Here is a 55,039-nt window from a genome sequence, read left to right as displayed (position 1 = left end):
TGGTGCGCTTCATGGCGAAGGAGTCGGTCTTCCGGCACAAGATCTCCGGCCCGCTGATGCGGGGCATGAAGCACATCCCGGTGGACCGCAAGCAGGGCGAGCAGGCGTACGCGCACGCGCTGGACTCGCTGCGCTCCGGCGAGATCATCGGCGTCTTCCCGGAGGCGACGATCTCGCAGTCGTTCACGCTCAAGTCCTTCAAGTCGGGTGCCGCACGCCTCGCCCAGGAGGCCGGCGTGCCGCTGATCCCGATGGCCCTGTGGGGCACCCAGCGGATCTGGACCAAGGGCCGTCCGCGCAACTTCAGGCGCAGCCACATCCCGGTCACGATCCGCGTCGGCGCGCCGGTGGAGGCACCCACCGACCAGTACGCGGGCGCGATCACGCGGCGGCTGCGCGAGCGGGTGCAGGAGCTGCTCGAAGCCGCGCAGCGCGCCTATCCCGTACGCCCCAAGGACGCGAGCGACACCTGGTGGGTGCCCGCGCACCTCGGGGGTACGGCGCCGACTCCGGCCGAGGTCCGCGAGGCCGGCTAGGTCCTGTCCGGTCGATCAGGCCGGAAAGGACCTAAACGTCACGCCGGTTACCGGGGCGGGTGGAGGGTGATCTGCGTCCCCGGGCTCAACTTCTCCAGCCACTCGGCGAGTTCGGCGGCCGCGGCCTCGAGCTCGCCGGTCGTGGTCGGGGCCAGCGCCTCCAGCAGGAAGAGCGCGTTGACGGACTTCTCGGCGAGCCGGGTCCGTACACCCTGACGCCAGTTCCAGCGGCGGCAGGTGACGCCCTCGTCGTCGCACCAGACGACTTCGCCCGGCTCCGGGTGCTCCACACTCCTCGCCGCCCGCGACGGTGCCGAACGGCTCGTCGCCGGTGGCGCGCACGAGCCTCATCCCACCCCTGATGTGGTCGGTGTCCTCGCCGCCGACCGGGATCAGATGGGCCACGCTGATCGCGTTGTACAGGTCGACCAGCCAATTGATGCGCGGCAGTCCGCCGTCCGCGAGGGCGCGCTTGGCCAGCGCCTCGGCGGAGTTGCGCGTACGGGAGGGCTTGGCCCCGAAGGCGGCGTACGCCTCCCGCCAGGCGGCCATGTGCGGGTCCTCGTGCGGGGCGCGGCCCGCAAGTCGCTCGGCGAGCCGGCGGGCGGCACTGTCCAGCAGGGCCGAACTGTGGTCGCTGCTGGGCCCGTTGACCAGGCCGCGCGCCTCGACCGCGAGGTGGACGAAGCCGGGTGCGATGGCCCTCACCTGGTCGGCGACGGTGATCGTGAGTGTCATGGCCGGGGATGCCTCACAGTTCGGTGGGGAGGTGGAGCCAGAGCGACTCCCGGTCCGACGCACTCTGCAGCGCATGCAGCACCAACGGATGCGGTGCAGCATAGGCTACCGGATAGTCCACATCATTGGACTCCGGCCATACGGGAAAGGCCAGCCGCTCCTCGTCGAGCGAGAACCGTGCGGCGGCTCCGGGCTTGCCGCCGCGGGCGTCCTGCCGCGACCAGCGCTCCCCTCCCGGCAGCTTGAGAGCGATGAGCCCGTGGACCACATCGTCCAGCCGCTGATAGCACAGGGCGGCGGGTATGCCCTCCGCACGCAACAGCGCGGTCAGCGCATGGGACTTGGCGTAGCAGATGCCGGTCCGCTGCTCCAGCACGTCGGAGGCGCGCCAGGTGACCCGCATGTCGCCCGCGTCGTGCGAGTGCGGGATGGTGTCGCGCACAAACTCGAAGGCCGACTTGGCGTATGCGTATGCATCGTCAGCTGCGGCACGAAGGCGAGCGGCCGTCCCGCGCACGAGCGGATGCTCATGGTCGATGACCTCGTCGGCCGCGAGGTACGCGGACAGTTCAGGCGCCTGCTGAATCAGTTCCATGCCTGTCGACCCTAGGGAAGCGGCCGACCGAAGTCAATCAATTTCCAGGTAGCCACATACTTATGCATACACAGTGCCCAGCTAGTGAGCCATCTCTTCCTTCAGCGCCTGCACGAAGGCGTCGACGTCGTCCTCGGTGGTGTCGAAGGAGCACATCCAGCGGACATCACCGGCGGCCTCGTCCCAGAAGTAGAAGCGGAAGCGCTTCTGCAGCCGCACACTCACCTCGTGGGGCAGGCGGGCGAAGACGGCATTGGCCTGGACGGGATAGAGGATCTCCACGCCGTCGACCGCGCGCACACCGGCGGCGAGACGCTGGGCCATGGTGTTGGCGTGCCGCGCGTTGCGCAGCCACAGGTCGCGCGCCAGCAGCGCCTCCAACTGCACCGACACGAAACGCATCTTGGAGGCGAGCTGCATCGACAGCTTGCGCAGATGCTTCATATGGCTCACCGCGTCCGGGTTGAGGACGACGACGGCCTCGCCGAACAGCATGCCGTTCTTGGTGCCGCCGAAGGTGATCACATCGACGCCGACGGCGTTGGTGAACGCCCGCATGGGGGCATCCAGCGACGCCGCGGCGTTGGATATCCGGGCCCCGTCCAGATGGACCTTCATGCCGCGCTCATGGGCGTGCTCGACGATCGCCCGGATCTCGGCCGGCGTGTAGACCGTGCCGAGCTCGGTGTTCTGAGCGATCGACACGACCTGCGGCATCGCGCGGTGCTCGTCCTCCCAGCCCCACGCCTGCCGGTCGATGAGCTCGGGCGTGAGCTTGCCGTCCGGCGTCGGCACGGTCAGCAGCTTCAGCCCGCCCATACGCTCCGGCGCGCCGCCCTCGTCGACGTTGATGTGCGCCGACTCGGCACAGATCACCGCACCCCAGCGGTCCGTGAGCGCCTGCAGCGCGGTGACATTCGCGCCGGTGCCGTTGAAGACCGGGAAGGTCTCCGCCGTGGCCCCGAAGTGGCTGTGCATGACCCGCTGGAGGTAGTCCGTGTACTCATCCCCGCCGTAGGCGACCTGGTGACCGCCGTTGGCGAGGGCGAGCGCCGCGAGGATCTCGGGATGGGCGCCCGCGTAGTTGTCGCTCGCGAAGCCGCGTACCTGGGGGTCATGGTGGCGCCGGGCGTCGGTCTTCACGGTTTGGGGGTCAGCCACAGACGCTGTCCATTCGCTTCCTGAGCGGACCGGTCCCAGACTCCGGCAACGGCCTCGGCCAGTTCCGTGACGTCTGTGAAGCCCGCGAACTTCGCATTCGGGCGCTCGGCGCGCATGGCGTCGTGCACCAGTGCCTTGACGACCAGGATGGCAGCCGCGGCCTTGGGACCCTCTTCGCCCCCCGCCTTGCGGAAAGCGTCGGCCAGTGCGAGCGTCCAGGCCTCCGCAGCGGCCTTGGATGCGGCGTACGCGGCGTTGCCGGCCGTGGGCTTGCTCGCGCCCGCGGCGCTGACCAGCACGAAGCGTCCCCGGTCGCTGCGCAGCAGCCCGTCGTGGAAGGCGAGCGAGGTGTGCTGGACCGTACGGATCAGCAGCTTCTCGAGCAGCACCCAGTCGGCGAGGTTGGTCTCGGCGAAGGAGGCGCTGCCGCGCCAGCCGCCGACGAGATGGACGAGCCCGTCGATCCTGCCGAACTCCTTCTCGGTCTTGACCGCCCACTCCCTGGTGGCGTCGAGATCGAGCAGGTCGACGGTGTCGCCGGTGACGGTGGCCCCGCCGTGTGCGTACCGCGCGGCGTCGACCGCCTCGGCAAGACGCTCTGCGTCCGCGTCGGAGGCGACCACTGTCGCACCGGCCTCCGCCAGCCGCAGCAGGCTCGCGCGGCCGGCCGGGCCCGCCGCTCCGGCGACCGCCACGACAGCACCGTCGAGCGGCCCGTTGCCGTTTCTGTTCATGGTCCCAGTCTCCTCCGTACGAGCGCTCACGCGGCGATCCGCTCGGCGCCCGCCGCGGTGATCCCCTTGGTGGAGGCGATCACGGCCTTGAGCTTCTTGGAGAGCGCCTCATAGAACATGCTGAGCGGAAACTCGTCGGGAAGCACGTCGTCGACGAGCTTGCGCGGAGGCTGTGACAGATCGAGGGCGTCGGGGCCCTTGGCCCAGCGGGATCCGGGGTGCGGTGCGAGATAGGCCGAGACGAGGTCGTACGCGGCGAACCAGTGCACCAGCTTGGGACGGTCGATGCCGTCCTTGTAGAGCTTCTCGATCTCGGCGCAGAGCTGGTTGGTGACCTGCGGCGCGCGGTCCCAGTCGATCTTCAGCGTGTTGTCGGTCCAGCGCACCACATCGTGCTTGTGGAGGTACGCGAAGAGCAGCTGACCACCGAGGCCGTCGTAGTTGCGCACCCGGTCGCCGGTGACCGGGAAGCGGAACATCCGGTCGAACAGCACCGCGTACTGCACATCGCGGCCGTGCTGGTTGCCTTCGGCCTCCAGCTTCACGGCCTCCTTGAAGGCGGTGAGGTCGCAGCGCAGCTCCTCGAGGCCGTACATCCAGAACGGCTGGCGCTGCTTGATCATGAACGGGTCGAAGGGCAGGTCGCCATGGCTGTGGGTGCGGTCGTGCACCATGTCCCAGAGCACGAACGCCTGCTGGCAGCGCTCCTGGTCGCCGACCATCTCGCTGATGTCGTCGGGCAGTTCGAGACCGAGGATCCGCACGGCCTCGTCGGTGACGGTGCGGAAGCGGGCGGCTTCGCGGTCGCAGAAGATGCCGCCCCAGCTGAAGCGCTCGGGGGCCTCGCGCACGGCGATGGTCTCCGGGAAGAGCACCGCGGAGTTGGTGTCGTAGCCGGAGGTGAAGTCCTCGAAGGTGATGCCGCAGAAGAGAGGGTTGTCGTAGCGGGTGCGCTCGAGCTCGGCGAGCCACTCGGGCCAGACCATGCGCAGCACCACCGCTTCGAGGTTGCGGTCCGGGTTGCCGTTCTGCGTGTACATGGGGAAGAGGACCAGGTGCTGCAGTCCGTCGACGCGTCCGGCCGCGGGCTGGAAGGCCAGCAGCGAGTCCAGGAAGTCGGGTACACCGAAGCCGCTGTCGGCCCACTTGTGCAGATCGGCGACGAGCGCGCGGTGGTACGCGACGTCGTGCGGGACCAGCGGGGAGAGCTCGTCCACGGCGTCGAGCACGCGGTCGAGCGCCGCCTCGACCGTGATGCGCGAGGGGGCACCCTCGGCGTCGAAGTCTATGGAGCCGTCCTTGGACTGCCAGGGCCGGATCTCCTCGACGGCATTCTTGAGTTTCGGCCAGGCCGGGTGCTCAATCACCGGTGCGGTGTGGGATGTGCGCCCTTCGGCAGCGTCCTGCACAAGAATTTCCGTCATGTCACTTCCTCCACAGGAGAACCTCGCGTCAAGACACCGTATAGGTCTGTGGTTCTTCCATACAAGTAGAACCTTAGGAAATTATCCTGTCACACCCCCGTGATCGCCGAAAGTTTTGCGGTTGGGGGCGTCCCATACCGATGAAGGGGTCAGGGGCGCGGCTCGGCGGTGCGGGCTCCGTATCGCGTCAAGCCGCGCAGGACGCGCCCACTGGCGAGTGACGCGGTTCGCGACGAGCGGGCGGCCACCGGTAGGACGGGAGGTCCGTATCTCGCCAAAATCGCCCCGGAGCCTGCCGCGTGAGCACCCGTGCCGTCCTTGTCACAGCCCTCATCACCGGTTTCGTCCTTGGGATCGCGGCAGCCAGAGCGGACCACTCCACTCCACCGCGCGAGACCGGTTCCATCACGGAGGCAGGCCGTTAGGCTGCGTGCTTGCCGTGTGGCAGCCGGGATGCGCCGCGCGGGAGCCGCCGTCGACGGAAGCGAGAGAATCTTGACTTTCCTCACCATCGGTCATCGCGGGGTCATGGGCGTCGAGCCGGAGAACACCCTGCGCTCCTTCGTCCGGGCCGAACAGTCCGGCATGGACGCCATCGAACTGGATCTGCACCTGAGCAAGGACGGCGCGCTCGCCGTCATGCACGACGCCGACGTGGACCGTACGACCGACGGGACCGGCCCCATCGCCGACAAGACCCTCGCCGAGCTGCGGGAGCTCGACGCCGGGGACGGCGAGCGGGTGCCGGTCTTCGAGGAGGTACTGGACGCGGTGCGGGCGCCCCTTCAGGCGGAGATCAAGGACGTGGCCGCGGCGCGGGCGCTCGCCGAGGTGATGGTCCGCCGCGATCTCGTCCACCGGGTCGAGGTGTCGTCGTTCCACGACGACGCGATCGCCGAGATCGCCAAGCTGGTTCCGGGGGCACGGACCGTGCTCATCGCCAGCCGCTGGGGCGCCGACATCGTCGACCGGGCGAAGGCGGTCGGCGCCGCGTCGCTCGCGCTGAACATCCGCAGGCTGACCCTGGAGACCGTCGAGCACGCGCACGGCGAGGGGCTGCAGGTCATCGGCTGGGTGGTGAACACCCAGGACCATCTGCGGCTGGTGCGCGCCCTTGAGCTGGACGGCGCGACCACCGACTTCCCCGAGATCCGGCGTACCGGCCGTTTCACCGCCTGAGCGGCCTGAGCGGTCCCAGCGGCCTCGCTGCGTAAGGTCGTCGCGCAGGGTCCTATATGCCCTACAGGTCCTTCACCAGCAGCTCGAAGGCCAGATCGTCGCGCTGCGGGATGCCGAAGCGCTCTTCGCCGTACGGGAAGGGGCTCATCTTTCCCGTACGGCGGTAGCCGCGGCGCTCGTACCAGGCGATCAGTTCCTCACGGACCGAGATCACGGTCATGTGCATCTCGCGGACGCCCCAGCGCTCGCGTGCGGTGCGCTCGGCCTCGGCGAGGATCCGCCGTCCGAGGCCCCCGCCCTGGCGCTCGGGGCGGACCGCGAACATGCCGAAGTAGGCGGCCTCACCGCGGTGTTCGAGCTGGCAGCAGGCGACCATCTCACCGCCGCGCTCCACGACGAGGAGGGTGCTGCCGGGTGCCGTGATGACCGCGCGGACGCCCTCCGGGTCGGTGCGCCGCCCGTCGAGGATGTCCGCTTCAGTGGTCCACCCGGCCCGGCTCGCCTCACCGCGGTACGCGGACTCGATCAGCGGGACGAGCGCCGGGACGTCGGCCTCGACGGCGTCGCGGTAGGTGAGAACGGCGGAGTCCCGGGGCGGTGCGGTGTCCATGGTGCGGCTTTCCCATCTCGGCTCGGCACAGGTGTCCCGAGACTATCCCGGGCCTAGGGTTTGCTCATGGTGCATGTGCTGAGCAGCCGGATCCTGTTGCGCCCGACCGACCCCGAGCGGTCCCGGCGGTTCTACGGGCAGACACTCGGCCTGCCGGTCTACCGCGAGTTCGGGACCGGCCCCGAGCGGGGCACCGTCTACTTCCTGGGCGGCGGGTTTCTCGAGGTGTCGGGGCGCTCGGAGGCGCCCGCGGCGACCGGGCCCGAGCTGTGGCTCCAGGTGGCGGACGCGGCCGCGGTGCACGCCGAGCTGGCGGGGCAGGACGTAGAGGTGCTGCGGCCGCCCCGGCGTGAGCCGTGGGGGCTGATCGAGATGTGGATCGCCGACCCGGACGGCCATCGGATCGCGATTGTCGAGGTCCCCGCCGATCATCCGCTGCGCTACCGCCCCTGAGGCACTGCTCACGGGCTCGCACCACGCCCCGTGCTCCCCCTGCACCCCCGTGCGCTCGCGTGGGCCCCCCGGCGGCCGGGCATCGACCCCTCGACACCGTCGAAGGGGAGGTGCGCCGTGCACGGACCCGTGCTGTCCGGCTGGTTGGTCGTGACGCTGTGCGGGGTGACGGCCGCGTACTGCCTGATGCGGATGCGCAGCTGCTCCGGCGAGGCACGCACGGCGGCCGGCGGCGAGGCGCTGATGGGCCTCGGGATGGCGGTGATGGCGGCGCCCGCGGCCGTGTTCGCGCTGCCCGAGTGGGGGTGGGTGGTGTACGCGGCGGTCTTCGGCGCGGCAGCACTGCGCGCCCTGCGGCCCGCACACCTCGCCGGCCACCATCTGCACCACGCCGTTGGCTCGCTCGCGATGGTCTACATGGCGGTGGCGATGACGACCGGTGGCGGGGTCCATGCCGGCCACGCGGCGGCCGGGGTCCCGCTGCTCACCGGCGCGCTGCTCGCGTACTACGCCGTATACGTACTGCGCTCGGGCGTCCGGCTGGTGCCCGTGGCCTCCCCCGCGGGCGGTGCGGTGACGGTCGCCTGGGGTGCGCGCCCCGAGCTGGCGCCGGCCTGCCGGCTCGCCATGGGCCTCGCCATGCTGGCGATGCTGCTCGCTCTCTGAGCACCCCGCTGCCCGCGGCGGCGAACCCGTGTCGTACGTCACTTGGCGTGCAAGGACATACCCGCAAGTAGCCCCGCGCTCATAGGCTGGCGCCATGTGGGTCTCCCTCGAGCTGCTGCTTCTCGGCGCACTGGCCGCCGTCGTGGCCCCGCGGCTCGTGGCGCGCGCCGAGTGGCCGGAGCGCGAGCCCGTGGTTGCCCTGTGGGTGTGGCAGTGCGTCGTGGCGGCCGTGTTGCTGTGCTTCGGGCTCTCCATGACGTTCAGCGCGGCCGCCGCCTGGCAGCTCGTACGGGGTCACGTTTTCGCGTCCGCGCCGCATGCGGTGGTCGAGGCCTACGCCCTCGGCGCGGACGAGCCGTGGGCCGCCGTCCTCGCCGTGATCCTGGCCTGCGGTGGCCTGTGGACCGGCGCGAAGCTCACCCAGGAGATCCATCGCGCCCATGTCCGGCGCAAGAAGCAGCGCAGGGAGGTTCTGGTGCGCTCCCCGCGGCTGCCGGGCGAGGAGCCGGGCAGCGAGCCCCTTGTCGTCCTCGAGGGCAAGCGGACGGACGCCTGGTGGCTGTCGGGAGCGGCACCCCAACTGGTCATCACCACGGCCGCATTGCGGCGCCTGAAGGGCCGTCAGCTCGATGCTGTACTGGCACACGAGCAGGGCCACGCCCGGGCCCGGCACGACTGGCTGCTGCACTGTTCCGCCGCGCTCGCAGGCGGCTTTCCGCAGATCCCGGTGTTCGCGGCGTTCCGCGACGAGATGCACCGGCTGGTCGAGTTGGCGGCCGACGACGTCGCCTCCAGGCGCTTCGGCCGGCTGACGATCGCGCTTGCCCTGGTCGAACTCAACGAGGACCGCGGGGTGTTCGGACCCTGCCCCACTCCGGGCGCCCAGCTGCCGCAGCGGGTGAACCGGCTGCTGACCCCGGCGCCGCGACTGACCCCACGCCGCCGGTTGGGACTGGCCGCGGCCGCCACGCTGGTGCCCCTCGTCCCGCTGCTGGTGGCCATCGGACCGGGGCTGCGCGCGCTGGGCTAGCGTTCCGCGACGCTCGGCAGCGATGATCTCCCCCATGCACCCACCGCGACCGGCGCCTCACGCTCCGCCTCCGCACAGCTCCCTCTCCGCGGCTGCCAGAACGTGCGCGGTGCTCGCTGTCCTGTCGGCCGCACTGCTGATCCTTGTGGCGGCGTCCTTCTCCCCCCTCGTCTCCTTCGACCGTACGGTCGCGGAGGGGCTGCACCACTGGGCGGTGCACGAGCCGGAGCTCACCCGGGTGAACAGGGTCCTCACCGACTGGGTGTGGGACCCCTGGACGATGCGTGCGCTGACAGCCGCCGCCGTCATCTGGCTGCTGCTGAAGCGGGAGTGGCTGCTCGGGGCGTGGGTCGCTGCGACGAGCGCGGTGGGCTCTCTGGTTCAGCAGGGGCTGAAGTCCGCCGTCGGCAAGCAGCGGCCGCACTGGCTGGATCCGATCGACTCCGCCCACTACGCGGCCTTCCCCTCCGGCCATGCCGTGACCGCCACGGTCAGCTGCGGGCTGCTTCTGTGGCTGCTCAGGCGGTACGGAGCGGGAAAGTGGCTCTGGCGACTGAGCGTGGCGGCCGCGGCCGTCTCCGTCGTCGGTGTGGGCTTCACCCGGCTCTACCTTGGCGTGCACTGGCCGTCGGACGTGCTGGGCGGCTGGCTGATCGGTGCCTGTTGGGTTGCCCTCTCGATCGCCGCGTACGAACGTGTGGTCTTGAACCGAGAGCGCTGACCCCGGAAGGATCACACTCATGGCGATCAAGGGTGTGCTCTTCGACTTCTCCGGAACGCTCTTTCGTATCGAACCGGTGCGGGACTGGCTGTGCGCGGTACTGGAGGAGCGGGGCAGCTCCCTGCCGGATGCCGAACTGGCCCGGTACGCCGAGCAGCTTGCGGATGCTGGCGCGCTCCCCGGCGGCTCGTCCCCGCGCTGGATGCCGCCGCATCTCGCCGAGTTGTGGCGGACCCGCGACGAGAGTGCTGAGCGGCACCGGGCCGCCTACACCGGTCTCGCACGTCAGGTGGAGCTGCCGGATCCGGGTCTGTACGACGCGCTCTACGACCGCCATATGACGCCCGCGGCCTGGCGCCCCTACCCCGATGCGGCAGAGGTGCTGAGCACAGTGCGGGAGCGGGGTGTGGGTGTCGCGGTGGTCAGCAATATCGGCTGGGATCCGCGGCCGGTCTTCCGCGCCCACGGCCTGGACGTCTGGGTGGACGCGTATGCCCTGTCGTACGAGCACGGTGTGCAGAAGCCCGATGTGCGGCTCTTCCGCGTGGCGTGCGAGGCGCTGGGCCGGTCCCCGGGCGAGGTCCTGATGGTCGGCGACGACAGAAAGGCGGACGCGGGGGCCGCGGATCTCGGCTGTGCCGTCCATTTCGTGGATCATCTGCCGGTGGACGAGCGCCCGGCGGGGTTGCGCCCGGTGCTCGGACTCGTCCCTTGACCGGACTTGTCAGCTGACCGGATTCGTCAACCAGAAGGCGGGGCCAGAGCTTCGAATCGATGCACAGAGGCACACTGAAGGTATGACAAAACTGCCCGAACCGGACGATCCCCCGCGTCGCCCGGTTCGGGCAGCACGCCCGCTGAACAGGCCCTGAGGACCGTACAGCGGGACACCCTGAGTATATTGGCTGAGAGCCAGTCAACGCAGGAGTCAAGCATGTCCCCGCGGAGCGCATCGGTCAATGAAGAGCTTCGTCGGCGTTCCCGGGAGCGGCTTCTCCAGGCGACCGTGGAGCTGGTCGGAGAGCGCGGGTACGAGTCGACGACGCTGGCCGACATCGCCGACAGGGCGGGCTCGGCGCGCGGCCTTGTCTCGTACTACTTCCCGGGGAAACGCCAGCTCCTGCAATCGGCCGTGCACCGCCTGATGCATCTCACGCTGGAGGCGGCGCTGGAGCGCGAGCCCCGCACCGACGACGGGCGGGAGCTGCTGGCGCGGGCGATCGACGCCATTCTCGGGCTCGCGGCCGACCATCCCGTACTGATGCGGACGCACATGTCCGGGGTACTGCAGGCCGAGGGGTTTGTGCAGTGCCCGGAGCAGCAGCGGCTCGCCGCCCTGCTGCGCGAGACGGTGGACCGGTACGGATCGCATGACGTCGACGCCGACTATCCGCTGCTGCGGGCCCAGCTGATGGGCGCGGTCTTCGCGATGCTGCTGCCGGGGGTGCCCATGCCGCGCGCCCGGCTGCGCGCGGAGCTGTTCCAGCGGTACGGGCTGGACTGGGAGCTCGGCGTTCCGCCGGGCGGGGAGCCGCCCGGCGGAACGTATATCGGCGCCCCGGACTCCCGGGACCTTCTGGATCAGTCGCGGTCGAAGTAGTCGGGCTGGGTCTGCACATTGAGCTCGTGCAGCCGCACCCGCTTCGCCGGATTGGTCCGCCGGTCGTCGAGCTTCAGCACGTCGAAGCCCTTGGCGATGTCGTTCGCGTAGATGTAGCCGTTGTAGTAGTACGCCGACCAGGCACCGCCGCCCACCAACGTGTCCGCGCTCAGCGGGCCGCGCTCGAAGTAGGCGACCTCCTTGGGCTTGGCGGAATCGGTGAAGTCCCAGACCGAGACGCCGCCCTGGTACCAGGCCTGGACCATCAGATCGCGGCCCTTGACCGGGATCAGCGAGCCGTTGTGGGCGACGCAGTTCTCGGTGTCCGCCTGATAGCGGGGGATCTTGTAGTAGCTGCGGAAGACCAGCTTGCGATGGTCACCCCTGCCAACGATGTCGTAGATGCCGTCGGCGCCGCGGTTCGGGCCGACCGTGGCGTTGCAGGTGGCCGCGCCGCCGCCGCCGAGCTCGTCGGTGAAGACGACCTTGTTGGCCTTCTGGTTGAAGGTCGCCGAGTGCCAGAACGCGAAGTTCACATTGTCCTGGACCCGGTCGATGACCTTCGGGTGCTCGGGGTCCTCGATGTCGAACAGGATGCCGTCACCCATGCAGGCGCCGGCGGCCAGGTCCTTGGACGGGAGGACCGTGATGTCGTGGCAGCCGGTGGTCTTGGAGACGCCCGGGTTGGTGGGCGAGCCCGGGTTGCCACCGCCGTCCGGGCCCTCGCCCGGGAAGAGCACCGGGAAGTTCACGACCGCCGCCTTCTCGGGGGCCTTGCGCGGCACCTTGATGACGGAGATTCCGTCGTGCGGCGGCTGGCAGTCCGGGAAGGTCGCGTTCGGCGAGTACGAGGAGACGTAGATGTAGACGTTGCGGCGCTCCGGCACCAGCGTGTGCGTGTGGGAGCCGCAGAAGGTCTCGACGGCGGCGACGTACTTCGGGTTGCGCTTGTCGCTGATGTCGAAGATCTTCATGCCCTCCCAGGACGACTTCTCCGTCGCGGGCTGCGTGGTGCTGTTGCAGGAGTTGTCGTTGCGCGAGGAGTCGGTGGAGAGGAAGAGCAGGTCACCGGAGACGGAGACATCGTTCTGCGACCCGGGACACAGGACCTGCGCGACGGTCTCGGGGGCCCTCGGGTTGCTGATGTCGAAGATCCGGAACCCGTCGTAATTGCCCGCGTAGGCGTACTTGCCCTGGAAGGCCAGGTCGGAGTTGGTGCCCTTGAGGGCGTCCTTGGGGATGTTGATGAGGTGTTCGACGTTGTCGCTGTGGACGACCGCGTCCACCGGGGGTATCTCGCCGCTCTTGATGGCCGCCTCGGTGTCGGCGGCCTGCCCCGATAAGACCTTTCCCTGGGCGGGGGTGTCCCCGGGGTCCGGTGTGGCGGCCGCGGGTCCGGCCGTCAGCAGAGTGGCGAGGAGTCCGGCCGCGGCTGCCGCCACGCCCAGACGTCTGCGCCGCACTCGGGTGGTGTGCAACAGGGTCACTGCGTCCTCCCTTGTATCCGTTCACAGTCGAACGGTTCACGGACCTCGGCAGTATCGTCCTTTGCATGCACATCTCAACAGATGGCAACAGAGACGTAATGAAAGTTTTTGATCACCACCGTGCGGAAGCGTGCTAGGACGGTCCCCAGACACCCCAAGTGCCCCAGGAGGTCTCCGTGTTGAACCGTCGAAGGACCGCGCGTGTCCGCACGTCGGTCGCCCTGGCCGCGGTCACTGCCGCCTTACTCACCCTGGGCGCCTGCGAGTCGGACTCCGGCGCTCCCGCCAAGGCCAAGGGGGGTACCGGACCGTCGGTGGTGGCGCCGGGCAAGCCGGGCGAGCCGGCGAAGACTCTCTCGGCGGAGGAGGCCGCGAAGGCCGCACCCGACGACTCCCCCAACTCGGCCGACTTCTCCTACGCACAGATGATGATCACGCACCACGGCCAGGCAGTGGAGATGACCACCCTGGCACCCAATCGCGCGGGATCCACACAGGTCAAACGGCTGGCGGAGCGCATAGCCGCGGCCCAGAAGCCGGAGATGGGCGCGATGCAGGGCTGGCTGAAAAACAACGGCGGGGCGAAGGGGAAGGGCGGCCACGACCACGGCGGGGCGGCGATGCCGGGGATGGCCACACCGGCCCAACTGGCGCAGTTGCGCGCCGCGAAGGGCAAGGCGTTCGACGAACTCTTCCTGAAGCTGATGATCACTCACCATCAGGGTGCGCTCACCATGGCCACGGAGGTCCTCTCGGAGGGCAACAACGTCCTGATCGAGGAAATGGCCAATGATGTGATCGCCCAGCAGACGAGCGAGATCAACCGGATGCGCTCGATGTGACGGGCGCCTGTGCGGGGTCGGACCGGCGGCGGTTGCGGCGGGGCGGCAGATAGCCCTCGTCGCGGGCGCCCGCGATGAGGCGCAGCGCCTTACGGCGGCTGCGGCCGGTCGCGCCCATGACCGCGAGCACGGGGTCGCGACCGTCCTGCTGCGCGGCTCGGTAGGCGTCGGCCGCGATCCGCCGGCCACCCCTGCCGCGCGGCATGGCCGGCCGGGCCCGCCGCCGGACCGACGACGGAGCGCCCGCGTGCGGGTCGCCCGAACCGGGAGCGGCTGCGGGGACGGGGGCCCAGCGCGACGGGCCGGCGGCGCCGATGTCCGCCACCGGAGTGGCAGGGACGGAGTCCGGCAGAGCGGAGTCCCATCCGTGCGCGCCGGCGGCGCCGTCGTCCCGGCGCGGCGCGCCAACGGCGCCGAAGTCCGCCACCGGAAGGTCCGCAGGGACGGCGCCCCCTCCCGGCGCGACCATCGGGCCGTCCGATCGCGGCGCGTCGGCGGAGGCCGCGGCCCATTCCGGCGGCGCCCATCGCAGCTGCTGCGCGCCCCCGGACCCCGGGAACTGTTCCGTTGAGCTCACGGGGCGGTCGGGCGGCTGCTGCGCTGTCACCCCGCACGCGTGCCCCAGTGGATCCTCGATCCGGCCGGCAAGCGCCGCGAAGCTCTCCAGCGGCAGCGGCGGGTCCGCCCGTAGGTCCTCGATGGCGAGCCTTTCGCCGTCCACGACGGCGAGTACGTCGATCCATGCGCCGTCGGCGAAGGTCAGCCGGACATTGAACCAGGGCGGGGGAAGGTCGTGCGGCGGCTGCGCCGGCCCCGCGCCATGGGTGACCGTGCCCTGGCCCTGAAGCTCCCAGACGGGCGGGCGGGGCAGCGGCCCACGCGGGTCATACTGATCATTAGCGTTAAGAAACGTAGTTTCTTGCACAATTAGCACGTAACCAGGCAAATCATGAGTCACTGGGGCGGCACGCGCGGCACGTCGCCCCAAGGCACCCCGTCAGCGGCATCTCCCCAGCCGCGCACACCGGTGCAATGCTGGAGTCCCCCTGCGGGAAGGAGCGCAGCTGTGCTTCGCGTCGCCGTCGTCGGATCGGGACCCAGCGGGGTCTACGCCGCTCAGGATCTCGTCCAGCAGAGCCAGGTACCGGACGTGCGGGTGCACGTACTGGACAGGCTCCCCTGCCCCTACGGACTCGTGCGCTACGGAGTCGCGCCCGACCACGAGAAGATCAAGTCCCTCCAGAACAATCTGCGCACCGTACTGGAGCACGAGCGGATCGACTTCATCGGCAATGTGGAGGTGGGCACACACGGGCTCGGTCCCGAGCGGCTGCTGGACCTCTACCACGCGGTCGTGTACTGCGTCGGAGCCGCCCGGGACCGCCGGCTCGGCATTCCGGGTGAGGATCTGCCCGGCAGCCACTCGGCCACCGACTTCGTCTCCTGGTACAGCGCACACCCCGACGCGTCGGGCAACGGCTTTGCGCTCGGGGCGAGTTCGGCCGTGGTGATCGGCGTCGGGAATGTGGCCGTGGATGTCGCCCGCATCCTCGCCCGGGGTGCGGACGAGCTGCGCCCCACCGATGTGCCGCAGGCGGCGCTCGGCGCGCTCGGCCTGAGCCGGGTTCGCGAGGTGCACATGGTGGGCAGGCGCGGCCCTTCACAGGCGAAGTTCACCACCAAGGAGCTGCGGGAGCTCGGCGCGCTGCCATCGGCGGAGGTCGTGGTCGAGCCCGCCGATCTCGCACTGGACCCGGCGTACGAGGACCCTTCCGCCGCCGCTGCGCTGCCCGCGGTCAACCGGCGCAACCTCGATGTCGTACGCGGCTGGGCGGCGCAGCCCGCCCGGGGCCAGGAGCGCCGGATCCATCTGCGGTTCTTCCTGCGCCCGGTGGAGTTGCTCGAAGACGCAGGCCGGGTGGCGGCCGTACGCTTCGAGCGCACCGTTCCGGACGGCGAGGGCGGCGTGCGGGGCACCGGAGCGTACGAGGAGATCGCGGCGCAGTTGGTACTGCGGGCGGTCGGCTACCGGGGCGTGCCGCTGGCGGGGCTGCCGTTCGACGAGCGGCACGGGACAGTCCCGCACCTCGGTGGACGGGTGCTGCGGGACGGGGTTCCGTCCCCCGGGGAGTATGTGGCGGGATGGATCAAGCGCGGACCGACGGGGGTGATCGGCACCAACCGGCCGTGTGCCAAGGAGACGGTGGCCTCACTGCTCGACGACGCGGCGGTGCTCGCCCTGCGTCCGGTCGCCGCCGATCCGCTGGCGGCGCTGCGGGAGTCGGGACACCGCCCCGTCCAGTGGCCGGGCTGGCTGGCGATCGAGGCGGCGGAGTCGGCGCTGGGCGTGACGCTCGGCCGAGGGTCCGTCAAGATCGACGACTGGCCGGGCCTGTTGACTGCGGCGGGACACGGCACGGCCGGCTGATCGAGCGGGCTGTGCCCGCCTCCGCGGCAGCCTGCGGGAGACGTGCGCTGCCGCCGGGGGACGGCGTCAGCTGTCGCCGTGGCGCTCCGCCTGCCGCTCCGCGGCAACGAGGACGCTGTCCAGCAGGCCGGGGAAAAGCGCGTCCAGGTCGGCACGGCGCAGCCCGTTCATCTTGGCTGTGCCCTGGTAGATCTGTTGGATCACGCCGTTCTCACGCAGTACGCGGAAGTGGTGGGTGGTCGTCGACTTGGTCACGGGCAGGTCGAAGTGCGAACAGGACAGTTCGTCCGCTGCCGTCGCGAGCTCACGCACCACACGCAGCCGCATCGGGTCGGAGAGCGCATGGAGCACATTCTCCAGTCGGATCTCGTCGCGGGTGGGGTGAGCGAGCACGCGGGGGCTTGTCGCGGTGGTCACGGCGGCGGCTCCACTTCATCCGGGGTCTCCATTGTACGAAGTCTCTCGTAGTTTGACACTCGACGTAATACGGGAAATCTCGTACCAGGCGGAGAGCGCCGGGCGCAGAGTGGAGCCCGCACGTTCGCAGGGTGGAGCCCGCACGCGCATTTCGGGGCGAGGGGTGACAGGATCACCGCGAACTGCGAGAGGAGATGACGCCATGTCCCGGCGCGGAGCCGACCTGGATGAACTCGACCGCAAGATCATCGCGGCGCTGATGGCCGACGCGCGCGCGAGCCTGCGGGAGATCGGCGCGTCGATCGGCCTCTCGGCGCCCGCCGTGAAACGCCGGGTGGACCGCCTGCGGGAGCAACAGGTGATCACGGGATTCACCACGGTGGTGAAGCCCTCGGCCCTGGGCTGGCACACCGAGGCCTATGTGGAGGTGTTCTGCGACGACGCCGCTCCGCCCAGGCGGCTTGCGGACGTGGTGCGCGTTCACCCCGAGATCCAGTCGGCCGTGACGGTCACCGGCCGGGCAGACGCGATCCTGCACATCAGGGCGCTCGACGTCGCACACTTCGAGGACGTCCTCGAACGGATCCGGTCGGAGCCCTTTGTGAAGGCCACCAACACCTTCATCGTGCTCACGCACCTTCTGCCGAGCAGCCCCGAGGCCGGGTCGGGACGCCTCGCGCCGGACCTCACGTAACAAGTGGTGGCTCCAGGCCCCTTATACGCAACATAGTTGCGAGAACACGCAACTCATTCGTCTTGTTGCTGTCCGTCACCAATCTCTAGCGTGGTCGGTATCCCTCAGCCCAAGGGAAAGGAAAACGAGGATGCCGTCCGTCCGAACTGTGAAGCAGCGTCGGTATCTTGTCTGCCCTCCGGAGCACTTCGACGTCCGGTATTCCATCAACCCCTGGATGACCTCCGCCGAGCCGGTCGACACAGCACTGGCGCAAAAGCAGTGGGACGGGCTCGTATCGCTCTATCGCGAGCTCGGCCATACCGTCGACACGGTCGAGCCGGTCGTCGATCTCCCCGACATGGTGTTCGCGGCCAATGCGGCGCTCGTACTCGACGGGAAGGTGTTCGGCGCCCAGTTCCACGCCCCGGAGCGGCAGCCGGAGGCCGGCCACTACCGCACCTGGTTCGCGGGCGCGGGTTTCGAGACGCGCGTCCCCTCCCATACCTGCGAAGGGGAGGGCGACTTCACCCCCGTCGGCGGATTCATCCTCGCCGGCACGGGGTTCCGTACGCTGCCGGCCGCCCATCACGAGGCCCAGGAATTCTTCGGCACGCCGACGGTGAGCCTGCACCTGGTCGACCCGCACTTCTACCACCTGGACACAGCGCTCTTCGCTCTCGACGAGAGCAATATCGCCTACTATCCGGGCGCTTTCTCGGAGGGCAGTCAGAAGGTTCTGAAGGCACTCTTCCCCGATGCCGTCGTCTCCGCTCGCGAGGATGCGCTGGCCTTCGGGCTCAACTCCCTATCCGACGGGCGCAATGTGGTGATCGCGCAGGACGCGACGGGACTCATCGAAAGCATCGAGGCGCGCGGGTATGTGCCCATCCCCGTGGATCTCTCCGAGTTCCGCAAGGCGGGCGGCGGGGCGAAGTGCTGCACTCAGGAGATCCGCGCCTGAGGCGCTCACGTATCCAACCAGTGCGACCGAATACGTGCCGACTCGGCGCGCAGTGCTGCGAGCAGTTGCCCGGCGCTGCGCGCCGTTGTCGCGTGCAGCATCGCAACGCCGATCTGCCGGGCCAGCGGCGGGCCCGCGACCGGGCGGACCGCGATGTCGGTACGCGGATTGTTCAGCCCCAGCCTCGGCGCCAGCGCCACGCCGATCCCGGCGGCGACAAAGCCCTGCATCACGGCATAGTCGTCGGTCCTCATCCCGTGCACCGGCTCGAAGCCGTGCTGCGCGCACGCCCACGAAAGCACGCGGTCGCAGGGATCCCAGTCCGTCGTACCCATGATCCACTTGTCCGTACGCAGGGCGTCGAGCGGGACGCGTGCCAGGGCGGCCTGAGGATGATCGGCCGGCAGCACCAGGAGCAGCGGGTCCTCGAGCAAGGGGTGGACCGTGAACTCCTCCGCCAGATCGAGGCGGTCGGCCGGCTGCGAGAAGACGAGGGACAGATCCAACTCGCGGGAACGCAGCCCGCGCAGCAGCTCGGGCAGCTCCCCCTCGGTGAGCGAGACCTGCACGCCGGCCTCGTGCAGCGTCCTGACCGCGGGTGGCAGCAGTAGCGCGCCCGCAGTGGGGAACGTACCGACCCGCAGGGCGCAGGAGCCGCGCGCCACGACGTCGCGGGTCTCCCGCTCGGCGAGCAGCATCCGTTCCAGGATGGCTTCGGCATGCGGCAGCAGGGCCTCACCGACCTCGGTGAGCGCGGTGCCGCGCGGCCCCCGGTGGACCAGCCGTGCGTCGAAGTGCGCCTCAAGGGTGGTCAGGTGGTGCGCGATGGTCGGGTGGCTGTGGTGCAGCGATCGCGCAGCCGCCGCGAGCGAGCCCTCTCGCGCGACGGCACGCAGCACCTGGAGATGGCGGAGATCGAACACTGTGCACCCAGCTGTAGAAGTTCTCTGTACATCTAGAGATAACTGCAGGCTTCTCGATAGTCCAGAGCGCTGCCAATGTCTCGTACATGACCCCGAGCACCGCCCTTCCGGCCGACCTCCGCCCCTCGACCGAGCAACAGCTCACCGCCCCGTACGCCGAGGCCCTCAGGGCGCACTCCGGGACCGACTGGCTGCGGCTGAACGTCCCCGGACACAGCGCCGCACCCCATCGCTTCGGCGCGCTCGCCGAGTTGGTGGGATCCGCACCGCTGGCACTCGACGTCCCTCCGCTGCTCGACGGAATCGACCTCGGCCCCGGCAGCCCCCTGGACCGCGCTCGCGTCCTCGCCGCTCAGGCCTGGGGCGCCCGGCGCACCTGGTTCCTCACCAATGGGGCCTCGCAGGGCAATCGCATGGCCACCCTGGTCTCGCGCGCCCTCGGCGAGACCCTGGTCGTCCAGCGAAGCGTGCACTCGAGCGTCATCGACGGGCTCGTCCTCTCGGGCCAGCGGGCCGCCTTCGTGCAGCCGTCCGTCGACCCGTCGCTCGGCATCGCCCACGGCATCTCCGCCGACGATCTCGCCGGCGCACTCGCCGCCCACCCGGAGGCGGCCGCCGCGTATGTCGTGACGCCCAGCTACTTCGGCGCGGTGGCCGACGTACGGGCCCTGGCGGAGGTGTCGCACCGCGCGGGCGTCCCGCTCATCGTCGACGAGGCATGGGGAGCCCACTTCGGCTTCCATCCGGACCTGCCGGCCAACGCCCTCGCGCAGGGGGCGGACATCGTCATCTCGAGTACGCACAAGCTCGGCGGCAGTCTCACGCAGTCCGCGATGCTGCACCTGGCCGACGGCCCGTTCGCGGATGTGCTGGAACCGCTCGTCGACCGGGTGTTCCACCTGACCCAGTCGACCAGCGCCAGCTCCCTGCTCCTCGCCTCGCTGGACACCGCGCGGCAGACTCTCGCCACCTCGGCCGACGCGATCGCCACGTCCATCGAGGCGGCCGACGCCATGCGCGCCGCCGTGCGCGCGCCGGGCCGGTTCTCGGTGGTGAGCGACGACTTCGGGCGTTTCGCCGACATCGCCGCCGTCGATCCGCTGCGGGTCGCGATCAACACCCGCACCGGCGGCATCCCTGGCCACGAGGCGCGCTGGCAGCTCATGAGGCGCCATCAGATCCTGGTGGAGGTGGCGACGGACGCGGCAATCGTGGCCGTGGTCGGCGCGGGCTCGGCCCCGGACACCGCCCGTTTCCTACAGGCCCTGCACGCCCTTCCGGATCTGCTCGCTCCGTCGGCGGCGCCCCTGCGGCTGCGACTGCCGGAGCCGGGCCCGGTCCGGATGACCACCCGGGAGGCCTTCCTCGCCCCCAGCCGGGTCGTGCCCGCCGGCCGGGCAGTCGGCCGCATCAGCGCCGACACGCTCTCCGCCTATCCGCCCGGCATCCCCAATGTGCTGCCCGGCGAGGTCATCACCCCCGAGCTCGTCGACTTCTTCCATCGCACCCTCGCCGCGCCGACCGGATACGTACGGGGCGCGGCGGACCCCGATCTCACCACCTTCCGCGTGGTGGACACTCCCGGGCGCCACTGAGACACGGGTTGTACGAGACCTCTCGTAGTTTGACATTCCCCGTACTATGATGACTATCGTACGACTCGTACACCGGTCCCGCCTCGAATGGAGTCCGCCGTGAGCGCGCTGTTCCAGTCGGGTCGGGACGCCTCGCGCCGGACCAGATGCCGACGTCGGCGGGGCCGCTCCGGCCCTCGGGACTGACCGCGGTCGCCAACGCGGCACGTGAGCTGTGCGGCGAGATCCACGTACCGCAGCAGTACCACCGCTCCGTCTGAGCGGCCGCTCGCTCGGGGCGGCAGCGCTGCCGCCCCGAGCAGACGCGCCACGGCGCGAGGGCGACGCCCGCCCAGAGGCTCGGCACGCGGGCGGCGGACACCTCCGGTCAACTGGTAATGGCGGCACCGATGAGTTCCGGGGCCGCGGCCGGTCTGCACTGAGTGTCCGTACCGAGGAGGCGCGTCGTGCTGCTCGAGAACAAGAACGCCGTCATTTACGGAGGCGGAGGTGCCATCGGCGGTGCGGTCGCCCGCGCCTTCGCCCGTGAGGGTGCCCGCGTCCATCTCGCAGGACGCACCCGCAAGAGCCTGGAGGAGGTGGCCGACGCCATCCGCGCCGCGGGTGGCACGGCCGAGACCGATCAGGTCGACGCCCTCGACGAGGCGGCGGTCGACCGGCACGCCGACGCCGTGGTCGAACGGGCCGGCAGCCTCGACATCTCGTTCGACCTGATCTCGTACGGGGATGTCCAAGGGACGCCGCTCGCCGAGATGGCCCTCGTGGACTTCGAACAGCCGGTGCACAACGCCGTACGGACCATGTTTCTCACCTCCCGGGCCGCGGCACGGCACATGATCCGGCAGAAGTCCGGGGTGATCCTCGCCTTCGGCGGCTACGGCGACCCGCCGCGCAACCACTTCATGGGCGGCCTCCAGGTGGCCTTCGGGGCCCTGGAGTCCCTGCGCCGGAACCTGGCCGCCGAGCTCGGCCCGCACGGCGTGCGCGTCCTCACCCTCCAGACGGGCGGCGTGCCGGAGACGATCCCCACGGGTTTCGACTGGGCGGAGGCGATCACCGAGGAGATCGCGGGACAGACCCTGCTGGGGCGGCCGGCATCGCTCGCCGACGTGGGGAATGCGGCCGTCTTCGCCGCCTCCGACATGGCCCGCTCGATGACGGCCACCACGATCAACATCACCGGCGGTTCCGTCGTCGACTGAGCTGTCAGTGGGCGGGTGCAGACTTGCCCCATAACCGAAGCAATCCACAACCGAAGCAATCCAGAACCGAAGCAATACGCAACCGAGGTAATCCGCGACAAGGGCGTCCTGGAGGTATCGGCAATGACCGACGTACTTCTGACCGTAGGCACGCGAAAAGGGCTCTTCATCGGCCGCAGGCGCGGCGGCACATGGGAGTTCGACGGCCCCCACTTCAATGCCCAGGCCGTGTACTCGATCGGGATCGACACGCGCCGTGCCGTGCCCCGGCTGGTGGTCGGCGGCGACAGCGAGCACTGGGGTCCTTCGGTGTTCCACTCCGACGACCTCGGCAAGACCTGGGTCGAGCCACCGAAACCGGCCGTGAAGTTCCCGAAGGACACGGGGGCGTCCCTGGAGCGGGTCTGGCAGCTGCATCCGGCCGGCCCCGACGCGCCGGACGTGGTGTACGCGGGCACCGAGCCGGCCGCGCTGTTCCGCTCGGACGACGGCGGGGAGACCTTCGAGCTCGTACGGCCGCTGTGGGAGCATCCGACCCGCTCGAGCTGGCAGCCGGGCGGCGGCGGTGAAGCGGTGCACACCGTGGTGACCGACCTCCGGGACCCGGACGCCGTGACGGTCGCCGTGTCGGCGGCGGGGGTGTTCCGGTCCAAGGACGGCGGCGCCAGCTGGGCGCCGTCCAACCAGGGGGTTTCGGCGGTCTTCATGCCCGACCCCAACCCGGAGTTCGGCCAGTGCGTCCACAAGATCGCGCAGGACGCGGGCGATCTGGACCGGTTGTATCTGCAGAACCACTGGGGTGTGTACCGAAGCGACGACTCGGGAGCCACGTGGACCGACATCGGCGCGGGCCTGCCCTCGGACTTCGGTTTCGCGGTGGCCGCCCATCCGCACCGTCCCGACACGGCCTACGTCTTCCCGATCACGGCGGACATCGACCGGGTGCCTGCCGGACGCCGCTGTCGCGTCTACCGCACGAGCGACGCGGGCGGCAGCTGGGAGGCGCTGTCGGCCGGGCTGCCCGAGGGTGACCACTTCGGCACGGTGCTGCGGGACGCGCTGCGCACGGACGACGCCGATCCGGCCGGGGTCTACTTCGGCAATCGCAACGGCGAGGTGTACGCGAGCGCGGACGACGGGGACAGCTGGCAGCTCCTCGCCTCGCATCTGCCGGATGTGCTCTGCGTACGGGCTGCGGCCATGGGTTGAGAGGCGTGGTCGCCGCACCAGTAGAGTGACGCCCCGTGCGAGCAGGCACCGAGAGGTGCCATTCGCGTTCAAATGCGCCTGGCCGCCTAGCGAGTAGCCGGGAGGGATCTCACCTCCCGGCTCTCTCAGAACAGTGCCTGAACCTCTCGATTCACACGGCTCCCATCACCCGGTCGTTCGAGGCCGGAGCAGTTTCCAGTGAGCGAAGAGCCCCGGGTAAAGCTTGGCGGTCCTCTCCAAGCCCTGCCACGCCCGGCTCCGGCGACGCCGGAGCCGCTTGTACTTCTGCGTGGCCCATCGCATCAGATACTGATCGATGCCCATCAGGCTCGGGACCAACGCGGACGGATAGAACCGGCCGTAATAGTTGATCCATCCCCGCACGATGGGATTGATCTCCCGTGCGAGGTCTGCCAGGGACGATCCACTGCGCAGGTGCAGCCGCCATCGGCGGATCTGCGCCCGGATGCGCTTGGCCGCCTCGTCGCTGATCGCCGGGTTGAAGCCGAAGAAGTAACTCCCCGTCCTCGACCGGACCTTCCGCGAACGGAACGTGTACCCGAGGAAGGTGAACGAGACGTGCTCGTACGAACCACGCCTCTTGCCGTCCTTGCAGTACACGATGCGGGTCTTGTCGGGATGCAGCCGCAAGCCCCCGCACTCGGCCAGCCGCTGGCCGATCGCCTGACGCACCTGGTGCGCCTCGGCCTCGGTGCGGCAGTGAACCACCATGTCGTCGCAGTAGCGCTCGAACCGGACACCCGGGAAGACCCGATCCATCCAGGTGTCGAACGCGTAGTGCATGAACAGGTTCGCCAACAGGGACGAGATCGCCGAGCCCTGGGGACTCCCACGATCCCGCGCGACCAGTTCGCCACTCTTGTGCCGCAGCGGAGCCTTCAGCCAGCGCTCCACATACAGCAGAATCCACCGCTGGTCGGTGTGGTGAGCCACCGCCTTGAGGACCAGGTCGCGGTCGAGGTTGTCGAAGAACCCCTGGATGTCGATATCGACCGTCCAGTCGGTCCTCCAGCACCGCTCCCGGCACGCCGCGACCGCGTCCAGCGCGCTTCTGCGGGGCCGGTATCCATAGGAATCGGGATGGAACACCGGTTCCACCTCCGGTTCCAGGACCATGGCCGCCGCCGTCTGCGCGATTCTGTCCGCGACTGTCGGCACCCCGAGAACCCTGACCTTGCCCGATCCCCCGGGCTTGGGGATCTCCACCATCCGCACCGGCGGTGGGAAGTAGCTGCCCGACGACAGACGATTCCACAGTTTGTAGAGGTTGCCTTGCAGGTCAGCCTCGAACGGCTCGACCGACTCACCGTCGACCCCGGCCGCTCCCCGGTTCGCCTTGACTCTGAGATACGCCTCCCAGACCACGTGCTTCGAGATCTCGAACGGCTTCGGCCCGCTCATCCGGCTCCTCCCGGGAGCTCCGGTTGACCGCCAAGCAGACCTGGATGATCCGTCCCCTTCGCTCCACCCGCATTACCGGGCTTCGTCACTACTACGAGACGGTCTGCCCCCGTGCCCCGCATCGGTACTCGGCCCCTTGCGGTGTTGGCCGCTTGGGGATCCCCTCTCGCCGCCTGCCCCACAGGCCAGCAGCAGTATCGGGGCGAAAGGTTCTCACGTTCCGTGCAAGAGCCCAGGTCAGGCTCGCGCCGCCTACATGCCGAACGCCATCCGGGCAGTCAGCAGGCTCCCCCCGGACTTGTCCCAGAGCCCTGGTCTCGCCCTGGTTTCGACGCCACTGGAATTTGTTACGACACGTCATCAGCGGTTCGCTCCCGCTCGCCTTCCTGACCCACACCTGACGCGATCACGTCGCGCCTTTTCCCGCAGCGCTCACCACGAACGGCACTTAACCGACGCAGCCTGCGGTGGTTTGGAGCCTCCCCCTGCAGGGCGACCCCGGAGGACCTACCTCCATCTCCTGCACAGCACCGCTTCCAGAAGCTCCTACATCGACGCCTCCCTCAGCGTTCGTGACACACGACCAGCGCGAATATCCAAGAGCCACCGCCAAGCGCGGTGGCTCTTCTCGTTGGGAGGCCCCATGGCCAGACCAGAGATGAAGGCCGCCTCGATCTCCGCGTGGACGTACGCGAAGCCCTCGCGCCGTACATGGACACGGAGACGAGCTACCCGGCGGTCACCGCCGTCGTGCAGGCCGCACTGCCACCTGGAGCTCGCGTACAAGCGCGGCCAGGAGGCCGTCGGCAGCCGCGCCGGATACCGCGTGGTCCAGGAGAACGAGCGCCTGAGGCGCGAGCTCGAACAGCTCAGGAAAGGACTGACGTGAACGTCCCTCGCAAGCTCCCCGGCCGCCTTCAGGGCGGCCTTTCTCGTATCCGCGACCGACTGCACTTCTTCCGCTTCCTGCGGAACAACGGCAATCGCATCGCCTGGGCGTTCGCCGAGGCCGCCATAGGTGCGGGTGTCGGCGTACTCGCCATCGCGGCGTACTTCGAATACCGATAGGAGGCGAAGTGCTGTATGACCCGGAGAGGCGCTGGATAGACCAGGCCCTGTGCCGGGCGTACTCGGCCGGCCTGTTCTTCACCCCCAACTCCAGCCAGCTGGGGCGCACTCCGCCCCGGAAGTGCAAGCGGCCTGGGACTACGCCAAGACCATTTGCGCCCGCTGCCCCGTACTGGAGGAATGCCACCGGGACACCTTGGGCGAGGATTTCGGAGTCTGGGGCGGAAGAGACGAGCATGAGCGGCATCTGGAGCGCCGCAAATTGCCTCGCAAGGCCAAGAGCTGGGAGCCGGCGCTACGCCTTGCCTGGGGCAAGGAGCTGTCCCGGCTCCGGCCCAAAGAGGCGCCTGTGGACTGGGCCGATATCCGGCGCATGACCGGCATCACCAAGACCCTCGCTGAAGAGCTCATTCAGGAGTGGCGGGAGCACCGAAAGGCCCAGGACGTGCAGGCCGCCACGGTCGTCATAGACCTTCCGTTGCCCAGTGGACCGGACTTCCCGGATGTGCGCGGAAGACGGGACTGCTGGGTCCGCCACAACAGCCGGGTGGCGGATGCCCATTACCACGGCCAGACGGCAGACGGCCGCTGGATCAGAGTCCAGGTCAAGGCGGGCCGCGGCAACACCTTGAAGTGGGTCAAGGCCGAGAACGTCCGCTTCCACGACCCCAAGCCGCCCGTGATCCTCGAATACGTAGGGAGACCAGACGGACCCAATGCCAGAGCCTCCTAAGCACATTTCGTTCAGCGCCAGGGAAACCCTGGAGCGATGCGCCAAGTCGTATTTCTTGGGCCGCATTGCAGGAGCCCCCAAACGGCCAGCCCTCTGGCTCGCTGGGGGCTCCGCCGTTCACGAGACCACGGAGTTCTACGACCTGTGGACCCTCACCGAGCCGGGCCCCCGCGGCCAGGAAAGGGGCTTCTCCGCGGGAAACGTCTGGCATCAGCAATTCGATGCCCAGCTGGAGAAGATCCGCGCTAAGGAGCCCAACGAGAACGTCTGGCGCAGGAGCGCCAGCGAGGACATCGACGCATGGCGTCGCATCGGGCTCCAATTCGTCCAGTCGTACATCGACTGGCGCGAGCGCTCCCCGTGGGAGATCTGGACCACGCCTGATGGTGAGCCGGCCATCGAGCTCGATGTGTCGGGCAAGCTGCCCGGCTGCCCTGTCGAGATCAAGGCGTACCTGGACCGGGTCTTCTATGACCCGGTCTTCAAGAAGCACTGGATCGTGTGTTTAGGACGGCCTCTTTTGGCCCCGGGGTACCGGGTTGTTCTGGCCCCGGGTGAGGAACGGATTGTTTTGGCCCCACCCGAGAGTCGTTGGGGCGGGATGCACTCGTATGGAGTAATGCCGGATTGACCCGGGTTCGTGGCCGGGATCACGCTGTGCGGGTTGTCAGCTGGCCGTGTCAGGAGGCCGGGTTTTGCAGCGTGTTGAGTTGTTCGAGCGGATTCGTCGTGACCGCAGGCTGGAAGATGCCTCGGTCCGGAGTCTGGCTCGGCGTTACGGAGTGCACCGCCGGGTGGTGCGCCAGGCGTTGGACAGTGCATTGCCACCTGCGCGGAAGCCCATCGAGGTGCGTCGGTCGGTCCTTGACCAGAGCAAGGACTGGATCGACGAAATGCTGCGGTCGGATCTGACCGCGCCGCCGAAGCAGCGGCACACCAACAAGCGGATCATGGACCGGCTGCGGGACGAGTACGGGTTCTCCGTCGCCTACAGCACTCTCAACGACTATCTGCGGGTGCGCCGGCCGCAGATCCGTGAGGAGGCCGAGCGATCTCGGATGCTGACGGAGGGCATGGTTCCGCAGTTCCACCGGCCCGGTGAGGAGGCCGAGGTCGACTTCGCCGAGGTCTGGGTACGGGTCGACGGCAAGCCGATGGCTTGCCAGCTCTTCACGCTGCGGCTGTCGCATTCGGGCAAGGCGGTCCACCGGGTGTTCTCCACGTCCGGGCAGGAAGCCTTCATGCAGGGGCACGTGGACGCCTTCCGGATTCTGGGCGGCATCCCGACCCGGCACATCCGTTACGACAACCTCAAGCCGGCGGTCTCGCAGGTCTGTTTCGGCCGCTCGCGGGTGGAGTCGCAGAGGTGGGTGGCCTTCCGGTCGCACTACGGATTCGACGCCTTCTACTGCCGTCCCGGGGTCGAGGGCGCCCATGAGAAGGGCGGGGTTGAGCACGAGGGCGGGCGGTTCCGCCGCTCGCACCTGGTCCCGGTTCCCGAGGTCGACACGCTCGCCGAGCTGAACGAGAAGATCGAGCAGATCGAGATCGCCGAGGACGTCCGGCACATCGACAACCGGCCCACCTCGGTGGGCTTCGACTTCGACTACGAGGCGCCGCTGCTGGCCCCGTTGCCGTTCGAAGACTTCGACATCGGGCTGACGCTGACGCCGAAGGTCGACAAGACGTCCCGGATCGCGGTCCGGCAGAACAAGTACTCGGTCCCGGCCCGCTTCATCGGGACCAACGTCCGGGTCTCGCTGCGGGCGGACGAGGTCTGGGTTTTCGAGCGGAACGAGATCGTGGTCCGTCATCCGCGTCTGGCGGGCCGCTACGGCTTCCGCGATCTGCTGGACCACTACCTGGAGATCCTGAGGCACAAGCCCGGCGCCCTGGAGCACTCCACCGGCCTGGCTGCGGCCCGCGAGAGCGGGCAGTTCACCACGACGCATGACGCGTTCTGGGCGGCGGCCATCGAGTCCCGAGGTCGCTCGGAGGGCACCCGGGCGCTCATCGAGGTCCTGCTGTTGCACCGGCGGCTGCCGGACGAAGCGGTCGTCGCAGGCATGAAGGCCGTCTTGGAGGCCGGATCGGTCTCGCCGGACCTGGTGGCCATCGAGGCCCGCAAAGCGGTCGCCGCCGCCGGTGGTCCACCGCCGGTCGTCATCGCACCGCACACATCCACGGTCGCGGCCGAGCCCGACACGGCGGAGCCGACGGAACCGGACCCCGAATCCGCACAGGTCATCTCCCTGCCGCAGCGGCGTCCCGCCCTGCCGCCGGACTCCCGGCCTGAACCATCACTGGCCGCCTACGGCCAGTTGCTCTCTATCCAACCGAAAGGCTCAGCATGACGCAGAGCACAACCCCCGCCCCTGCGACCACGGGGCGGTGGGGGTCCTTCGGCCTGCCCGGCCAGCGCGGGCCGAACCCGTCAGAGGCGATCGATGCGGCCTGTCGGAGCCTGGGCCTGTCCGGGGTCCGTGCGCGCTGGGAGGAGTTCGCCGCCCAGGCCCTGCGCGAGCAGGCTTCCTACGCGGATTTCCTGGCCGATCTGCTGGAAAGCGAGTGCGATGACCGCGACGCCCGCCGCAAGGTCCGCCGGGTCAAGGAAGCCAACTTCCCCCGCCCCAAGCGGATCGAGGACTTCGACTTCACGAAGAACCCCAACGTCCCGCAGGAGGTAATCAACACCCTCACTCAGCCGGCCTGGGTCCAGGCCGGCAACCCGCTCTGCCTTATCGGCGACTCCGGCACAGGCAAGTCGCACCTGCTGATCGGCCTGGGCACCGCGATTGCCGAGGCCGGCGGCCGGGTCCGCTACACCACCGCGGCGAACCTGGTGAACGAGCTTGCCGAGGCCGCGGGGGACAAGCAGCTCGGTCGCACGATCAAGAAGTACGGGCGGGTCGATCTGCTCTGCCTGGACGAGCTCGGCTACGTCAAGCTCGACCGGCACGGCGCCGAGCTGCTGTTCCAGATCTTCACCGAGCGAGAGGAACGGCACGCGGTTGCGATCGCGTCGAACAGACCTTTCACCGAATGGGACCAAACCTTCACCGACAAGCGACTCTGCCAGGCAATCGTCGACCGGCTCACCTTCGAGGCCCACATTATCGAGACCGGCACCCAGTCCTTCCGCCTGGCCAGCACCACCGCCAAGCGCAAGGCGGCAGCCGCTGCCTGATCCGATCCGATCCACCACCGAGGGCGGGCGCCAAATACGGCGCCCGCCCTTCCGCATTCCTGTCAGGGGACGCGGCCGGGCGGGCGTCTGAATCACACGCTACCGCCACCAACCAGCCCCAACAGCAGCCGACTTCGCTCCGCCCCAGGACAGCCGGGAAACGTCACCCGATCGAGGGTGGGGCCAGAACAATCCGTTCCTCCCGGAGCCCTCCCGAGCCCTTCACCCACATGGGCCAAGAGTGGGGCCAAAACAACTCGGCGGAGTGGGGCCAAAACTCACCGGCGAAAACAATCGTGGATCTGAAGACCGGCAAGAGGCCGCCCAAGACCCCGGCCCAGTTCGAGACGTACGCGGCCCTGACGCAGGTGCGGTACGGCCTCACGCCAGAGCACGGCGTGCCCTTCATGAACCGCCGGGCCACCGTCGGCAAGCCCTTCGATCTGGCGCAGGTGACGCCCAAGAGCGTCGGCCAGGTCTACGGCGACGCCTGGAAGCAGATCCAGAGCGGGGCGTTCCCCGCCAACGGCTACGACCGCGAGTGCTTCATCTGCGATGTCAGCGCCGCGTGCGCTGCCAAGAACGGGCCGCTGGCCCATCTGTACGACCCCGACCACCCCGAATTCCAACCCCCTTACTGAGGAGAGACGTGGCAACTCTCGAAGAGGTAGAGAACTTCAAGCTGGTCCGCTACGGGACGATCACCGTCGTTGTGGGCCTGGCCCTGATCATTGCCCTGATCATGGGCTGCATCTGGGGCTTCAAGGCGTTCGGCCGCCATCAGGCGGTGCTCGATGCCGAGAACACGGTCAAGAAGACCAAGATCTCGATTGAGGACGCCCGGGTGAAGGCGAACAACGAGGTTCAGCTCACCGACCTCCAGATCAAGAACCAGACCCAGCGGGTCAAGGTTGCCCCCAGCAGCAGGCCCAGATCCGCCTGGAGAACGCGCGCGGCATCCGCCACGCACAGGACGAGATCGCCAAGACCCTGACGCCCCTCTACGTCCAGTTCGAGATGACGGAGGCGCTGAAGGACATCGCCAAGTCCGGCAAGAACAACACCGTGATCTACATCCCGGTCGGCCCGGACGGCCTCCCGGTGGTGGCTGACACCAGCCAGAAGGGCGCTCACCGATGCCCGGCAAGAACAGCACCAAAGGCAAGTCCATGGCCGCAGATCTGAAGAAACGCGGCGCAGAGAGAACCACGGGGCGCTGCCCCTGGGGTTGCGGACGGGCCATCGCCAACGGCGGTGGCCCTCTGCTTTCCCACCTGGGCCAGTGCAAGGGCCGCCCCACGGCGGTGCGTCACTGATGGCACGCACCTTCACAGCCCGCTTTGACAGCGAGTGCAACGGGTGCTTCAACACGATCTTCGAGGGCGACGAAGCCGGGTGGAAAGACGGCGAAGTCGTCTGTGAGCGGTGCCTCGAAGACGACGACTGATGCTCCCCAACTGCGACTGCGGCGCCTGTTGCGAGCAGTGCGGCCATGAGCCCAACTGCATCCGCAACGAGAGCAGCGATGACGACGACTGAGGGCCTGATCTGGCACTCCACCCTACGGGCAACCGTGGGGCTTGTTGTTTCCGGGGGCGTCGTAATCGACGCCCCTCCCTACGCCCGGAGATGGGCACTTGGCAGGCCAGCAGCGGAGCTGCTGAACGACTCCCGGGCGGATACCGCCTGGATTCCCAAGGAGATCTGCATGACCGAAGTAGCGCCAGAAGGCGTGGATGAGAGCGGCTGGGAGGCCCCCGAGCGTGACGCGGCGGTCTCGTACCCCGAGTCCCCAGCCAATCCGCACAACCACCGCTACACACTCTCTTACGACCCGCAGAAGCCGCCGTTCCTGGTGGTGCGGGCGAGCACCATTCAGGAGCTCCAGGACGCCTTCCAGGAGCTGGAGGAGGGCGGCGTGTACGCCGCCATGGGCAACGCCTGGCGGGTCATGAAGGCGCAGGCATCGGTGGGTGCGGGCCTGGGGCCCACGACGCCTGTTTCGGCGCCTCCCGCGGCCGTACAGCCGGTTCCTCTGCCGCAGGCACCGCAGGCCCAGTACCCGCAGCCGGCGCAGACGCAGCCGGGCGTGCCGGGCACGGCACCTGCCCAGTGGCAGAACGTCGGGGCTCCGCCCCCGCCTCCGCCTGCACAAGGCGGATTCAACGGCGGCAGCGGCAACCGTGCCGAGCCGAAGCCGCGGCCTCCGTGGCCGCAGGTCTTCCGTATCTCCATCGCCCGCGGCGACACGTCCTTCAAGGACTACCGCGCCGCGAACCAGCAGTACTTCAAGGGCAAGGTCGCCTGGGCCGGAGGCGGCGACTACTGGATTCACGGTGAAGTTGTCCAGTCCGTGGCCCAGTGGAACCCCGTACCCGCGTGATGACGTCCGTTCCGTGGACCTTCTCCCTCTTCTCGCGCCACACTCAGTGGCGAGAGGAGAGGAGGGGAGGGATGGACGAAATCAACCCGGCGCTGTACGAGCGCCTGGCGGAGCGCAAGCTGGTGCAACAGCAGCTGTACGGCCCGCCATCGGGCCGCTACCGGTCCAGGCTGGCCAGCGCGCACACCGACAAGCTGCCGCTGTTCTGGATCGCGTACTTTGTGATCTTCGCAGGACTGTCCTGGTACTTCGGACAGCGCCTGTAGATGCAGACTCTGTCCCGCTCCGTGACGCGGGGGGCCATCGGCAAAGAGCCGCTGCCCCCGCCTTTGCGTCGTGGGCCAGTCAGGGGATCAAGTTCCGGCGGGCATCGGTCTCGATACTGGCCGGGCTCCCTGGCCCCCACAAGACCCGCGTCATGCTCAACGCCGTGGTGAACATGCGGGTGTCCACCTTGGCCTTCAGTACCGACTCCAGCCAGGACACCATCGCCTCGGGCCTGCTGGCGATCAGCACCCGTACTCCGACCGAGGTCACTGAGGAATGGCTCCGTACCGAGCCGGATAAGTGCAAGCGGCTGCTGAGCGCGTACGACTTCCTGCGCTGGGAGTTCATGCCTGACCCCACGATGGATGACATCTGGCTGAGTGCGTACGCGTATCACGAGACCGAGGGCCGGTACCCGGAGCAGATCGTGGTGGACATCGCCTCTGACGTCGGCCACGACACCGGGGGTGATGAGTGGGCCAATCTCAGGGACCTGCTGCGGCAGTCCAAGGTCTTGGCCCGTGAGACAGAGGCTCACGTGCTGCTGGTCCACCACTGCGCTGACAGTGAGCGCACCAAGCGACCCTGCCCGCGGCGTTCGGACATCCACGGCAAGGTGGCCGCCATCCCCGAAGTGATCGTCACGTGCGGCCTGACCCTCACCGACGATCTGCACACGGCGTGCGTCAAGAACCGTCACGCCAAGGCGGACCCCGCCGCAGACAACCACTTCCCCATGACGCTCGATGCTGCGACCTCGTACGTCGGGGACTACGTCAACCAGCCCCGCGTGTACGCGGGCTGGAACCCCGGCGAAGGAGGCTGGGATTGAGAGTCATCGTCACGGGCTCCCGCAAGTGGACGGACAAGGCTGCCGTCTGGGACGCCCTGAATCAGGTCTACAAGGAGCGCGGCCCCTTCAGGGTGGTGCACGGCGCGTGCTCCACCGGAGCGGACGCCTTCGCCCATGAGTGGGTGGCCGTTGCCAGCCGGCTCGTCTATGTGGAGGAGGAGCAGTTCCCCGCCGCGTGGGACCGCGGCAAGAGAGCGGGGCCGGAGCGCAATGAACGCATGATCGAGGCCGGGGCCGATTTGGTCCTGGCCTTCCGGTCCAGCCGGGAAGCCTGGGATTTCCACCGGGGCCCCAGCAAGCGGGACAGCGAGCCCATGAATCTGCTGGTGCCGCCACCGCGGCACATCGCAGAGGCCATAGCCCGGTGGAAGCCGGGCCTCTGGGCCGAGGAGAACGACACACCCCGCCCTTGAGGGGCGGGAAGGAGGAGCCGTGCAGGACGGTGCAGCCAGAGGGGGCGAAGCAGGCGAGTAGCTGAAGCGCCACTTCGCCGACGACCCCAAACCAGAGGTCCGCATGGAGTGGACCATCAACGAAGAGCACGACGAAGGCGGGTACAACCGCCTGCTACAGATCCTCTTTTCGCCACGGCCTGACAGACCCGCCGCCTAGGATGCCCACACACAGGTGATCCCGGCGGTGCAGCAACACCAGCCGGGATCTGTCAGTCGTGAAGGGACCGACGTGACCAAGACTCTCACGCTGAGAGCAGTGGACTACCTCAGGGTGTCCACCGAGGAGCAGGCCAAGGGCTACGGCGTGCAAGCCGCTGCCAAGAAGACCACCAAGCACATTGCCCGCAAGGACTGGGAACACGTAGGCACCTTCGCCGATGAAGGGCTCAGCGGGTCCCTGGAGGCGCACGAGCGGCCCCAGCTGAAGCTCCTCATGCAGCAGGCCCGGCAGGACATGGTCGTGGTCTCCGAGGGCCGCGCCATCGGGCGCACTGGCCGCGCCTTCTGGCGGTGGGTGTGGGAACTCGAAGAGCTCGGGGTGTACGTCGCCGTCGTCAAGGGCGACTATGACAACTCCACGCAGGACGGCCGCAAGAAGATGCGCAAGGACGCGGACTACGCGGAGGAAGAGCGCGAGATCATCCGCGAACGCACGCAGGGCGGCATCCAGGAAAAGGCCGAAGAGGGCGGCCACTTCGGTGGCAACCCGCCCTACGGCTGGCGCATCGAGGACAAGGGCAAGCTGAAGCTGAGCCGTCTCGTCATCGACGATGACGCCGCCGAGGTGCTACGCGAGGCGTACCGCCTCATGGTGGGCGAGCGCATGAACATGCGTGAGGCGGCACAGGAACTCATTGCCCAGGGGAAGCCCTCCCCGCATGGGGGCAAGTGGTCCGCCAACAGCCTGCGCAAGATCCTCAAAGGCACGCCCGTCCAGGAGGGGGTACGCGTCTACCGCAGCCCCAGGAGCGCCACCGGGACGCGTGGCACCCAGCTTGACGCCGCGGGCCGCCCCGTCTGGGGCGAGACCGTCACGGTGGAACTGGATCGCATCTTCACCGAGGAGGAGGTGATCGAGCTCAATAACGCCATGGAGCGCACCGCGCGCAAGTCCTTCAGGAAGGGCGGGGCCGCCCACCCCCTGAGCAAGCGCCTCTTCGGCGCATGCGGCAAGCATTACACGGGCGTGAACCGAACCGACCGGTACGGGCGTTCATACCGATGCTCAGGCAAAGTCGAGCTCTACGCCGGCCAGCCGCGTTGCGGCTGCTCTCAAGTCGATGCTGAGGCCCTGGAAGCCAGGGTCTGGGGCGAGGTATGCAAGCTCCTCCAGGACCCGGACCGGCTTCAGACCATGGCCGGAGACTGGGCCGATATGGCCCAGCGCAGCGGCGTGAACCATGAGGACCGCATTGCCGAGCTGGAGAAGCAGATCAGCGGCCAGGACGCCGCGATCACCGCGGCGGTCGTCGCTGCCGCCAAGGAGCAGGACGCCGCAGCCGCCATCGGCGCGGCCGTGGCCCAGCTCAAGGAGGAACGGGCCCGGCTGAACAGCCTCCTGGAGGAGGCCAAGGCGTGGCACAGCGAGTCTCTGGCCGCCGGCCAGAGAGCCCGGGACCTTCAGGCGCTGGCTGAGATGGCCCGGGAGCGGCTGCACGACATGCAGCCGGGCGAACAGGCCGAAGTTCTGGCCCTGGTGGATGTGAAGGTCACCCTTCTGGGCGAGGTGCCCGTGAAGGTGCGTGACGATGACCGCGTGAGCGGCTGGTTCCGCTCACGCGGTCGCGTCGTGCCCGAACTCACCGACGCCACATGGGCGCTTGTCGCGCCCATCCTGACGGCCAAGCGCCCCGGGCGGCCGACCCTGGACCCGCGTACGGCGCTGGACGCCATGCTGCACAAGGCCCGTACCGGCTGCACCTGGCGGGACCTTCCCGAGCAGTACGGACCATTCGGCACGGTAGCCAGTGCCTTCAACCGCTGGTCCAAGTCGGGCCTATGGGATCAGGCCCTGGATCTGCTGGCGGACGTTCCGGGCACTACATTGCCGGGGGCTGTTGCCCTGCCTCCACTTCAGGTGGAGGGGCGGATCGATCCCCGCCTACTCATTGGCGAACAAGTGACACCTGGAGAAACCCGCCCGTGGCAGCACGACCGTTGAAAGAAATCGTCGAGCCGGGGTGGGCCGACGCCCTCGCGCCAGTGGCCGAACGCATCGCCGCGATGGGCGACTTCCTGCGCACGGAAATCGCCGCGGGACGCACCTATCTGCCCTCCGGGCCGAATGTGCTGCGGGCCTTCCAGCAGCCCTTCGATCAGGTGCGCGTCCTGATCGTCGGTCAGGATCCGTACCCCACGCCCGGGCATGCGGTGGGGCTGAGCTTCTCGGTGGCCCCCGAGGTGCGGCCGGTGCCGGGCAGCCTGGACAACATCTTCCGGGAGATGCACGCGGACCTGGGGCACCCCCGCCCTTCCAACGGGGACCTCACGCCCTGGACGAAGCAGGGCGTGCTGCTGCTCAACAGGGCGCTCACCACCGCTCCCCGCAAGCCCGCCGCGCACCGCGGCAAGGGCTGGGAGGAGGTGACCGAGCAGGCCATCCGGGCCCTTGCCGCCCGCGGCAAACCCCTGGTGTCCGTGCTGTGGGGACGTGATGCCCGCAATCTGCGCCCGCTGCTCGGCGATCTCCCGGCGATCGAGTCCTCGCATCCGTCGCCCATGTCGGCGGACCGCGGCTTCTTCGGCTCCCGCCCGTTCAGCCGGACCAATGAACTCCTCGAACGCCAGGGGGCGCAGCCGGTCGACTGGCAGCTTCCGTGACCCACGGCCGCGGGAGCTGGGTGCTCGGGGTGGACTCCGGCGGCTCCGGGCTGCGTACGGCGCTCGCCCATGCGTCCTCCGGGGAGCAGGCCGGGACCGCCGAGTCGCGCGAACCGGTACGCACCGGCAGCGGCGGCATCGACGCACAGCATCTGCTGGACCAGCTGCTGCCGATGGCGCGCGGTCTGCTGGAGAAGGCCGGCGGCGGCACAGTGTCCGCGGTCGCGATCGGCGCCGCCGGAATGGCGACGCTGGGCGGCAGGCTGCGCGCCGAGCTGCCCGGGGCACTGGCCGAGTCGCTGGGAGTACGACGTCTGGCGCTCGCCGCCGACGCGATCACCGCGTATGCCGGGGCGCTCGGCCAGCGTCCGGGGGCCGTGGTCGCGGCGGGCACCGGAATGATCGCGATGGGCACGGATCTGTCTCAGTGGCATCGGGCCGACGGCTGGGGCCATCTGCTGGGCGACAGCGGCGGCGGCGCGTGGATCGGCCGGGCCGGTCTCGAGGCTGCGCTGCGCGCCCACGACGGGCGACGGGGAGGCTCGCCCGCGCTGCTGGCCCGGATGACATCGGTGCTGGGTCCGGCCGAGGAGGTGCCGGGCATGCTCTACCCGCGTTCCGACCGGCCCGCGGTGCTCGCCTCCTTCGCGCCGGAGGTCGGCCGGTGCGCGGCGGACGGCGACGAGGTGTCCACAGGCATCCTCGCCGTGGCCGCCCGGCATATCGCGGAGGCGGCCGCGGCGGTCTGCCCGCCCGCCATGGGTGCACCGGCCGCCACGGGCGCACCGGAGGAATGCCACGTCGCGCTCACCGGTGGGCTGTTGAAGCTGGGGGATCCGCTGCTCGTACCGCTGAGGGCGGAGCTGGCCCGGCAACTGCCGTACGCACGGCCGGTGTCCGCGGCCGGCGATCCGCTCACCGGCGCACTGTCCATCGCGGCCGCCCTCGCCACCGATTCGCTGCGGCTGCCGCTGCATCCGACGCTGCTGCATGTGCCGACAGAGCTGGGCGGTTGAGGCGTACACCATTCATCGGATAAATATGGACAGATGACGCTTGAGTGCCCCCTCCCCGAACAGCGGTGACCCGAAAACCAGTAGCATGCGGCGCCATGAGCTCCCCCACTGGGCCCGCACCCGGCCTGCCTGTACGAATGCCGCGACCCCGCCAGTCCGGGCGGCACCGCCGCCCGGAACCCGTGGCGGCTCCTGAGGGCGCGCCCGCGCTCGTGCTCGCCGTTCCTGGCGCTCCCGCGCCCGCCACGCGCAGCCTGGCCGAAGAGGTCATAAGCATCGCTCGTTCCGAGCTGCCCGGCCTCGAGGTGGGTATCGGCTACCTCGACGGAGACGACGCCGAGTACCCCACGCTCGAAGGCGTCCTCGCGCACACCGCCGCCCGGCGCACCGAGCGGTACGAGATCGCCAGGGCAGCCGGCCGTGACGTGGCCGCGCCCGAGGGGCCCGCCGCCGTGGTCGTGCCGCTCCTCGCCGGACCGGACAACGCGCTGATGCGGCGCATCCGCCACGCCGTCATGGACAGCCGCGCAGCGGCCGAGCTGACGGACGTCCTCGGCCCGCATCCGCTGCTCGCCGAGGCCCTGCACGTACGCCTCTCCGAGGCCGGTCTGGCGCGCGCCGACCGCGCCCGGCTGTTCACCGTGGCCACCGCCGCCGACGGCATCATCCTGGCCACGGTCGGCGGCGACGAAGCCGTCCAGGCCGCCGGGATCACCGGCATGCTGCTGGCCGCGCGCCTCGCGGTGCCGGTGATGGCCGCCGCGCTCGACCAGGAGGGCGCGGTCGGCGCGATCGCCGACCAGCTGCGCGGCTCCGGGTCGGTGCAGCTCGCCCTGGCCCCGTATCTGGTCGGTCCCGAGCTGCCCGAGGGTCTGCTCGACGCCGCCGCGAAGGAGGCCGGCTGTGCGGCCGCCGAGGCGCTCGGCGCGTACCCGGCGATCGGCAAGCTGGTGCTTTCGCAGTACACGACGACGCTGGGCATCAGCCCGCAGTCGCAGGGTTCGTCCTCTCTCTGAGGCCGTCGCGCCGCAGCCCCTGAGGTGCTGCGCCGCGTATGCGGAAGGGCCCGCACCACGAGCGGTGCGGGCCCTCGCGCTGCACGGTCCCGCGGTCAGGCGAAGATCACGCAGGAGGCCGCGGGGGCGGACAGGGAGCCCGCCCGTTGCGGAATGCCACTGTGCGGGTCGATGTCGAACCAGGTGACATCCCCGGAGTGCTCATTGGCCACGTACAGCCTCCGCCCCGTCGGGTCCAGGGCCAGGTCGCGCGGCCAGCGCCCGCCGCACGGCACCGTGGTGACCAGCTCCGCCTTCTCGCGTGTCGTGTCGAGCGTGAGCACGGCGATGCTGTCGTGGCCGCGGTTGGCCGCCCAGAGGTACCGGCCGTCGGCCGAGACGATGACCTCGGACGGGTGGACGGGCCCCGTCACGCCGTCCGCCACCACCGGCGTCTCAACGAGCGGTTCGAGTTCCCCGGCGTCCGCGTCCCAGCGGCAGACGGTGAGGGTCGCCTCCAGCTCGTTCAGCACATAGGCGTGGCTGCCCGCGGGGTGGAAGGCGAGGTGGCGCGGTCCGGTCCCGGGGCGCAGCGCGGTCTCGCCGTGCTGGGTCAGCTCGCCCGCGCGCGGATCAAGTGCGCAGATCCGTACGGAGTCGGTGCCGAGGTCGACACCGAGCACCCAGCGCCCGCTCGGATCGGGCAGCACCTGGTGCGCGTGCGGGCCGCGCTGCCGGTCCGGGTGCGGGCCCGCGCCCTCGTGCTGTAGTACGCCGCTGGTGGCGCGCGGCTGCCCGGCGGGCCCGACGGGCAGCACGCTGACACTGCCCGAGCCGTAGTTGGCGGTCACCAAGTGGTCCCCGGCGAGCGTGAGATGGGTGGGCGCGTCGCCGCACACCGGGACCGTGGCGCCGATCGGCCTGGGCGTTGGACCGCTGACGTCGAAGGCCGCCACCGCCCCTTGAGCCGTTTCGGAGACGGCATAGAGGACGGGACCGCCGGACCCGATCGCGAGGGCCAGGTACGAGGGATCCGCGACGGCGTCACTGAAGCCCGTCTCCGTCAACGCGCCGGTCCGTTCGTCCACGGCCACGGCGATGATCCCGCGGCCCCCTGCCGAGGTGAACGACCCGATGAACGCCCGCCCGGCACCCTTGTCACCCACAGCGCTTCCCCTTTCCGCCCACGTCTGCGCCCACTGATCGCGTGCTGTCCGGCCGACGGTAGCAGGCGGTCTAGACCAACTCGGTCCGTTCTCCCCCTTCGCCACGGGCGCGTGCCTGCGCCTCGGGGTGGTGGACATAGGCGGGCCGCCACTGGGTGGTGTCGTACGTCCGGTGGAAAACAGGTGTCGCGGAGCCCGAGATCGGCGGCACGATCCACGACCAGTCGGCGCCCACGGTGCGGCCCCGGCTCGCCTCGCGGTCCAGATGGGTGAGGAAGCGGCGCGATTCGGTGTGGTGGTCGGCGACCGTGACGCCCGCGCGGTCGAAGGAGTGCAGCACGGCGCGGTTCATCTCGACGAGTGCGCGGTCCTTCCAGAGCGAGCGGTCGTCGCTGGTGTCGAGGCCGAGGCGCTCGGCGATGACCGGCAGCAGGTCGTAGCGGTCGGTGTCGGCGAGGTTGCGCGCGCCGATCTCGGTGCCCATGTACCAGCCGTTGAAGGGTGCGGCCGGGTAGCAGACCCCGCCGATCTCCAGGCACATGTTGGCGATGGCGGGTACGGCGTGCCAGCGCAGGCCCAGATCCGCGTACCAGCTCTCCTCCGGGTGGTGCAGCTCCACTTCGAGCACGGCGTCGCGCGGCAGCTCGTAGTAGCGCGGCTTGCGGTCGCCGTCCTCGATGACGAGGGGCAGCAGGTCGAAGGGTGTACCGGGGCCGCCCGACCAGCCGAGGCCGAGGGCGAAGTCGGTGAGTCCGGCGTTGCGCGGGTCGCCGACCGCCGCGTCCCGCGCGGAGCCGTAGCACGCGTACCGTACGAGCTGCTCGTTCCAGATCCGCGGCCCCGGCCGGTAGGGCGCGTCCGGAGCGAACACGGTGATCAGCGGGCGGATGCGACCGCCGTTGGTGGCCTCCCGCAGATGCTGGGCGGATTCGCGTGCCACGGAGTCGGCGTCGTCGATGTGCCTGCGGTCGCGTATGCGCAGGGAGCGCCAGTAGAGCCGGCCTATGCAGCGGTTGCTGTTGCGCCAGGCGACGCGCGCCCCGTAGTCGAGTTCGGCTCGGGTGTGGCGGTAGGTCCCGGTCTCGTCGATCTCCGCGCGTACGGCGGCGATCCTGGCCGTCGGATCTCCCGGTGCCTCCTCCCGGTGGAAGAGCCGGATGAAGTCCTCGGCCTCCTGGCGCAGTTCGGATCCGAACAGAGAGTTCTGCATGGTGCGCACCCCCGGGCTCCTGGAGGGACGTACGTGGATGCCGCTGTGGTTACCCCTTGAACATACTGATCCACCCTGTGTGTGCCGGAGGAAATTGCCTCATTCACAGGCACTGTGTCTATTCCCCAGGTCAGGCAGGAACGAGGGGGGCTCGCGGAGAGGTACGCAGGGGCGCGTCGAGCTCCGCGAGCGCCTGCTCCAGCGCCTGGAGGTGACCGAGTGCCGCCTCGGCGCCAGGGTGATGCTGCGGCGCCGGTACGGAGCCGAGGGGAGACCCGCTCTGCCGGGTCGCGGGCGGCACCAGGGCGTGCACGGCGGCTTCGACGCGCCGACAGGCGGCGGCCAGCCGGGCGTCGTGCGAGGCGGCCGGGTCGGCGGCCACGGCGGCGAGTCCGCGCACCTCGCGCGCGCAGTCGTCGAGCAGCACGATCACCTGGCGGGCGCGGGCCTTGCGGGCCCGCAGCGGGCTGAGCGGGTGGACCAGCGGCGCGACCGACATCCGTACCCGGCCGAGCAGCAGCTCCAGTTCGGCGGCGAGCGGTGCCGGGTCGGCCTGCTCGTCCCCGGCGAGACGGCGCGCCGCCGCGGTGGTGCAGCCGTGCACGCAGTGCAGTGCGCGCCGGATCCAGGCGTCGGTGGCCGCGTGGGTGGTGACGGGCAGAATCAGCGCGACGCCGAGTGCGGCACCGAGCGCGCCGACCGCCGTCTCCTGGAGCCTGAGCAGCAGCAGGCCGGGGTGCAGGACGCCGAGGAGTCCGTACAGCAGTCCCGCCATCACGGTGACGAAGAAGATCATCCAGCTGTACGAGGGCGCGGCGGTGTAGAAGATGCCGAAGACGCAGACCGCGACCAGGGCGGCGGTGGGCGCGGGCGCGCCCGCGATCGGGATGGCGATCAGCAGACCCGCCGCGATGCCGGTGACCGTGCCCACGACCCGGCGGAAGCCGCGGACCAGGGTCTCGCCGCGCGATGCGGTGTTGACGAAGATCCACCAGGCGGTGCCGACGGCCCAGTACCAGCGGTCCGGGGAGATCAGCTGCCCGGCGGCGAGCGCGATGGCGCAGGCGACGGCCGCCTGGAAGGCCTGGCGGGTGGTGGGGCGGGCGAGTCCGCGGCCGGGCAGTGGGACGGGCGCGAGGGGCGGCGGGGTACGCCGCTCGATGCACCACAGCCCGAAGCGGATCACGGAGGTGGCGGCGACGGCCAGCGCCACCGCGCCGTACAGCTCGGGCAGCTGGGCGGGTACCGCGTGCAGGAACTGGGTGATGAAGAACATCATGAACGCGAAGATCCCCAGCGCGTGTCCGCGTGGGCCCCAGCGCCTGGCGTAGACACCGCAGAAGACGACGGCGAGCCAGGCGGCGGCGCGCAGCAGCGGATGTCCGTGCAGCGTGGTCGCCAGCGCGAGCACGGGGAAGCCGACGGCGGGCAGCAGAGCCGTGGTGACCGCCTGGCGTCGCACCGTCGGGTCGCCGACCGTGAAGAGCGCGAGGAGGGCCGCGAGACCGCCGGTGATGGATGCGATGAGGGAGAGCCCGGCAAGTTCCGCCGCGGCGACCGCGAGGCCGGTGCCGAGCACGGCGCGCGTCGAGACGCGCAGTCGCGCACGCCCGGGATCGGGAGCGACGAACATCCTCCTCAGCACTGACTTCCGCCCCTTACTTCACCTCGGCATGAAAAAGGCGCCGCGGAATCCGCAGCGCCATCGACGGCTACATCACAGCATCCTCGGCCACAGTGGCACAAGCGATGCTCGATCTGGTGGGCCATTGGTACAGCAAACCATGATCATGACTCGCCAGAAGGACGCCAACGGACCATGCCGGTGAGACGGAGTCCTGCCCGCGAACCCCTTCGGCGACGCCCCTTCCTCAGCGGTTCGGGTCCCTTGTGCCCCGGGGGCGGACAGCGCGAAGCTGGACAGCCACGACAGAACAGGGCACTTGGGGGGAAGTTCTCGTGTACGAACAGGAGATCAGTCGGCGCAACCCGGGCTGCTTCCTCTTCCTTCTCGACCAGTCCTACTCGATGGGGGCTCCGATATCCGGCAGCCCGGCGCCCAAGGCATCCGCACTGGCCTCCATGATCAACGAACTGCTGTACGCCATCGTTCTGGAGTGCACAAAGGACTTCCAGGAGCTGCCCCGCCATTACTTCGACGTCGGGGTGATCGGCTATTCCGGGACGGGGGTCCGTCCCCTGCTGCCCGGCACCTCGCGCCGTCACACTCTCCTTCCGGTGCACCAGTACGCGGGCACCGGCCGACTGGTCGAGCACTCTCACACACTGCGCAGGCCGGACGGGACCGTGGTGGAGGAGCGGGCCACGGCACCGGAATGGATAGCACCGCTCAACTCCGGGACGACACCGATGTGTGCCGCCCTCGGCATGGCCCACAAGATCCTGCGCGGCTGGGTGAAACGGCACCGCTCGTCGTTCCCGCCGATCGTTCTCAACATCACGGACGGCGAGGCCACCGATGGGGATCCCCGCGGCGAAGCCCGGCGGATCACCCGGCTGGCCACCTCCGACGGCGCTGCGCTGCTGTTCAACCTCCATCTGTCGGAGGCGAAGGGGGAATCGATCCCCTTCCCCGTCGTGCCGCCCCCCGGAGTACCGCAGGCAGCGCTGCTCTTCGAGATGTCCAGCACACTGCCCGGCACGCTCGTGCAGGCCTCGGGGTACGGAAACCGGATCCGGCCCGGTGCACGCGGCTTCGTGTTCAACGGGGGTGCCGCATCCTTGATGGACTTCCTGCGCATCGGTACCAGCACCACATCCCTGATCGGCGAGCATTGAACGAGCTGGGTCCCCCGCCGACCCGAACCGTGCTGAGGTGCGAGGCCCTCGTCGTCCCCAAGGGGCGGGCGAGTGAGTGCGAGGACGCGCACGCCTGGAATGCCCACCGGGCAGCGGTCTGCGACGGTGCCTCCCGGGCCTTCGCCTCGGGACGGTGGGCCACCGTGCTCGCCCAGGAGTTTCTCGTCACCGAGCTCGACCTGTCGGGCGGGAAGGAGACACGCGTCCTCGACGGCTGGCTGGCACAGATCCGGCGGCGCTGGGACGAGCAGACCGCGTCGGCCACCGATGTGCCGGTCTATGTACGCGATGCCCTGGCCCGCGGGTCGGCCGCGACATTCCTCGGCGTGGAAACCCATGACGTGAGTTCGGACCTACCGGGCGCCACACCGTTACTGGAGTACCGCGCGTTCGCCGTCGGGGATTCGTGTCTGTTCCATCTCCGTGACGGATGGCCGGTCGAGGTCTTTCCCCTGGACCGGGCCGAGCAGTTCGACACCCATCCCGCGCTGGTGCCGACCAGGGCCGAACTGCTCGGCTCGCTCGAGCGGGTCCTCCGCCTCACCTCGGGTGTCTGCGGCCCGGACGACACCTTGCTGCTGGCCACGGACGCGCTCGCGGAGTGGGCTCTGCGGTCGGCAGGCGGCTGCAGCGGGGTCTGGACCTTCCTCGAAGGCGCGGACGAGGCCGAATTCGACGCCAGAGTAAGAGATTTGAGGGAGAAGCGGATGATGACTGCGGATGATGTGTCGCTGATCCGGTGCAGGGCGGTCTCCACCACGTCCGCCGCGGCGGACGCGGGCGCCTGAGGCCCTGCCGGGAGGTTGGAGGTGTGGCCGGGAGGTCAGGGGTGCGGCGGGCCGCCCGCGTCACAGGCGCGCAGGACATCCTCCAGCGGGGGCACACCGGCCGCCGGCCCGGCACACAGCTGGGCGAGGCGTTCCGTGAGCCGTCGAACCGCGGGGTCGGGAGAGCGCCGCAGGCCCTTCCAGATCCTCGTGCCTCCTGGGGACAGCAGGTCCTCGCGGGTGAAGAGAAGGTTCTCGCCGGCTCGTCCGATGTCCCAGAGACCGGGGTCGGCCGCGAGCGCGCGCATCGAGAGCAGGATCACCAGGGCCGAGAAGGAATCCGCGTCGGGTCCCCAGTGGCTGATGTCCCGGTGCGGATGCTGATAGTTGCGGTGGCCGAACTCCGCGGGCGGCAGATGCGCGGCGAACGGCACCCAGACCGCGTCGAGGTCGACCAGGACGAGACGCAGGTCGTCGTCGACCAGGACATTGCCGTGCTGGAGGTCGCCGTGGCAGATCCGCGAGGAGGCCAGCTGCGCCAGCGCGATCCGCCAGTTCCCGGCGAGGTGGCACAAGGCCGCCGGGTCGTCCCGGACGCAGGCCACGGCTTCGTCCAGGAGTCTGCCCTCGACCCAGGGCATGAGGACGACGGGCCACCAGCGGTCCGAGAGCCTGATGCCATGCTCGACCCACTCGGCCTCGACCAGTGGACTGCCGTGGTCGACGGGCTTGGCGTGCCGGTGGGCGACCAGCGCGCGGTACCGTTCGCCGCCGGAGGCGGGCTCGCGGGACATGCAGCGGATCGCGATGCGTTCTCCGTCGCGGGTGCGGGCCGCGAAGACGATGGCGTTACGGCCGGTGGAGGTCAGCGGCATGCCACTGGCGCTGAGCTGGATCTCGCAGTCGGTCAGCCGCGGGTGGCTGAAGGCGGTGCCCGGCCTTCGTACCGCCGAGGCGTACTGCTGCTTGGCCGGCCAGGGCGTCGGGGCCGTCATTCCTTGCCCCGGTACACCACACGGCCGGGAAACACCTGATCGTCGACCCGCAGCCACAGCCGCAGGCAGGTCAGCGTGTCACCCGGTCGTCCGCCGGCGCCGAGCCGGACGTCGTCGCCCTGGGTGTGGCCGCGGGCCTCCCGGTAGGGCCGGGCGGGCAGCACGGCTTCCACGTTCCGGCCTGTCGCCCGCATCTCACGGCACAGATCGAGTGCCACGCCGTGAGACTCCTCCGCCAGACGCTGCCACCAGCTGCCGGGGGCACCGGGAGGCAGGTGCGTCACGGAACAGACGGCCTCGTCCGCGGAGACACAGGCACGCAGGCGCTCGGTGCTGTCTTGGGCGGAGCGTTCCATCAGTTCCAGCCGCCGGCTCAATTCACCACGGTAGGCACGGCGCACCTCGTCCGTCACGAGCTGCGAGGATCCCCCCGTCCACAGACGGTCGAGCAGATGGCACAGGGCTTCGTCGTACTCGCCCAGCGCGAGCACCAGCTCGGCGAGGTCGCGCAGTTCCACGGAGCTCTCGCGAGCGGTACGTATTCCGGGCCGCCCGTCCGCGGACGGCGGCAGCAGCTCCTCGTCGGCCCAGCCGCGCAGGGTCCGCCACGGGCCCTCGCCCGGCCGGTCCACTTCCGCGGCCCGGCGCCGCCACGGCGCCGCGTACCGCTCGGGCAGTCTGAGCAGGGTGAGATGGAACCAGCGGCGGACCCGGTCCTTGTCGGCCCTCGGACCGTCGGCGTCCGTATCGTCACCGGGGAGTGCGGCTCCCGCCGCGAAGTCCTCGGCCTGGGCGGACGTGGCCAGTTCCCGGGCCAGGGCGGCGATGCCGGTGACCGGTGCGGGCGGGGGCTGCGCCGGCATGGGCGGAAGCGTGGAAGCCATCCCGGACGGCACCTGACGGGCCGTGCGCGCCGGGAACGTGAGATCCGGCAGCCGGTCGAGCTCGGTGAGCAGGGCCGCGCATGCGACAGCTCCCTCGTCCAACGGCGCGGCGGCGAGGGCGGCACGCAGGATGCCGCGCAGCCCGTCGAGGCCCGCGGCGGCCACCGCGGCGATCAACGACCCCTCGGTCCCCAGCAGTTCCTCCCACGGGCCGCGCCCCTCGGCGTCCGACTGCGGCGCGGTCACTGCAGGCCCGCGAAGGGATCGTCTTGTTCGTCCCGGTCCTTGTCCTGGACCGTCATCAGATGCCGGAGCACCCGCCCGGGCTCGCGTTCGACCTGCACCAGATCACGTGCCTGCCAGTACGGGATTTCCGCGACGTGTACGCGAAGGGCTCCGTCGGAGTCGAGGGAGGCGACGAACAGCGCACGTGCCCCGGGGGCGGTCTGTGGCCGCGCGAGCCGGCCGAGGGTGATCGTCTGTACGGAGTCCTTCTTCCGGGAGACGACCCCGAACTCCCACTCCCCCGATCCCGGGGGATCGGGAAGATGGCTGCTCACCATCGCACGACGGGCGGGTGCGTCGGCGGCGTCGGACTCGTGGAACGTCTCGGTGAATTCGCGGCCGGCGCTGAAGACTTCCGTCCCCTCACCGGCCTGCGCGGAGCCGGCGATGGTGTAGTTGACGCATATCGAGAGCGGTAGGCGGTCGGGCCGTTCGCCGCGGCCCAGCAGCCCCGTCTTGTGCATCCGCTGCCACACATTGACGGACGGGCCCTGGGAGCCGACCGTGAAGTGCGGTTCGCCGTGGGAGAAGTGGGCGAACACATCGAGGTCGACGGTGATCTCGTAGCGAACCCTGATCCGTCCCGGCCACACGCGTCCGTCGAGGACCGCGTCCGGCCGGCCCCCGGGAAGCGGGCGCCCCGGCTCGGGGCACTTGAACTGGCCCCAGGTGATGTTTTCCGCACCTTCCCTGACCCGGACGATCCGCACGGCGTCCTGGAGTTCCGTGGTCTCCCGCATGCGTACGGCAAGGACGGGCGGCTGTCCATGGGTGTGGGTCAGATGGTGCAGCACATCGTTCGCGTGAAACAGGGAGAGGTCGCCGATCCCGTGCGCCAGCGCCAATTCGAAGCGGCACGGCAGCGAGAAGAACAGGTTCTCGACATCGATCTGCACGACCGTGCGCCCCTCGTTCAGGGCCTGGACGGCTCCCGGGGCCGTGAACGCGGACTGGCGCACATGCTCGGCCCAAGCGGCTCCGATCGAGGTCGCCGTCTTGGCGTACTCCCGTTCCACCTCGATGTTCGCCGGATCCCAGTCGAGTTTCCGGCCCCGCCCCAGCCGGCTCGCCAGCACATCGCGCACCAGCGGCATGGCGCTGGTCTTGCCCGTCAGCACCACCCGGTCGAGCGGTTCCTCCGTCAGCAGCCGCCCTCGCAGCATCCCGTCCGCGAGGTCGGCGACATTCCTCAGATGCGGTTCGACGAGTTCCCGGAATCCGGCCGCGTCCAGTTCGAACGCGATGGATTCGCCGGGGCGCCGACCGGCCCCGGTGGTCCCCGAGCCGAGGCTGTCCAGCAGACCGGAGAGCTCCTGCTCGCCGAAGCGCATCGGCGACGGCTCGGTCCCCGCGGGGAGCGCCGAGCCACCCAAGTGGATCTTCGTCTGGTCGGCGAGCTTCCACAGTTGCTCGAATGTCCAGCGGCGTTGGTCCTGTTCGCTGGCGGCCGCGTTCTTCCAACGGGTCGGCACCGCGGCCTCCGCCAGCCGCCGGGCCGTGGCCTGCAGTTCCGGCTGCTGGGCGCGGGTATGGGCCGCCAGCCGTCCCGGTATGTAGTTGCCCGCCTCGTCGAGGTAGCTGGCCTTGGCGGCCTGCAGCTCCGAACGGAAGCGCTCGGGGTGCAGCGCGAGCAGCCGGTCGGCGAGCTCGGACTTCAGCCAGTGGAAAACCGTGAGGGTGAGCAGATCGCCGCCGAGCCTGGTGTGGCCGCTCGACCCGCGGATGGTCGGGGTCAGCGTGTAATGCCGGCCGAGCCGGTCCGCGTCGGAGCGGGCGAGCACATCGAGCGGTGTGGTGTCCCGCAGGGACAGGGTCAGCAGCGCCATGTCGCAGGTGCCGCCCCCGACGTCCAGGGCGAGGATGTTCTGCGTCCAGGTCGCCCGCTGTCCGGCTGGCCGGGAACGGGCGCGGAACGCCTCGACCCCGATGTTGAGGTCGCCGCCGAAGTCCCTCATCACAAAGAACATGACGGCCGCGATGGCCTCGTCGAAGTGCATGGACACGCGGCCCACGCCCAGCCCGTCGGACACGAGCGACTTGAGCCTGCGCCGGACGTCCGGGGTGGCGACGGTCGGATAGGTCAGGACCAGGTCGTTGAGTCTTCCGGAGCCGAGCCGGCCGTGTGCCTGCCCGGCGATGTAGCGGTTGGCCCGTTCGATCAGATAGGCCAGTGCGGACTGGATCAGGGCATCCGAGGTGAGGGGCGGATGACCGGGCAGATCGTCGATCGTCCGCGGGTTTCCCAGCCGTATTTTCAGGCCGCGGAAGGCCGCGAGGGGCGCCTTCGGCGCGATGCCGGACAGCGTCGTCGCCGAGCCCGGCAGCCTCTCCGGTTCGCCCAGGCGCACGGTGAGCGGGTTCGTCGCCAGCACCTCGAGACGGCTGGACACATCTGCCGTACCGTCGCCGAGTTCGACGGGGAACAGACGCATCTGCTCCAGCGGCGGCTCGGCGAAGGCCGCGTCGTAACAACGGTGCAGACGCAGCGCCAGTTCGGTACGGAGCAGATTGGAGCAGTCCGGGAGCCGCTGCTCCAGAAGCAGGCACAGCCGGAACAGGCCCTGGGCACCGGTTTCCGAGCGGATGCGGTCGGCAAGGGCCCTGGGATCGGGTGGGCCGACGCCGTCCATCCCGGCGGCGGCGAGAGCCAGTACGGACTCCCACTCGCCGACGACGATGTCCGGGTACGGCTCGCCCAGTACATGGGCCAGCAGCCCCGCGCGCAGGCGCTCCACCTGCGCCGGTGAGAAGGGCTGCTTGACGTGGATCAAGGCGTCGTACAGCGTCACGGTCGAGTTCGACGTCCCGTAGTCGATCGCGGCATGCCCGAGGTATTCCCCGTCCTCGGACTCGGCGGGCTCGGGGCGCTGGTCGGGCTGCCATGGCGGGGGCTGCGGCGCATGTGTGGCGCTCTGGGCGGCGGGGGCGCTCGGTGGCACCGCCTCGGGCGCCGCGAACGACACCGCGGTTTCCGTCCTCGCCCGGTAGGGGATGCCCCTGATCTCACGGCCGGTCAGCCGGTCGATGTGGAAGTACTCCACCTCGCACACGAGCCGGACCCACGCGATGCCGTCGGTGCTCACAAAGCCCGGGTGGGCGACCGGCGGCGCCTGTACGTCGAGCGTCCGATCGAGGCGCCGCCCGCTGGGATCGACGCTCCGCCACGCGGCTGCCATGTGGGCGCCCCAAGCGTCGGCCGACGCCCCGCCGCTTGCCGGCGGCAGATCGTCCGCCCGGCAGGTGAACCGCTCCACCCAGATGGGGCCGGCACCGGGCTCGCCGAGGTACATCCGCAGGGCGGGGAGCCGGTACCGCCCCTGGGCATCGGGCCGCAGGCGCGTGACGCCCTGGCCGTTACCGCTGACGAATCCGACATCGAGCGTCATGACATGCCTCCCCCGTGGAACACGTCCCCGTACTGTGCGCTGTCCGGGTCGACGGCGGCGCCGAACGGCGATCCGGCCGGACCGGAGTCCCATGCGCTGCGCTGCCATGAGTAGACGGATACGTCGGCGAGCAGCCGCAGTTGCTCCATGAACCGGGCCGATCCCGGCTCCCCGGAAGTGCCGCCCGCGACGGCGGTGACCAGGGCGTGGGCCAACTGTCCCGCGCGCAGTTCGGCGATGAAGGAGTCCGTCTCGTCCCTGAGGCGCTTCGACACCGTGCGCTGGGTCGCCGCCAGCCTGGTCAGCGACTGGTGGAGCACCATCGCCGTCAGGTCCCGCCGATGACGCGCTATCGCGGTCTGGTGCCGGGCCGCCGAGTCCGCGCTGGAGCCGAAGGGGCTGTCGGGGTGCCAGGGAAGCAGGTGGCCCATCCGCAGCGGGAAGCGGTCCCGCAGTTCGTCCTCGTCCCCTCCGGTGCCCGGGGCCGACGCGTCATGGAGGACCTTCTCCGCCTCGTCCCGCAGCCACTGGAAGGATGTCGCACGCGACAACCGGCGAACCAGCCCGGGTCCGTCGGGGCCGGACCGCAGCTGCTCGAAGGCCTCCGGGGTGATCACCGTGCCCAGTTCGCGCGCCGCCTGGACCACCCGCTGCTGATGGGCGAGGAGCCATGCCTCGACCGCCGCCAGCAGCCGCCCGGCGTTGCGGGATTCGATCTCCCGGCACGAGTCGCGGAAGTCCGCGAAGAGTTCATCCGTACGCAGCGGCGCGGGTCGGTCGCCCAGCAGATACCGCGGGTCCACATGCTCTTCGTGCACGGCGTCGAGCAGCCGGCCCCAGGAAGGCCAGGCGTAGACCTTCTCCGCCGCGTCCCGCTCCACCTCTTCGAGAAGGGTCGCGCCCGGTGCGGTGCCCTCCCACTGCCGGTGCAGGCGCCGTGCGTCGAGAAGTTCCGTACCGGCCGTGTCCCGCACCGCCGACCATACGGAGATCAGTCCCGTAAGCCGCCGGCGTACCTCGGTCTCGGCGCGGTGGTCCGCACGGTCCTGGCCGCCGGACGCCTCCAGTGCGGCATGCAGCTCCTTGAGCGCCCGCGCCGCGTTGACGCGCCGGTCGGCGAACTGGCCCATCCGCAGGGCCACTCCGTGTTCCGTCACATGGTCGAACAGACAGCGGCGCAGTCGCGCCAGACCGCCGTCGTCCGCGAAGGCCGTCAGCATCCGGCCGAGACCGCTGCCCACGTCGTCGGTCTCCAGCCGCGCGCCGACCGCCCGCCACAACGCGGCCGACCGATCGGCAAGTGGCAGCTGGGTTTCGAGGTGGCGCGCGTCCCAGAACTCCCTGCCGACCCGCTCGCGCCAGCCGCCCACGCTGAGTGCCCGCATCGCGGAGGTGAGGAGGATCCGGTCGTCGCGTCCCCGCGCGACCAGGCGCCCCGCGCCGGCGAGCAGGTCACGCAGCGCCGGGGTCCCGTCGAGGAGCCGTTCCCGGGTCAGCGGCTGACCGTCGTACGCCAGGTAGGGCCCCAGTGTCGCCTCGCTCACCCGCAGTTCGTGGAAGCGGCTGATCACCGCGAGCACGGAGTTCTCCATCGCGTCGGGCCGCTGCGCGGCCTGCCAGATGCGCATGATGCGCTCCGGCGTGTCCGTGGCGCCGCCGGTGGTCTTGAGCAGGATCAGCAGTGTGTGTACGGAGCGCAGTTCCGCCCCGCAGACGTACCGGTCCCGTACCGCGCTGAAGGCGTTGTTCAGTCCGGGGAAGTCGAGAAACAGCAGCTCCCCGCCGGGGAAGTCGTTCAGGTCCCATACAGAGGGGGCCACGTGGACTTCCCGGACGACCCTGCGGACGAGCGGCAGTGTCGCCCTGAGCAGTTCGGCGGTGATCCCGTTGCCCGCGGTGCGGGGATCCAGCGCGCGGTATTCGGCAGGGCCGGGCAGTACGACCGCGGACCGGGCCAGCGTTTCGTTGAGCTCCGCCGTGAAACCGAGCAGCGGGCGGCCCAGCGCGCGAGCCCGGTTCAACGCCTCGTCCATCAGGTCGAGTTCGCCGAGCACTCCTGCCATCGGTTTGGCGAGGTCGCCGCTGAGGTGCGCATCGCGGAAGTGAACCAGCTCCCGGCAGTCGGGGTCCTGGAACTCCACCTGCCGCAGCTGCGCCGCCGTCCGCGGGTCCAGGCCGCTGTCCTCGGCCTGGTCGGCAATGGCGTCGCGCAGGTGCCGCAGGTAGGCGAGCGCCTGCGGCTCGGTGAAGTACTCGACGCGTACGGCCGATTCCGAGGATGCACGGGCCTCCGGCCCCGCCGCCTTCGCGTGGATGACCGTGACATTGCCGGTGACCGCTTCGTCGCCGACCGGTAGCAGCTCGGGCAGGCCGAGGAGCAGTCCGAGCAGCAGCGACTTCCCGGCGCTCAGCTCACCGGCCAGCCCGATGCCGAACGGGGACCGCGCGCTCTCCGCGGCCTGCCGCAGCGCTTCGAGCGCCCGGCGATGGGCGCTTCGTACGGCCGGGTCGCTGCCGGCCCCGACCGGTTGATGACGTATGAGCAGTTCGATCAGGCCTGACGCGTCCAACGCGCACCGTGCCAGCTCCCCCAAGGACACGCCGAACCTCCCGCCCCCCGCCGGCCGCTCCCACGGCCGGCGCACGATCCGCCCCGAGTGGTGGGGCACCTACCGTAGAGCTCTGGAATGTCCGAAGAGAGCCGGATGGGAAAAGAATCTTATTCTTTGTAAGGATCAAGAACTTCCTCCGTATTTCTTCGCCATGTCCCCTCGGCGAAGCCGGGCAGCCGTGCACCATGAGTGCATGGCGCCGCCCGATGCCCAACCACCCGAAGAGCCGCGGCAGGAGCCGCCGTACTGGCCCTGGCCCGGCGAGCAGATTCCCTATCGGCGCGCCGAACACCCCACTGTGGACGCGCACTTCACGGAGGACTCTCCGCCACCGCCCCGGCCCCGGCGCCGCTGGCTGCCGGTCGGGGCAGTGCTGGTCGCGGTCACGGGTATCACCACCGCCGCCCTGCTGCTCACCCAGAGCGGCGAACCCGGCCCCGACGACAGCGGCGGCACCACCGGACTCTATGGGCCGGGTGACGACATCACACCGAGGACCAGCGAGCCCTGGGAGACGACCAGCGAGCCCCATCCGCCGACCGATCCCCCCGACTCGTCGTCCCCGGTAGACCCCACACCCACGGAGGACGACGAGCCCTCACCCCCGGTGGAGACGCAGGAGGTGTACGTGGACAACCTGTCCGTGGGGGACTGCGTCGACGAGGCGGAGCGCACCAGTTACTACGTGATCGTCCCGTGCGAGGGCGAACACGAGCGGCAGACACTCGACTTGGCGACCCTCGACGACCGTGCGGAGTACCCGGGCGAGGAGGTGGTCGCCGAAGAGGCCCGTGCCCTGTGCTGGGACTCGTACAGCCTGGCGTCGTCGGACTGGCCTGCCGAGGAGGAAGAGCTGCTCTACTACGACAAGGTGACGCCCAGCAGCTCCACCTGGGCGGAGGGGGACCGCACGGTCATCTGCCTCCTGAAGACCCTCGACGGGAGCCCGCTGCAGAAAGACTTTCTCAGCGGCTGAGAGGCGCCGCTCAACTCCCGGCGGGTGAGCGGAACCGGTCCGGGACGACCGCCAACCGCACTCCCAACACGATCCCCGTGCTCCCCGCGTCCGGCACATCACGGCGCCGGTCGAGCGCGCCGACACCGGTCAGGATGCCCACCGCGCGGCCGGTCCGCGCGGCGATCACCGCGGACCCCGACGATCCGGGTGGCGGTGCCGGACCCAGCATGGTGACCAGCCCCGCCTCCTGCGACTCCTGGACGGTGAGATCCAGCGACGCCTGTACGGTCGACACGGCTCCGCCGACGAGCCAGCCCACCAGCGTTGCCCTGTCGCCCGGTTCCGGCATGTCCCACTGCGGCTTCGCCACCCAGGGCCAGACGTCGGACGAGTGGAACACCGCGATGTCGTGCTCGGCGCTCCGATAGGCGGGCGACAGTTCCAGGGTCCCGCCGTCGGGCAACTTGACGCGGTAGGCGGCCCCTTCGTGCGTCACGTGCGCGGGCGCGACCCAGACGCCCTTGCCGATCTGGAGCGCATTCGCCATGCCGCGGGGCGCCCCGTTCGCCGGTCCGCTCAGGAGGGGACGAACGGCACGCGACACGGCCCGGGCACCCATCGGGGCGACGACATCGGCACGGAGCACGTTGGTGCCGGACAGCACCGCGATCACCGCCGCCGCGGGCGACACCCAGGTATCCAGTCCGATCACGGGCGCCAGACCGGCGAACACACCGGCGGTGACAAGTATCAGCGGGGCCGCCCCACCCCTGAGATCCGCGGCCATTCGCCGCGCCCCGCTCAGCCTCATGACCATTCCCCCCGGACTGGACCGTGGCACCTACGTTAGCCGTCGCGTCCGTGCTCAACCAGATCACCGAAAGATGTGCCATTGGTACAGTCGAGCGAGGAGATACCGCACCAGAGGGAGGCCAACGGACCATGGCGGTGGACGCGCTCGACACCCGCATCCTGCGGCTGCTGATCGAGCAGCCGCGCACCAGCGTGCGCGAGTACGCCCGGATCCTGGGCATCGCCCGCGGCACTGTGCAGGCCAGGATCGACCGGCTGGAGCGGGACGGTGTGATCACCGGCACGGGGCCCCATCTGTCGCCCGCCGCGCTGGGCCATCCGGTGCTGGCTTTCGTCCACATCGAGGTCACCCAGGGGCATCTGGACGAGGTCGGCGATGCGCTCGCCGCCGTGCCGGAGATCATCGAGGCCTTCTCGATCACCGGCGGCGGGGATCTGCTGACCCGGGTCGTCGCGCGGGACAACGGGCACCTCGAGGACGTCATCCAGCAGCTGATCCAGCTGCCCGGTGTGGTGCGTACACGCACGGAGATGGCGCTGCGCGAGCGGGTGCCGCACCGGCTGCTGCCGCTGGTGGATTCGGTGGGCCGGGCGGCGGGCACGTCGCGCTGAGCGCGGCCGCCATCGGGCACCGGACCCGGGGGCCGAATGGGGGCCGGCACCTGGGGACGGGCCCGGCCCGCTCCTTGGCATGCTGAGCGCATGAGCAATTCGCGCAGCCCCTCGGTCATCTTCGATCTCGACGGCACACTCGTGG

At 69.8% G+C, this 55,039-nt stretch carries 56 protein-coding genes and 1 pseudogene (2 of these 57 only partly in view); 38 read left to right on the top strand and 19 right to left on the bottom strand.

The window, feature by feature from the left end:
* Positions 1-536, top strand: partial view of a lysophospholipid acyltransferase family protein gene (locus ACQEVG_RS14495; RefSeq protein ID WP_432982518.1) — the 3' portion only. Its footprint begins 187 nt before the window's first position; only the last 536 of its 723 coding nucleotides appear in the window; the start codon falls outside the window, past its left edge; its stop codon occupies positions 534-536.
* A 47-nt stretch (positions 537-583) separates the two neighbouring features.
* On the opposite strand, the pseudogene ACQEVG_RS14490 reads toward ACQEVG_RS14495, so the two are convergent.
* From ACQEVG_RS14490 to ACQEVG_RS14470, 5 genes and pseudogenes are all read right to left on the bottom strand, one after another.
* Positions 584-1,274: pseudogene (locus tag ACQEVG_RS14490) on the bottom strand (B3/B4 domain-containing protein).
* A gap of 13 nt (positions 1,275-1,287) precedes the next feature.
* Complete coding sequence (locus ACQEVG_RS14485; RefSeq protein ID WP_432982515.1) at positions 1,288-1,869, bottom strand: transglutaminase-like domain-containing protein; 582 nt, start codon at positions 1,867-1,869, stop codon at positions 1,288-1,290.
* A gap of 81 nt (positions 1,870-1,950) precedes the next feature.
* Positions 1,951-3,030: a threonine aldolase family protein gene (locus tag ACQEVG_RS14480; protein WP_432982512.1), complete on the bottom strand. Its 1,080-nt coding sequence runs from the start codon at positions 3,028-3,030 to the stop codon at positions 1,951-1,953.
* Positions 3,009-3,764, bottom strand: coding sequence for an SDR family NAD(P)-dependent oxidoreductase (locus ACQEVG_RS14475; RefSeq protein WP_432982509.1), 756 nt, complete (start codon positions 3,762-3,764; stop codon positions 3,009-3,011). Before ACQEVG_RS14475 ends, ACQEVG_RS14480 begins: the two co-directional genes overlap by 22 nt.
* A gap of 26 nt (positions 3,765-3,790) precedes the next feature.
* On the bottom strand, positions 3,791-5,188 hold the full coding sequence (locus ACQEVG_RS14470; protein WP_432982506.1) for a DUF6421 family protein: 1,398 nt from the start codon (positions 5,186-5,188) through the stop codon (positions 3,791-3,793).
* Between the two features lie 495 nt (positions 5,189-5,683).
* Here ACQEVG_RS14470 and ACQEVG_RS14465 point away from each other — a divergent pair, with 495 nt between their 5' ends.
* Positions 5,684-6,367 (top strand): glycerophosphodiester phosphodiesterase, encoded by a 684-nt coding sequence (locus ACQEVG_RS14465; protein WP_432982503.1) that lies wholly within the window; start codon positions 5,684-5,686, stop codon positions 6,365-6,367.
* Positions 6,368-6,428: 61 nt separating this feature from the next.
* Here the strand turns inward: ACQEVG_RS14465 and ACQEVG_RS14460 are convergent, their stop codons facing one another.
* Complete coding sequence (locus tag ACQEVG_RS14460; RefSeq protein WP_432982500.1) at positions 6,429-6,977, bottom strand: GNAT family N-acetyltransferase; 549 nt, start codon at positions 6,975-6,977, stop codon at positions 6,429-6,431.
* 66 nt (positions 6,978-7,043) lie between these two features.
* On the opposite strand from ACQEVG_RS14460, the gene ACQEVG_RS14455 reads away from it, so the two are divergent.
* From ACQEVG_RS14455 to ACQEVG_RS14430, 6 genes are all read left to right on the top strand, one after another.
* On the top strand, positions 7,044-7,430 hold the full coding sequence (locus ACQEVG_RS14455) for a VOC family protein (protein ID WP_432982497.1): 387 nt from the start codon (positions 7,044-7,046) through the stop codon (positions 7,428-7,430).
* Positions 7,431-7,547: 117 nt separating this feature from the next.
* Entirely contained in the window at positions 7,548-8,096 is a 549-nt protein-coding gene (locus ACQEVG_RS14450; RefSeq protein WP_432982494.1) for a DUF5134 domain-containing protein, read from the top strand.
* 94 nt (positions 8,097-8,190) lie between these two features.
* The gene (locus ACQEVG_RS14445) at positions 8,191-9,126 is read left to right on the top strand and encodes a M56 family metallopeptidase (protein ID WP_432982491.1); all 936 of its coding nucleotides are present in this window, start codon (positions 8,191-8,193) and stop codon (positions 9,124-9,126) included.
* 109 nt (positions 9,127-9,235) lie between these two features.
* On the top strand, positions 9,236-9,847 hold the full coding sequence (locus tag ACQEVG_RS14440; protein WP_432982488.1) for a phosphatase PAP2 family protein: 612 nt from the start codon (positions 9,236-9,238) through the stop codon (positions 9,845-9,847).
* 19 nt (positions 9,848-9,866) lie between these two features.
* On the top strand, positions 9,867-10,562 hold the full coding sequence (locus tag ACQEVG_RS14435; protein ID WP_432982485.1) for an HAD family hydrolase: 696 nt from the start codon (positions 9,867-9,869) through the stop codon (positions 10,560-10,562).
* 219 nt (positions 10,563-10,781) lie between these two features.
* A complete protein-coding gene (locus ACQEVG_RS14430; RefSeq protein ID WP_432982482.1) occupies positions 10,782-11,447 on the top strand; it encodes a TetR/AcrR family transcriptional regulator in 666 nt (221 codons plus the stop codon).
* Here the strand turns inward: ACQEVG_RS14430 and ACQEVG_RS14425 are convergent.
* Positions 11,429-12,934: an LVIVD repeat-containing protein gene (locus ACQEVG_RS14425; protein WP_432982479.1), complete on the bottom strand. Its 1,506-nt coding sequence runs from the start codon at positions 12,932-12,934 to the stop codon at positions 11,429-11,431. The two genes, ACQEVG_RS14430 and ACQEVG_RS14425, sit on opposite strands and share 19 nt — an antisense overlap.
* Positions 12,935-13,110: 176 nt before the next feature.
* Here ACQEVG_RS14425 and ACQEVG_RS14420 point away from each other — a divergent pair, with 176 nt between their 5' ends.
* Positions 13,111-13,776, top strand: coding sequence for a DUF305 domain-containing protein (locus ACQEVG_RS14420; RefSeq protein WP_432982476.1), 666 nt, complete (start codon positions 13,111-13,113; stop codon positions 13,774-13,776).
* Here ACQEVG_RS14420 and ACQEVG_RS14415 read toward each other — a convergent pair.
* On the bottom strand, positions 13,754-14,701 hold the full coding sequence (locus ACQEVG_RS14415; RefSeq protein WP_432982473.1) for a DUF6214 family protein: 948 nt from the start codon (positions 14,699-14,701) through the stop codon (positions 13,754-13,756). The two genes, ACQEVG_RS14420 and ACQEVG_RS14415, sit on opposite strands and share 23 nt — an antisense overlap.
* A 141-nt stretch (positions 14,702-14,842) precedes the next feature.
* Here ACQEVG_RS14415 and ACQEVG_RS14410 point away from each other — a divergent pair, with 141 nt between their 5' ends.
* Positions 14,843-16,204, top strand: a complete 1,362-nt coding sequence (locus ACQEVG_RS14410) for an FAD-dependent oxidoreductase (protein ID WP_432982470.1) — start codon at positions 14,843-14,845, stop codon at positions 16,202-16,204.
* Positions 16,205-16,270: 66 nt separating this feature from the next.
* Here ACQEVG_RS14410 and ACQEVG_RS14405 read toward each other — a convergent pair whose 3' ends face one another.
* Positions 16,271-16,621 (bottom strand): ArsR/SmtB family transcription factor, encoded by a 351-nt coding sequence (locus ACQEVG_RS14405; RefSeq protein ID WP_432982467.1) that lies wholly within the window; start codon positions 16,619-16,621, stop codon positions 16,271-16,273.
* Positions 16,622-16,823: 202 nt separating this feature from the next.
* Here ACQEVG_RS14405 and ACQEVG_RS14400 point away from each other — a divergent pair, with 202 nt between their 5' ends.
* Positions 16,824-17,315, top strand: coding sequence for an Lrp/AsnC family transcriptional regulator (locus ACQEVG_RS14400; RefSeq protein ID WP_432982464.1), 492 nt, complete (start codon positions 16,824-16,826; stop codon positions 17,313-17,315).
* Positions 17,316-17,445: 130 nt separating this feature from the next.
* The gene (gene ddaH, locus ACQEVG_RS14395; protein WP_432982461.1) at positions 17,446-18,258 is read left to right on the top strand and encodes a dimethylargininase; all 813 of its coding nucleotides are present in this window, start codon (positions 17,446-17,448) and stop codon (positions 18,256-18,258) included.
* A gap of 5 nt (positions 18,259-18,263) precedes the next feature.
* Here ddaH and ACQEVG_RS14390 read toward each other — a convergent pair whose 3' ends face one another.
* Positions 18,264-19,181: a LysR family transcriptional regulator gene (locus tag ACQEVG_RS14390; protein ID WP_432982458.1), complete on the bottom strand. Its 918-nt coding sequence runs from the start codon at positions 19,179-19,181 to the stop codon at positions 18,264-18,266.
* An 86-nt stretch (positions 19,182-19,267) separates the two neighbouring features.
* Here ACQEVG_RS14390 and ACQEVG_RS14385 point away from each other — a divergent pair, with 86 nt between their 5' ends.
* The 3 genes from ACQEVG_RS14385 (at position 19,268) to ACQEVG_RS14375 (ending at position 23,187) form a co-directional block, all read left to right on the top strand.
* Positions 19,268-20,776, top strand: a complete 1,509-nt coding sequence (locus ACQEVG_RS14385; protein ID WP_432982455.1) for an aminotransferase class I/II-fold pyridoxal phosphate-dependent enzyme — start codon at positions 19,268-19,270, stop codon at positions 20,774-20,776.
* 446 nt (positions 20,777-21,222) lie between these two features.
* Positions 21,223-21,978 (top strand): SDR family NAD(P)-dependent oxidoreductase, encoded by a 756-nt coding sequence (locus ACQEVG_RS14380; protein WP_432982452.1) that lies wholly within the window; start codon positions 21,223-21,225, stop codon positions 21,976-21,978.
* A gap of 123 nt (positions 21,979-22,101) precedes the next feature.
* Complete coding sequence (locus tag ACQEVG_RS14375) at positions 22,102-23,187, top strand: WD40/YVTN/BNR-like repeat-containing protein (RefSeq protein WP_432982449.1); 1,086 nt, start codon at positions 22,102-22,104, stop codon at positions 23,185-23,187.
* 165 nt (positions 23,188-23,352) lie between these two features.
* On the opposite strand, the gene ltrA is transcribed toward ACQEVG_RS14375, so the two are convergent.
* On the bottom strand, positions 23,353-24,609 hold the full coding sequence (gene ltrA, locus ACQEVG_RS14370; RefSeq protein ID WP_432982446.1) for a group II intron reverse transcriptase/maturase: 1,257 nt from the start codon (positions 24,607-24,609) through the stop codon (positions 23,353-23,355).
* 643 nt (positions 24,610-25,252) lie between these two features.
* Between ltrA and ACQEVG_RS14365 the strand changes: the two genes are divergently transcribed.
* The 18 genes from ACQEVG_RS14365 (at position 25,253) to ACQEVG_RS14280 (ending at position 38,407) form a co-directional block, all read left to right on the top strand.
* Complete coding sequence (locus tag ACQEVG_RS14365; protein WP_432982443.1) at positions 25,253-25,498, top strand: hypothetical protein; 246 nt, start codon at positions 25,253-25,255, stop codon at positions 25,496-25,498.
* Entirely contained in the window at positions 25,495-25,677 is a 183-nt protein-coding gene (locus ACQEVG_RS14360) for a hypothetical protein (protein ID WP_432982440.1), read from the top strand. The genes ACQEVG_RS14365 and ACQEVG_RS14360 overlap by 4 nt, the downstream gene beginning before the upstream one ends.
* A gap of 121 nt (positions 25,678-25,798) precedes the next feature.
* Positions 25,799-26,410, top strand: coding sequence for a WhiB family transcriptional regulator (locus tag ACQEVG_RS14355; RefSeq protein WP_432982437.1), 612 nt, complete (start codon positions 25,799-25,801; stop codon positions 26,408-26,410).
* The gene (locus tag ACQEVG_RS14350) at positions 26,394-27,041 is read left to right on the top strand and encodes a PD-(D/E)XK nuclease family protein (RefSeq protein ID WP_432982434.1); all 648 of its coding nucleotides are present in this window, start codon (positions 26,394-26,396) and stop codon (positions 27,039-27,041) included. The genes ACQEVG_RS14355 and ACQEVG_RS14350 overlap by 17 nt, the downstream gene beginning before the upstream one ends.
* Before the next feature lie 46 nt (positions 27,042-27,087).
* Positions 27,088-28,764, top strand: a complete 1,677-nt coding sequence (gene istA / locus ACQEVG_RS14345; protein WP_432982431.1) for an IS21 family transposase — start codon at positions 27,088-27,090, stop codon at positions 28,762-28,764.
* Complete coding sequence (gene istB / locus ACQEVG_RS14340; protein ID WP_432982428.1) at positions 28,761-29,597, top strand: IS21-like element helper ATPase IstB; 837 nt, start codon at positions 28,761-28,763, stop codon at positions 29,595-29,597. Before istA ends, istB begins: the two co-directional genes overlap by 4 nt.
* 296 nt (positions 29,598-29,893) lie before the next feature.
* Complete coding sequence (locus ACQEVG_RS14335) at positions 29,894-30,238, top strand: hypothetical protein (protein WP_432982425.1); 345 nt, start codon at positions 29,894-29,896, stop codon at positions 30,236-30,238.
* An 8-nt stretch (positions 30,239-30,246) separates the two neighbouring features.
* A complete protein-coding gene (locus tag ACQEVG_RS14330; protein ID WP_432982422.1) occupies positions 30,247-30,591 on the top strand; it encodes a hypothetical protein in 345 nt (114 codons plus the stop codon).
* Positions 30,592-30,614: 23 nt separating this feature from the next.
* Positions 30,615-30,782, top strand: a complete 168-nt coding sequence (locus ACQEVG_RS14325) for a hypothetical protein (RefSeq protein WP_432982419.1) — start codon at positions 30,615-30,617, stop codon at positions 30,780-30,782.
* A 130-nt stretch (positions 30,783-30,912) separates the two neighbouring features.
* Positions 30,913-31,044 carry a hypothetical protein gene (locus ACQEVG_RS14320; RefSeq protein ID WP_432982416.1) on the top strand — a complete coding sequence of 44 codons (132 nt, stop codon included), beginning with the start codon at positions 30,913-30,915 and terminating at the stop codon, positions 31,042-31,044.
* Between the two features lie 261 nt (positions 31,045-31,305).
* Positions 31,306-31,980, top strand: coding sequence for a hypothetical protein (locus ACQEVG_RS14315; protein WP_432982413.1), 675 nt, complete (start codon positions 31,306-31,308; stop codon positions 31,978-31,980).
* A gap of 71 nt (positions 31,981-32,051) precedes the next feature.
* On the top strand, positions 32,052-32,246 hold the full coding sequence (locus tag ACQEVG_RS14310) for a hypothetical protein (protein ID WP_432982410.1): 195 nt from the start codon (positions 32,052-32,054) through the stop codon (positions 32,244-32,246).
* 152 nt (positions 32,247-32,398) lie between these two features.
* Positions 32,399-33,079: a hypothetical protein gene (locus ACQEVG_RS14305; RefSeq protein ID WP_432982407.1), complete on the top strand. Its 681-nt coding sequence runs from the start codon at positions 32,399-32,401 to the stop codon at positions 33,077-33,079.
* Complete coding sequence (locus tag ACQEVG_RS14300) at positions 33,076-33,513, top strand: SLOG family protein (RefSeq protein WP_432982404.1); 438 nt, start codon at positions 33,076-33,078, stop codon at positions 33,511-33,513. Before ACQEVG_RS14305 ends, ACQEVG_RS14300 begins: the two co-directional genes overlap by 4 nt.
* Before the next feature lie 271 nt (positions 33,514-33,784).
* Positions 33,785-35,716 (top strand): recombinase family protein, encoded by a 1,932-nt coding sequence (locus ACQEVG_RS14295; protein WP_432982401.1) that lies wholly within the window; start codon positions 33,785-33,787, stop codon positions 35,714-35,716.
* The gene (locus ACQEVG_RS14290; protein WP_432982398.1) at positions 35,698-36,375 is read left to right on the top strand and encodes a uracil-DNA glycosylase; all 678 of its coding nucleotides are present in this window, start codon (positions 35,698-35,700) and stop codon (positions 36,373-36,375) included. Before ACQEVG_RS14295 ends, ACQEVG_RS14290 begins: the two co-directional genes overlap by 19 nt.
* Positions 36,372-37,391 (top strand): N-acetylglucosamine kinase, encoded by a 1,020-nt coding sequence (locus ACQEVG_RS14285; RefSeq protein WP_432982395.1) that lies wholly within the window; start codon positions 36,372-36,374, stop codon positions 37,389-37,391. The genes ACQEVG_RS14290 and ACQEVG_RS14285 overlap by 4 nt, the downstream gene beginning before the upstream one ends.
* A gap of 95 nt (positions 37,392-37,486) precedes the next feature.
* Positions 37,487-38,407, top strand: coding sequence for a sirohydrochlorin chelatase (locus ACQEVG_RS14280; RefSeq protein ID WP_432982392.1), 921 nt, complete (start codon positions 37,487-37,489; stop codon positions 38,405-38,407).
* 95 nt (positions 38,408-38,502) lie between these two features.
* Here ACQEVG_RS14280 and ACQEVG_RS14275 read toward each other — a convergent pair whose 3' ends face one another.
* The 3 genes from ACQEVG_RS14275 to ACQEVG_RS14265 all read right to left on the bottom strand — a co-directional run bounded on the left by ACQEVG_RS14275 (position 38,503) and on the right by ACQEVG_RS14265 (position 42,395).
* Positions 38,503-39,552, bottom strand: a complete 1,050-nt coding sequence (locus ACQEVG_RS14275; protein WP_432982389.1) for a lactonase family protein — start codon at positions 39,550-39,552, stop codon at positions 38,503-38,505.
* 70 nt (positions 39,553-39,622) lie between these two features.
* Positions 39,623-40,762 (bottom strand): nitric oxide synthase oxygenase, encoded by a 1,140-nt coding sequence (locus ACQEVG_RS14270; RefSeq protein ID WP_432982386.1) that lies wholly within the window; start codon positions 40,760-40,762, stop codon positions 39,623-39,625.
* Positions 40,763-40,892: 130 nt separating this feature from the next.
* Positions 40,893-42,395: an FUSC family protein gene (locus tag ACQEVG_RS14265; protein ID WP_432982383.1), complete on the bottom strand. Its 1,503-nt coding sequence runs from the start codon at positions 42,393-42,395 to the stop codon at positions 40,893-40,895.
* A gap of 326 nt (positions 42,396-42,721) precedes the next feature.
* On the opposite strand from ACQEVG_RS14265, the gene ACQEVG_RS14260 reads away from it, so the two are divergent.
* Complete coding sequence (locus ACQEVG_RS14260) at positions 42,722-43,561, top strand: VWA domain-containing protein (RefSeq protein WP_432982380.1); 840 nt, start codon at positions 42,722-42,724, stop codon at positions 43,559-43,561.
* On the top strand, positions 43,558-44,370 hold the full coding sequence (locus ACQEVG_RS14255) for a hypothetical protein (RefSeq protein ID WP_432982377.1): 813 nt from the start codon (positions 43,558-43,560) through the stop codon (positions 44,368-44,370). Before ACQEVG_RS14260 ends, ACQEVG_RS14255 begins: the two co-directional genes overlap by 4 nt.
* Positions 44,371-44,405: 35 nt before the next feature.
* Here the strand turns inward: ACQEVG_RS14255 and ACQEVG_RS14250 are convergent, their stop codons facing one another.
* The 4 genes from ACQEVG_RS14250 to ACQEVG_RS14235 are packed head-to-tail and all read right to left on the bottom strand — an operon-like array spanning position 44,406 to position 52,499.
* Entirely contained in the window at positions 44,406-45,344 is a 939-nt protein-coding gene (locus ACQEVG_RS14250; RefSeq protein WP_432982374.1) for a hypothetical protein, read from the bottom strand.
* Positions 45,341-46,474: a hypothetical protein gene (locus ACQEVG_RS14245; protein WP_432982371.1), complete on the bottom strand. Its 1,134-nt coding sequence runs from the start codon at positions 46,472-46,474 to the stop codon at positions 45,341-45,343. Before ACQEVG_RS14245 ends, ACQEVG_RS14250 begins: the two co-directional genes overlap by 4 nt.
* Positions 46,471-49,899 carry a hypothetical protein gene (locus tag ACQEVG_RS14240; RefSeq protein WP_432982368.1) on the bottom strand — a complete coding sequence of 1,143 codons (3,429 nt, stop codon included), beginning with the start codon at positions 49,897-49,899 and terminating at the stop codon, positions 46,471-46,473. The genes ACQEVG_RS14245 and ACQEVG_RS14240 overlap by 4 nt, the downstream gene beginning before the upstream one ends.
* Positions 49,896-52,499, bottom strand: a complete 2,604-nt coding sequence (locus tag ACQEVG_RS14235; protein WP_432982365.1) for a hypothetical protein — start codon at positions 52,497-52,499, stop codon at positions 49,896-49,898. Before ACQEVG_RS14235 ends, ACQEVG_RS14240 begins: the two co-directional genes overlap by 4 nt.
* A 205-nt stretch (positions 52,500-52,704) precedes the next feature.
* On the opposite strand from ACQEVG_RS14235, the gene ACQEVG_RS14230 reads away from it, so the two are divergent.
* Positions 52,705-53,487 carry a septum formation family protein gene (locus tag ACQEVG_RS14230; RefSeq protein ID WP_432982362.1) on the top strand — a complete coding sequence of 261 codons (783 nt, stop codon included), beginning with the start codon at positions 52,705-52,707 and terminating at the stop codon, positions 53,485-53,487.
* Positions 53,488-53,497: 10 nt separating this feature from the next.
* Here the strand turns inward: ACQEVG_RS14230 and ACQEVG_RS14225 are convergent, their stop codons facing one another.
* Positions 53,498-54,280, bottom strand: coding sequence for a trypsin-like peptidase domain-containing protein (locus tag ACQEVG_RS14225; protein ID WP_432982359.1), 783 nt, complete (start codon positions 54,278-54,280; stop codon positions 53,498-53,500).
* Between the two features lie 131 nt (positions 54,281-54,411).
* Between ACQEVG_RS14225 and ACQEVG_RS14220 the strand changes: the two genes are divergently transcribed.
* Positions 54,412-54,894, top strand: coding sequence for an Lrp/AsnC family transcriptional regulator (locus ACQEVG_RS14220; protein WP_432982356.1), 483 nt, complete (start codon positions 54,412-54,414; stop codon positions 54,892-54,894).
* Between the two features lie 90 nt (positions 54,895-54,984).
* Positions 54,985-55,039 carry the 5' portion of an HAD family hydrolase gene (locus ACQEVG_RS14215; protein ID WP_432982353.1) on the top strand. Its footprint extends 641 nt past the window's final position, so the window shows 55 of its 696 coding nt (coding positions 1-55); the start codon lies at positions 54,985-54,987; its stop codon lies beyond the right edge, outside the window.

This window comes from Streptomyces sp. CA-135486 (assembly GCF_050936555.1).
Classification (GTDB): Bacteria; Actinomycetota; Actinomycetes; order Streptomycetales; family Streptomycetaceae; genus Streptomyces.
The sequence above is the reverse complement of the archived record's forward strand: the minus strand, read 5'-3'. Positions and strand labels throughout refer to the sequence as shown.

What these genes read in the sequence shown, in the direction of transcription:
- ACQEVG_RS14305 (WP_432982407.1), top strand. Translation starts at nt 32,399, where the DNA reads ATGCTCAACGCCGTGGTGAACATGCGGGTGTCCACCTTGGCCTTCAGT.
- ACQEVG_RS14475 (WP_432982509.1), bottom strand. Translation starts at nt 3,764, where the DNA reads ATGAACAGAAACGGCAACGGGCCGCTCGACGGTGCTGTCGTGGCGGTC.
- ltrA (WP_432982446.1), bottom strand. Translation starts at nt 24,609, where the DNA reads ATGAGCGGGCCGAAGCCGTTCGAGATCTCGAAGCACGTGGTCTGGGAG.
- ACQEVG_RS14445 (WP_432982491.1), top strand. Translation starts at nt 8,191, where the DNA reads ATGTGGGTCTCCCTCGAGCTGCTGCTTCTCGGCGCACTGGCCGCCGTC.
- ACQEVG_RS14400 (WP_432982464.1), top strand. Translation starts at nt 16,824, where the DNA reads ATGTCCCGGCGCGGAGCCGACCTGGATGAACTCGACCGCAAGATCATC.
- ACQEVG_RS14240 (WP_432982368.1), bottom strand. Translation starts at nt 49,899, where the DNA reads ATGACGCTCGATGTCGGATTCGTCAGCGGTAACGGCCAGGGCGTCACG.
- ACQEVG_RS14385 (WP_432982455.1), top strand. Translation starts at nt 19,268, where the DNA reads ATGACCCCGAGCACCGCCCTTCCGGCCGACCTCCGCCCCTCGACCGAG.
- ACQEVG_RS14230 (WP_432982362.1), top strand. Translation starts at nt 52,705, where the DNA reads ATGGCGCCGCCCGATGCCCAACCACCCGAAGAGCCGCGGCAGGAGCCG.
- ACQEVG_RS14315 (WP_432982413.1), top strand. Translation starts at nt 31,306, where the DNA reads ATGACCGAAGTAGCGCCAGAAGGCGTGGATGAGAGCGGCTGGGAGGCC.
- ACQEVG_RS14250 (WP_432982374.1), bottom strand. Translation starts at nt 45,344, where the DNA reads ATGACGGCCCCGACGCCCTGGCCGGCCAAGCAGCAGTACGCCTCGGCG.
- ACQEVG_RS14375 (WP_432982449.1), top strand. Translation starts at nt 22,102, where the DNA reads ATGACCGACGTACTTCTGACCGTAGGCACGCGAAAAGGGCTCTTCATC.
- ACQEVG_RS14460 (WP_432982500.1), bottom strand. Translation starts at nt 6,977, where the DNA reads ATGGACACCGCACCGCCCCGGGACTCCGCCGTTCTCACCTACCGCGAC.
- ACQEVG_RS14270 (WP_432982386.1), bottom strand. Translation starts at nt 40,762, where the DNA reads ATGCAGAACTCTCTGTTCGGATCCGAACTGCGCCAGGAGGCCGAGGAC.
- ACQEVG_RS14225 (WP_432982359.1), bottom strand. Translation starts at nt 54,280, where the DNA reads ATGAGGCTGAGCGGGGCGCGGCGAATGGCCGCGGATCTCAGGGGTGGG.
- ACQEVG_RS14280 (WP_432982392.1), top strand. Translation starts at nt 37,487, where the DNA reads ATGAGCTCCCCCACTGGGCCCGCACCCGGCCTGCCTGTACGAATGCCG.
- ACQEVG_RS14350 (WP_432982434.1), top strand. Translation starts at nt 26,394, where the DNA reads ATGCCAGAGCCTCCTAAGCACATTTCGTTCAGCGCCAGGGAAACCCTG.
- ACQEVG_RS14470 (WP_432982506.1), bottom strand. Translation starts at nt 5,188, where the DNA reads ATGACGGAAATTCTTGTGCAGGACGCTGCCGAAGGGCGCACATCCCAC.
- istB (WP_432982428.1), top strand. Translation starts at nt 28,761, where the DNA reads ATGACGCAGAGCACAACCCCCGCCCCTGCGACCACGGGGCGGTGGGGG.
- ACQEVG_RS14220 (WP_432982356.1), top strand. Translation starts at nt 54,412, where the DNA reads ATGGCGGTGGACGCGCTCGACACCCGCATCCTGCGGCTGCTGATCGAG.
- ACQEVG_RS14365 (WP_432982443.1), top strand. Translation starts at nt 25,253, where the DNA reads ATGGCCAGACCAGAGATGAAGGCCGCCTCGATCTCCGCGTGGACGTAC.
- ACQEVG_RS14325 (WP_432982419.1), top strand. Translation starts at nt 30,615, where the DNA reads ATGACGGAGGCGCTGAAGGACATCGCCAAGTCCGGCAAGAACAACACC.
- ACQEVG_RS14265 (WP_432982383.1), bottom strand. Translation starts at nt 42,395, where the DNA reads ATGTTCGTCGCTCCCGATCCCGGGCGTGCGCGACTGCGCGTCTCGACG.
- ACQEVG_RS14435 (WP_432982485.1), top strand. Translation starts at nt 9,867, where the DNA reads ATGGCGATCAAGGGTGTGCTCTTCGACTTCTCCGGAACGCTCTTTCGT.
- ACQEVG_RS14485 (WP_432982515.1), bottom strand. Translation starts at nt 1,869, where the DNA reads ATGGAACTGATTCAGCAGGCGCCTGAACTGTCCGCGTACCTCGCGGCC.
- ACQEVG_RS14430 (WP_432982482.1), top strand. Translation starts at nt 10,782, where the DNA reads ATGTCCCCGCGGAGCGCATCGGTCAATGAAGAGCTTCGTCGGCGTTCC.
- ACQEVG_RS14455 (WP_432982497.1), top strand. Translation starts at nt 7,044, where the DNA reads ATGGTGCATGTGCTGAGCAGCCGGATCCTGTTGCGCCCGACCGACCCC.
- ACQEVG_RS14310 (WP_432982410.1), top strand. Translation starts at nt 32,052, where the DNA reads ATGGACGAAATCAACCCGGCGCTGTACGAGCGCCTGGCGGAGCGCAAG.
- ddaH (WP_432982461.1), top strand. Translation starts at nt 17,446, where the DNA reads ATGCCGTCCGTCCGAACTGTGAAGCAGCGTCGGTATCTTGTCTGCCCT.
- ACQEVG_RS14320 (WP_432982416.1), top strand. Translation starts at nt 30,913, where the DNA reads ATGGCACGCACCTTCACAGCCCGCTTTGACAGCGAGTGCAACGGGTGC.